The organism is Mesorhizobium sp. 128a, assembly GCF_053848025.1.
This window is the reverse complement of record NZ_JBSPKY010000028.1, coordinates 1-50412: the sequence shown is the minus strand read 5'-3', so window position 1 is coordinate 50412 and position 50412 is coordinate 1. Positions and strand designations below refer to the sequence as shown.

The following is a 50412-nucleotide window of genomic DNA, read 5'->3' as shown; positions in this document are numbered from 1 at the left end:
GTTCGAAGGCGCTGGCCGAAATCCTCAGCAATGTCGCGGCTGGCGAAAGCTATGTCTCGCCGACACTGTCGGCCGGCGATCCCTTGCAGGGACTTACCGAGCGGGAGACAGACATTCTGAGCCTGGTGGCGGAAGGCTTGAGCAACAAGGAAGTCGCCGCACGGCTTTCACTGCAGGAGAAGACGGTCAAGCATCACATGACGCGGGTTCTGGCCAAGCTCAATGTCCGCAACCGCACCGAGGCGGCGCTGCTGATGCGGGGCGCGGCTGAGCGGGGGAGCCAACCTTGCGCGTTCAAGGTTAAAGCGCCTCTAAGCCGCCCGCAAATCGATAACCGCCATTTGCCGACCGCTTCGGCCGAGCATCGAGACGGTTCCCATAGATTCGCCGCACGTTGACGGCATAGGACTGCAGTCCTATCTCGTTCGGATGTTCAAACTGCCTGAGATCACCTATCCCCTCGCGATCGACACGATCGGCAAGATGCTCGCCCTTGGGCATGAGGCGACCATCCATTGCCTGAACACCGGTTGTCACCGTGAAAGCCGGCTCAACCTGGTCGCGCTAGCCCATCGCATCGGCCTCGATCATTCCTGCATGGTGAAGGACCTGCAGCCGTCCTTCTATTGCCCGAAATGCCGAGCCGCGGGCCGCGATGGCAAGCGCATCGGCCTCATACATCACACGCTCTCCGCGCCCCATTCGGAGTGGCCGCGCACACGGGAGGAGTGGCGCGAGACCGTCGGGCGAGCGCGCGCATAGGGCAGGGCAAGCAATCACATAATGATGGCGTCGACGGAAAACCCTGTGGAGGTGAGCAACCTGGCAGACCAGTTGATGCAAGCAGCGAACCGCGCCGGCATCCCGTCCGCAGAGATCACTGAGGAAACCAGGAAATGTAGGGGCAGCTTGGCCGGTTGGTTGAGGCGCGGCGCTTTGTCAGCGACAAAAGGTGCCAAGGCTTCCATGACCCGCATCAAGAAGCCTTCACAATCCGGGATGATGCCGTCCGGCTCGATGAAGATATTTTCGGTGTCCTGCTGCTGGGGGTGCTCGATAGTCACCGTAAAGATGTAGCCGGGCATCGCCGCCGACAGAGCGGCCTCCATCCGAGATCTGTAAGTGACGTTTTCGTAGCGCGACTCTCTTGGCGGCACTATCAGGAATTGTCTCGCGTCCGCTCCGGCCGCAAAGGTTTCCGGCGCTCTAGCCATTGCATGCTTCGCCCCCGCGAACATCCCCGCTTAAAAGCTTGCAACTTGGTAAGATGATAGCTGATGCGTTTGCAGTGGGTTTTGTAATGTGCCTTTTGGGGGTCATGTTCCTTGTTTTTGGTAGGCCATTGTGGCCTGAACGATCCGTGCGAATGGTGATTGTCCCGTCACAGGATGACTACCGCTTCCGTTCAGAGAGCAACGAGCGCCCTCCCAAGCAATTTCGATCTGCGCATTGCGCCGCCTAGACCGTTTGCCCCGCGGGGGCGCGAACAACGCGATAAGCCGTAGGGACTAGTTGCCCACAATGTTGGCCTAAGCTACGTTATCGGTGGACGAGAATTCAAACCCCTCGTCAGCCTTTGATGAGATTTGCGCCCGCTGGCTCCGGCCAGCGGGCTTTTTGGTTGGCAACGAAAGCCGGCGCTTGCCTGGGCGTTATCTAAATTCTTATGAAAATACCCGGTCCTCCTTAGCGTGCGAGAAACCACTTGGATGGAAGCGCCGGGAAGGTTGGCAACGGAAAGATTAGCGCCGCGTCATATTGCAGCGATCGGCATGGGTTGGTCATCTTAGCGCCAGCTTCAACATTAGATAGCGGATGGCGGCCCCTGCCGAGCAGCCATCTCGGATACACTCGAAAGAATCCGCCGTGAGCGCTCTATAAGTAGGCGGTTCCGCTCGATGAGTTCCTTAGTTTCCTTGATGGCGAGGAGGCTTTTCCGCTCCGTTTCATCGAAGTGGTTAACCAGCTTTTTGGTGTCGTCGATCTGGTGCATGACAATGGCCGCCTTCAGATCCCGAAGCCTCCGCCCGCATTAGAAACTCGCGAGGCCGGAAACTGTTCCTTTAGAACGCGGTGTCACGCGCCATAAGCGCGCCGGACGCAGGGGCGGAAACGCGCTGGTACTAGCGGATCGGGCGTGCGCAGGCAGTCCTCGACAGCTACGACAACCAGAAAGGCGCGAAGCCCGAAGACGTGCGTCACGCTTTGAAAGGCTGAGCCTTTTTCACTGTTCTTATGAGCGCCATCTTTGGCGCGGCCTACATCCTCATCGAGCTGTAAGCAGGCCGGGCTTCAATGCAATTGCGCAACTAAGCTTTTTGGGCGCTACCCAGCGTAGGTGGGCGCACAGGCCCGGTCCCGTTCCACTGGATGAATTCGGCCCGCTTGCCGGTGATGGTCTTGATTGACTTCAACAGCGGCTCATGGACCTCACGAAGCGCGCGTAATGGTCGCTGTGGTACGCTAGCAGCGGACTGACGATGCTCTTGTGCGCCTCCGCCGCCACCGAGTGAAACAAGCGGGGTCTGTCAAATATACAATCGCCCTTACATGCCCTTAAGGCCTCGGTGCGGACCCAAGCGCCGGGGCCTTTTTAGCGACCTGCCTAGCATTGGTTTCTTCGGATAGCTGTTTCAGGAATAGCTGCGCGTATGTGGCCCATTCGAGGGCGGTAACGCCGTGGTCGTTAGCCGACGCTTTAAATGTCTCGCGCAACGCAGCGAGATCAAAGACCGATATCCGCCCAGTGTCCGCTTGCATCCTCGTTTCCCCACGATTGAATGCTGACAAATCGCTTGCCGGTCTTAAGGTTCCGCTCTGAACAAGATTATGGTTGCCATCCTGCGCACCCGAACATGTCGTCAAAGCGCGTTCCATACCCCTCAGAAGAATCGGAATGGAGTTTTTAGACATTCGTTTATCTATTCGTGATTTCTAATAAACATATGGCATTCAATGCTCTCATCCGGATCTGGGTTGTTTTGGGCCGCCTGAGGCGCGCCACGAACGGTAACGTTGCCGTCACCTTCGCCTTCACTTTGCCGGTCGTGGTCGGCGGCGCCGGCCTCGGTATCGAGACCTCCTTCTGGTACTACAGCAGCCTCAAGCTGCAGGCCGTCGCCGATGCCGCGGCCTATGCCGGTGCACTCGAGAAAGTCGCGGGTTCCGACAAGCCGACCATCATCGCCGCCGCCACGCAGTCCGCGACCTCGAACGATTTTGCCGCGCCGGGCACGATCCAGGTCAACACGCCGCCATTGTCCGGCCCCAACACCGCGAAAAAGGCGGTGGAGGTCATCGTCAAGCAGAACCTCGATCGCTACTTCACGGCGATTTTCAACAAGGGGCCCGTTGCCGAACAGGCAAGGGCGGTGGCGCTGATCACCGATGCCTCCAAGGCCTGCGTACTGGCCCTCAATCCCTCCGCCTCGAAGGCGGCGCTCTTTTCCGGCAACACAAGTGTCAAACTGACTGGCTGTTCGGTCATGGCAGACTCGACTGCCGCAGACGCCATCAAGCTGCAAGGCTCGGCAGCTCTGCAGGCCGATTGCCTGATATCGGTAGGCGGCGTCTCTCTGAGCAACCCCGTTACGAGCGTCTGCGCCGCGCCGATCACCCAGGCGTTGCCCGCCGCCGATCCTTTCGTCAATCTGCCGACGCCGGCGGCCGGCAACCCGTGCAAGACTGTCGGCAGCAAATCGTCGCAAACACTCCAGCCTGGCACCTATTGCAGCGGCATGGATCTAAAGGGCAATGTCACCCTGCAGCCCGGCGTCTATGTCGTGCAGGGCGGTATGAAGGTCAATGCCAACGCGGTCATCGCGGGTAGCGGGGTAACCATCTTCATGGCAGGCAGCAACACCGTCAGCATGAACGGCAACGCCAAGGTGACGTTGAGCGCGCCGACATCCGGAACCTATTCCGGAGTGCTGTTCTACGGCGACAGGACTGGCACTGCGGCGCAGAGCACCTTCAATGGCACCGCGGACTCGCTTTTCACCGGCGCCATCTATTTTCCCAAGCAGCAGGTCAACTACCTTGGCAACTTCTCGGGGAACGGCGGCTGCACTCAGGTCGTCGCCAACACCATCCAATGGTCCGGCAGTACGACCATCAAGCAGGACTGCACCAGCCTCGGGATGAAGGACATTCCGGCGACGCAGTCGGTGCGGCTTGTCGAGTAGCACGATGGGCCGGCATGACGTCCATTTTGCGGAGCAAGTCCGGGTTACCGCCTTGGAATTCGCTTGCCCACGCCTCTCTCCCCAGAGGCAGTGAGTCCAGAGCGGAACATTAGCGCTCTCTAACAGTTACTTCGCCGGGTGTTCCGAAATCACGATTGGCTGAGCGATGGCGGTACTGGCGTTCGATCTCGTCTATTTTTCCGGACTGTCCGTAGACGGCCTGCTAGGCTGCGGCGTTTCGCTGCTAGCGTGTCTGTTGCTTTTTAAAGCTTTGGCTACCGACCCACCCTAACCGCCGGGCTACCGCCCGTTTCGATGACCCTCCAGGGGGGACGACTGGATTCACGAGATTGGCTGATGTAGGCCTGTTGACAACGCGGCCCGCGCCACTCGAAAGGGAGCGCGGGCCTGACCGTCGACAGGTCGACAGCGTCGGGAGACACTGCGATTTTCCAACTTCCTCGCCTCACGCTGGTTCCGGCCGGTGGCCATTTTTTATTCGCGGTTGGAACTTGCGAGCCGGCGGATGGGCAGCCAAATTGCTTAGTTGCGCAATCGCTAATATGCAATATTTTAGGCAAGTGCGGGAGGGGTCCAATCAACCCGCAGTGACCGGTGCGGCCTGCACCCCCAACAAGAGAGCCCCGGGTCGCGCCGGTCATTCCCTCGCCGTGTGAACAATCCAGTCCACCAAATCGCAATCGACCGCAGCTAACCCGGTGTATGTCGTCGCCGGTAGCGTATTCTCGCCACCGGATCTCCGGGATGTTCTCTTCCTTGACCGCTTTTTGGAAGGTGGACCGCAGAATGTCGGCATCGATTGCATTCGGAGTTCGTTTCGCCATGGTTCCTCGCTCACCTAGGGGGCGAAAGCAGCTTTCCCACGCGCGGCAACATTAGCAATTGCAAATGGTTTACGGAGGGGAATCTCACTACCTGATTAATCAGATGGAACTAAAACGCCCTTTCGTCGTTTCGGGGTGCCAGCAGGGGTACAAATGGTTGACGCGTCGGTTCTGGTCGTTGAAGACGAGCCATTGATTCTGCTCGATCTCGAAACAGGACTGGAAGAAGCTGGCTTTCATGTCGTTGGCGTCACCAGTGCTGCTAGAGCCCTTGAAACCTTCGATGCCGATCCTGGATCATTCAAGGCGCTAATTTCGGACATCCGGTTAGGTGACGGCAAGTCCGGATGGGAAGTTGCCCGCCACGTGCGGCAAGCCAACGCGATGATGCCTGTGATCTATATCAGTGGCGACAGCTCGCCTCACTGGGGCTCGGAAGGTGTTCCAGAGAGCGTGATGATCACCAAGCCGTTTGCGATAGCTCAGCTCACTACGGCCCTATCTACCCTCCTCAACCAGCAACATCCGCCGCCGCCGCGCGAACCAGATTGATGGGTCTGTCGACTATATATAATCGCCCGTAATGCCCGCTGCGAGACGGTTGCCAGCAACGGCATGTTCCCGGAAGGCCTATGCCGCCGGGGCGCTGCCTGGTCTCCCGGCGGACGGCTATTTCTCGTGTTGCTTCGCCGCAACAGGGCATTGAAAACGCCTGAAGGCTGGGAAGACAGATATTGCCGTTAGGACGTTGCTCCTATAGCCGCTTGATGCGTAACACGGAGCCTGCCATGAAATCGATTCTGCTCGCGACCGCAACTCTCATTGCTTCTACTGGCTGCGCTTTCGCCGCTGACGTTCTAACCCCGGATCCGTTGGCGTCTACGTACAACTGGACGGGGCTCTACGTCGGGGCTCAAGCCGGTTACGAGTGGGCGAGGACCAGCTACAGTTTCAACGGCCCTTTCGCCCCTTACCCAAGCGGGACTTTTACTCCAAGCGGCTTTGTTGGTGGCCTGTACGTAGGCTACAATCACCAATTCGACTCGCCGCTTGTCGTTGGTGTGGAAGGCGATATCGAATACGCCAATGTCAAAGGCAGTTTTAACAAGCCAATTTTAAGTTTGGCTGCCGGTAGCGCCGATTTGCGCTGGCAAGGCTCCGCGCGCGTTAGGGTCGGATACGCCTTCGATCGCTTCCTGCCCTATGTTACCGGGGGCGTTGCCTTTGGCAATTTCCGCTTTGAGGGCGGCCCGGACCCGGCAACTTTGCAATCTTGGACGAAGACCAAAACCGGTTGGACCATCGGTGCCGGATTGGAGTACGCGTTCGCTGATAAATGGAGCGCGCGACTAGAGTATCGCTACACTGACTTCGGGACCGCAAGCGGAAATGAGGCCCCTGCCTTTCCGGATGTGATCGAACATATGAAAATTCGAGACCACGCAGTTCGCGTTGGTGTGAGCTACAAGTTTTAATCTGCCCACTTGGCCGCTGCCATTGCGACCGTCGAAAAGCTCACCAGCAAGCCAGAATGAACCCCTAGCCCTACCCTTGTTTATGCCGAGCGCACGATTGATCCAGTTCAGTCAGACGCTACCAGGAGATGCGAAGGCCATCTTCGAACTGGTCGACAAAGCCGGGCTAGAGGGGGTGGTATCGAAGCGCCGTGACAGCAAATATCGCAACGGGCCGCTCGACAGCCTGGCTGAAGATCAAGAGCTACATGGTGGAAGAATACGACCTGCTCGGCGTCGAGCGAGAGCCGGGCAAGCCGGCCTTCGCCCTGATGGCCGATCGGGAGACCGGGCAAGATGTCGGCTCGGCCTTCATCAACTCGCGCGGTGCAATCCGAGACCGCCTGTGGAAGCGCGTCCAGGAGCACGCCGGCCCGGCGTCAAAGGGAATTAAGAGGCCGGCGGCGCAATGGGTCAGGCCTGGCCTGATCGGTCGCGTGAAGCACTTGCGCAGGACGCGCATCCTTCCCTCCCATGCGTTCCGCAATCCTGCAGGGGAGATATTCAGCGGAAGCTAATTTAACCGCGCGGTTGGCCCTTCGGTCCTGGCGAGCTTTCTGCCGGGTGTGCGGACAATCTGGCGGATCGCGGATCTTTCAGCCAAAGGGACTTCTTTTTTATTTCGAGTAGCTCGGCTCGAGCGCCGTCGTCAGTGGTCGCTTGGCTACCCTTCGCAGCAATCACGTAGTCGGCTCTATTCGTTCGGTAGTCTCCCTTTTGCACCGCCATCGTTTCCTCCCCAGTCCGCGCGGCGTTTCCCTCCTTTGGCACGGAAGATCTACTAACTGCCGGTGCGCCGCGCGAGTCTAGCAATTGGGGATTGTATTAAAATGATACAGATCGCAGGAGCAATCGCGATTGGATGCCGACCTTCGAGAGAGGGCTTAGGGGACTTCAGTCTTAGTTGAGCTATCGCTAATGCGCCTGTAGCTTGGCAGTGCGGGAAACCCGAATACCAAAGTCCATGGTAGCATCGAGCCTGTTCGCCGCATCGTCGGAAGGCTGTCCTAAGTGCTCTCAACTGTATTGCGGGAAAAGCTGGTTTGCGATTGCGGTCGCACCGGGTATTTGAAACTACGAGAAGACAATCAGCCCCTCGGCGGCGCATGGGAATCTTACAGTTTGGAGGGTTTCAATGGCGGCAGCCTGACGATCACTAGTTCGGGAAATATTCCAGGGGACAAGTTGGCCTATCTCCATCCTTTGTGTCCGCAATGCAGTCAGTGGGGCAGGGTGAAGTATGCCAATCGTGCCTGAACAGGCGACGGCGCAGGACGGCGTTAAGGCGAAGATGAGGAGATCACGCGAAACCGAAGGGGCGCTAGTGCAACGAGACTGCCTTACGACCCGTATCCGACCGCGCATTGCCGCCCTGCCGCCCGATCGGCAAGTGCTTTCTTGGTTTTTAACAAACTGCTATCGGCTCGGCGCCGCTTGCAAGGACTGTTGATTTCGTTCCGAAAAAATGCTGCTATCTGGACAAGTGACGGTACTTTTTTCGGGCGGCAACGTTACGCTAGAGGGCGACCATGCTTAACAAATGCTTAACAAATTCGCCCGATTGGTCCCGATAGTTGGTGAAACCTCAAAATATTTTTTACGGCGATTTTCCCTTTAAAATCAAAAGCGTAACTTTTTGACGGATCATGCGTCGGCTTCCGATGCTGCAAGCAAGAAAAAACCCAGCTAGATCAATGGCCTAGCTGGGTTGAAAACAATTGAGTGGGAGTGATTCAGGCCTACCCAAACGCCGCCGAAAATACACCGATCTACGACGTAACTCACTGAAAACAAAAATAAATCCTTTTAGGGACAATCGGCGACCGGCTCGACCACAAGCCCGTTCTCGGTGAAGAGCAGGCTGCCCACGTTTCAACTACCAACTCGTGATCGATGCGCCAGCCTGGCAGCGCTATTCCGGCAGCCCCGCCTTTCGCAAACCTTCTGCAAGCAGAGCCATATCGGCCGCACGGCTAGTTGAAAAGACGTCGGCGAGATTGGAAATTCGTTGGCCGGGATCGAGGGCGAGCATTCGGCTCACCACCTTTTGCGCATCCTCGGTTCGGCCGGCGTGAGCATAGCTTGCAGCCGCATAGCGCAACGACCCCAAAAAGTCCGGCTTTTCCCGCAACGACCTTTCAGCCCAAGATGATGCCTCCTCAAATCGACCCGCGAAGAGATGAGCCACTGCAACCGCATTCTGCATGTCGAACATGAGCGGGTCGACTGGGCTCATGCGTATCGCAGTCGCCAGGTGCTGGAGTGAGGTTTCCGTATCGCCGATGTCGGCTCTGACCCAGCCGCTTAATAGCCACGCAGTAGCCAGGTTCGGATTGAGCGCGAGCGCGCGATCAATGAACGCTACCCCGCTATTGTTGTCGCCAACGACGAAGGCGAGCGCGCTCCCGCCACGTGAGAGAGCAACCGCGTCATCCCTGCCCAAATCCACTGCCTTCAGGGCCAGGCGTTCCGTTTCGGCGGTTTCTTGCTTGCGATCCCTCATCCAACCGTTCGCCTTGCGAATGACGGCACACCAGGCGGCCATGCCGTATGCCGAGGCGAATTCAGGGTCGAGTTCGATGGCTTTGTAAAACAACTGCAGGGCGTTTGCGGTGGATTCCCTGGTCAACTGGTGGAGGCTTGCTATCCCGCGCAGATAGTAGTCGTAAGCGTCAAGGTGCTCGGTCGGCTTGCGCTTGGCCCGCTCGATCTCTGCTTGTTCCAGCTTCGGAGCGATCGCTCCGACGACGCTCCGAGTCACTTCTTCCTGCAGGTCAAAAACGTCCTCCAGCCCGCCGTCGAAACGGTCGGCCCATAGATGTGCACCCGTTGCCGCATCGGTAAGCTGCCCGGTGATGCGCACCCTGCTCGCAGCCTTGCGCACGCTCCCTTCAAGCACGTAGCGCACACCAAGCTCGCGTCCGACCTGCTTAATGTCCACTGCCCGGCCCTTGTAGGTGAAGCTCGAGTTGCGCGCGATGACGAACAGCCAGCGCGTCCGGGACAGCGCGGTGATGATCTCCTCCACCATGCCATCAGCGAAGTAGCCCTGCTCGGGATCGCCACTTAAGTTGTCAAATGGCAAGACCGCGATCGACGGTTTTTCGGGAAGCGTCAGCGCATCCCTTGTCGAGAACACCGAAGTGGGTTTCGCTCGACTGACCCGATAGGCGCGCACCGCCTCCACGATGTTGTGGACCTGATGGCTACCGAGGTCGGTGTAGGCATAGTCTAGTTTGCCTTTCACCTGCTCGTAGACGTTGCTAGCAACGCAGACGCCGCCAGGTTCTGCAAGCTTCTCGAGCCGCGCGGCGATATTCACGCCATCACCGTAGATCGTATCGTCCTCTGCAATCACGTCGCCCAAATTCACGCCCATGCGGAAAGTCATGCGCTTGTCTTCGGGCAAACTTGCATTGTGAGCGGCCAATCCCTCCTGGGCTTCGACCGCACACTGCACCGCGTGGACCGCGCTGGCGAATTCGACGAGAAGGCTGTCGCCAGCGGAACCGACGATGCGTCCGTGCGACTCTGTGATCTTGGGCTCGATCACTTCGGCGCGAAGCCGCTTCAGCTGTGCAAGCGTGCCAACCTCGTCGGCTCCCATGAGGCGGCTGTAGCCGACGACGTCGGCAGCCAGGATTGCGATGAGGCGTCGCTCCATGCTTGTGTCCTGCCTCTTCCATAGGTCGAAGCTCCGGGCGGCTAGCGTATTCCAGTCCTACCTCGAATGCGAGCGTGCAGTGCCGGCGCCAGCAGCGATCAACTCACCACGCCCCTTTGGCCATTCCTCACATGGCGTGGTTTATGGTCCGATCGCGGGTGCTGCCGAAGGGCTACTTTGGGGTCAGTTCACGACATCAGACATTGGAGGTTGAACGTCCGCTATCGTTCTTTCCTGCACAAAAGCGGACCTACTGATTCCGGCCCCATTCCAGCCCTTCGTGATAGCGGCTACGGAGGCAACCGGTCGGTCTGTGTCGCGTGGGTCCGTCGCCGCAGATTGACCGCCTGTGGCTGGAGGCTGAATCAGACCATGCCGGGTCATGGAGCGGTCTCCCGGATCGGCCGATGCGTTCGGAGGTCCGCACGGCGGAATGACCGACGTTGGTGAAAAGGGGTCATAGACCGTCTGCGCGGGCACTGCTGCGAACAAGCGGGATGGGTCGGACGCTCGTCAGCGGTGCTGCGGCAGGAGAGCCGGGATCGCGCGAGCCATAGTCTCAAGAGGCGTGATCTGTGGTATAGAAGCCGGTGAGGGCACGCCGGAAGCGCCGGCCCTACCTGCCTCTGGCGTGCGGCTTGCGTGTTGTGAATCTACACTGAGGCTCAACATGGAGCGGAAGCTCGCTGCCATCCTTGCCATCGATGTCGTCGGGTACTCGGCGCTCATGGAGGCGGATGAGGCTGGCACCTTCGACCGGCTGAAACGTGGCCGCAAAGAGCTGTTCGAGCCGGAGATCGCGACGCGACATGGGCGGATCTTCAAGCTAATGGGAGACGGCCTGCTGGCGGAGTTCGGCAGCGTCGTAGATGCGGTCGAATGCGCGGTCACGCTTCAGCGCGGCATGGCAGAGCGCAACGCGAGCGTCGCCGAAGACCAGCGCTTCGAAGTCCGGATTGGAATCAACCTTGGAGAAGTGATCGTCGAAGACGACGATCGCTATGGCGAGGGCGTGAACGTGGCGTCGCGCCTCCAACAACTCGCAGAGCCCGGTGGCATCTGCGTTTCAGAGAAGGTGTCCAAGGAGGTCAGGCAGAAGTTGGCGTTTGCGTTCGAGCCAATGGGCGAGCAGCGGGTGAAGAATATAGCCGAGCCGATATACTGCTATCGCGTGAACCTGCAGCTTCGGAGGGCCGCTCCGGTCGGCCGACTGGCATCGCTGGAATTGCCCGACAAGCCCTCGATCGCGGTTTTGCCTTTCACCAACATGAGCAACGATCCGGAGCAGGATAGCTTTGTCGACGGCTTGACCGAAGACCTGATCACCGACCTATCTCGCTCCGCCGGCCTGTTCGTCATCGCGCGCAACTCCACCTTTGTTTACAAGGGGCGGCCGGTCGATGTGCGTTTGACCGCGCGCGATCTTGGCGTGCGCTATGTGGTTGAAGGCAGCGCCCGGCGCGCTGCAGGGCGCGTGCGCGTCAATGCACAGCTGATCGACGCGATCGGCGGCGATCATATCTGGGCCGAGCGCTACGACCGCAGCCTCGAGGATATCTTTGCAGTGCAGGACGAGGTCACGGCCAAGATCGTCGAAGCCCTGGTCGGCCGATTGGCTGGACAGCCGGCGCGCAAGCGACCGACGAGTCTCGAAGCCTATGACCTCTGCGTGCAGGCCCGCGGCGTCAGTTTTCAGACCGGGTTAGGCGCGCGGGAAGCGCGCATCCTCCTGGAAAAGGCGATCGGACTCGATCCCGATTATGCCGAAGCACATTGCTGGCTGGCACTCAATCTGTGGCTCGGCTGGCTGTTCTGGAACGAGCCGAAGGAAACCTGCCGGCCTCGCTCGATCGCGGAAGCGCAGCGGGCCGTGGCCCTCGACCCTAACGATGCCGGGAACCGGTGGGCTCTGGGCATCATACTTGGTCACGAACGGCGTTTCGCGGAATCGGATGCCGAGTTCGAGGCGACCTTCAAGCTCGATCCCAATCATGCCGATGCCTGGGCGATCCGCTCGGATCTCATCACCTTGAGGGGCGACCCAGTCAAGGGCGTCGAATTCGTGAAGCGGGCGTTGCGGCTCAATCCGCACCCGCCGGGGTGGTACCATTGGATGGCAGGCCAGGCCTATTATGCGCTGGGCGACTATCAATCGGCGGTCGAGGCTTTGCGCATGCCGGAAACCTACCGCAGCACGTCGCGGCGCATGCTAGCCGCAGCCCTTGCGCAGCTCGGACGCCTGGAAGAAGCCCGTCAGGAGGCGGAACTCTTCATGATGAGCAATCCCCATTTCACCATCACGCACTGGGCAACATCGCAGCCATTAGGCGACGAGGAATTACGCCAGCGCTTCGTCGAAGGCTACCGCAAGGCTGGCCTTCCTGACTAAAAAGCGCATCGCTTTGTATCGCCAGCTTGCTCTGGTCACGACTTGGACTCGTCTTCTGGCCACGAGGGCGATGCCCGTGGGTTCCATTGATCAATGTCCGTTGATGGCGCGCGCGTACGACGTTGGTGATGGATCCTGCAATGTCGTCTGTGGATGGCTCCCGTATTGCAAGTGGTCCATCATCTGCCGGGTGGATGCTTCCGCGTCGGCGAGATAGACCCCGAGTGACTTCCTCAAACCGTGCAGCGAAGGGCGTTACCACGGACGGCGCGCCGCTCGCCCATCTTGTCCCCGATTGATCGCTCGCGGCAACGATATTTAAGAACGACAGCAGGGATTCTTGCATCAGGTCAACCCGAGCCGGACGAGATGGCGAACGACCGGCGAAAACACCTGCTGGCCGATATAGGACCCGGTGTTCGCATTTTCGAAGAGCGCCTCGGCGGCCGCATCCTCGACGATGGGAATACCTGCTTGGCGCGCTTGAGCCCTTATCTCATCGGCAGCGCGGCCCTGACCCTTGGCGACAACCGTCGGCACCGGCGTTTCGCCTTTGACGTAACGCAAAGCCACCGCGCGGTCACCGGACACGAAGACGATGACCGCATTCCTCACGCCCAGCTTCGCAGGTTGCATCACCGCTTCACGCCGCTGTCGCTGCTGTTCATGGCGGATCAATGGATCTCCTTCGAGATCCTTGTGTTCGCGCTTGTATTCGGTTGTCGTCATGCGCATGTCGCGAAGGAACAGCCAACGCTGAATGGGAACATCGATCAAGCCGATAACGACAAAGGCCAGGGCCGCGGCAGCACCAAGGGGTGTCAGCACCGCCTTGATAATCGGCTCCAGGCATGACGGACCGCAGCCTGGCGCATCGAAGAGCGGCTGCAGCCACGCGGCCAGGATGAATACGAACAGGCTTGCCAGCAACACCACCTTGATCAGGCCCTTGGTGAACTCGATGACATTGCGCAGCGACAGGATTTTCTGAAGTCCCTTCGCCGGGTTTATGTGATCGAACTGCGGCTTGAGCTGTTCAAACGAGAAGACTGGCCCGAACGTGCCCAGCATGCCGAAGGCCACGGTGAAAACGACAACGATGCCGACCAGCGGCAATGTGGCAAGCATCAGCAACGAGAACGAATGGCGGATGGCCCGCAAGCTGACCTCCCCGAACGAGTCGCCAGGCAAGGTCACGGTCTGCACGAGTTCCGAAAAGCGCCTGAAGAGCATCGGCCAGGAAAAATAGAGATACGCGAGCGCTGCGAGGAATGTGAAGCCGGAGACCAGGTCGCGGCTCTGCGAAACCTGGCCTTTGCGGCGGGCGTCGCGAAGCTTCTTGTCGGACGCCGGTAATCTCTTTTCCTCAGCTTCTTCGGCCATGTTGCAATCTTACCGCACTGTCAGGTGGGGCGGGCTTGAATACGGAGAGGTGGATATGCGGCAGCATGTCGTATTCTTGCCAGTCGTTATCTATGCTCGGCGATACGATCTGGAGGTCCGCGATGGTGGTGTCCGCAATCAGGACGGATTCGACCGGATCATTGAACCGCAACAAACGTCCTTGCCCGACCGGCAGGTCGAGCGTTGGCTTGCTCGGCAATGGCGATGCGTTCTGTGCTGTCGCATCGACCAGTGGAAGCAGAAACGCCAGCAGGAAGCCAACCGTAGCGATAGCCAGCCAGCGCGTCCACCCGGCGAAAGCGGCGGACCGAACGCCTGCTGCGGTATCGTGGATTGTCATGCCGTTCCCCTCCTGAGCATGTGGGTTCCCCAACTGTCACCATCCGTCCGGTTGGCATCATGAGGCTGCCTCTTGCCCGGCTTTCGCCTGGGCCGATGGCAGCGACTGGGAGACGTTGCGAGCGCCAGCCCTGCCGGAGCGCCCGGCGATCGTGGCCAACGGCTGGACATTGAATTCCTGCGCCAGTTCCTGGAAGGACAGAACCGGAAGCTCGATGGCATTGTGCATGAGCAGGCTGCGCATATGACGCCGTACATCTATCGCGGCGAGGACCACCGGCGATACATCTGTCGAGTTCTGCGACAGGGCTCGCTCGATCTCGGTCACCAGGGCCTGCGCGTCATCGTCGGAAAGATTCAGGAATGTGCCGGTCGAAGTGCTTTGCACCGCGTTTCGCAGGATATCCTCGGCCGACCGCTGCAGGACATAGGCTGCGATGATGTTGTTGCGACCGGCGGAGCGGAAGCTGATCTGGCGTTTCAGGGATGTGCGGACATATTCCGTCAGCAGGACGACGTCCTGTTCGCGTTGGCCCCATTCGATCAATGCTTCGAGGATCAGCCGCAGATTGCGGATCGGCACGTTTTCGCCGACAAGCCGGCGGAGCACTTCAGCGATCTTCTGCAGCGACACGATCTCCTGTGCCTGTCTGACGAGATCCGCATAATCCGGCTCCATGTCCGACAGGAGCCGGCGTGTCTCCTGGATTCCGACGAAATGGCCGGCATAAAGCCGCAGTGCATTTTCGGTCCATTTGGCCGCTGTTTCCGCGGCAGTGCAGAAGGCGAAGCCGGCTCCTTTCAGCGTCGGGACGTGGCTGTCATCGACCCACACGAATTTGCGCTGGCCTGCAATCGAAGCACCTTTCTCATAAGTTACCTCGAGCAGATCGAGATGCGTTGCGTCCGCTTCGACAAGAACACGGTCGGCGGGAATTTCCGCATCCAGGATGGGCGCACCCTCCAGATCGACGCGGAGGCTTCGTGGTGAAAGCATCTCATCGACCTGTATGCCGATCGCCGGAACGTCGACACCGAGATCGCCGAAGAGTTCGCGCCGAACGCCGTCGGCGAGCGTGGTAAATTCGGGTTCCGGAATCGACTGTCCGAGTTCGGTTCCGAAGCGTACGACGACGCGGTAGGAAGAAGGCAGCGTTCCGGTGGCAATGGCCGAAAGCGACGCGGAATTCCCTGGTTTTTCGTGCCCGGCGATCTGGCCGGTGGCTTGAGGCTCGGATTCCTGGGCGGTACGGCGATTGATTGCATAGGCGCCCGCTCCGAAAGAGGCGCCAAGGATCAGGAACACGATGAAAGGGAAGCCTGGCACCAGGGCAAGGCCGACCATGATCACCGCGGCGAGTGCGAGCGCGCGGGAGTCCCGCAGGAGCTGGCTGGTTATTTGCCGGCCAAGATCGCCGGTGCCGTCCGCGCTGCCGACGCGCGTCACCATCGTGCCGGCGGCCACGGCGACGAGCAGTGCCGGTATCTGCGCGACCAGCCCATCGCCCACGGTGAGCAGCGAGTAGGTCGCGGCCGCGTCCCCCAGCGACATGCCGTGCTGCAGCGTTCCGACCGCGAAACCACCGACAAGGTTGACCAGGATGATCACGATTCCGGCGATGACGTCGCCCTTGACGAACTTCATGGCGCCATCCATCGCGCCGAACAGCTGGCTCTCGCGCTCCAGCTGCTGGCGCAGGCGGCGTGCCTCCGCCTGATCGATGTCGCCGTTTCGCAACTCGGCATCGATGCTCATCTGCTTGCCCGGCAACGCATCGAGCGTGAAGCGCGCGGCCACCTCGGCGACGCGTTCGGCGCCCCGCGCCACCACGATGAACTGTGCGACGGTGATGATCAGGAAGATGACGAGGCCCACCGCAATGCTGCCGCCGACGACGAAGGCTCCGAAGGCGGTAATGATGTCGCCAGCGTCGGCCTGGAGCAGGATCAGTCGCGTGGTGGTGATCGTGATCGCCAGCCGGAACAAGGTGGCGATGAGGATGACCGACGGCAGCGATGAGAACTGCAGCGGATGGGAAACATAAAACGAGGCCAGCAGGATAAGCACGCTGATGGCGATATTCGCGGTGATGAGAATGTCGACGAGAAACGTCGGCAATGGAATGAGCATCATCACCACTGCGACGAGCATCAGGACGGCAATGACCAGGTCGCTGCGGCGTGAAAGCCTGGCGAGGAATTGGAGAAGTCGCTCCGACATGGTCATTCAAACACCTCGTTGCGACAGGAAGCTCAGCAAGGCACTGCGCGCCTCGGTCTTGCGCCCGGCCACGAGCAAGGCGCGGCTCTTCAGCAATGCAAGCGCCGGGTGGCCCATTCCTTCCAAGGTCTCCAGCCTGGCGATGGTGGCAAGCGCCTTTTCGGCCTCGCCATCAAGTATGAGCAGGTGCGCCAATGTCCGGAGGACACCGGCATTTCCCGGCGCGAGCTGTGCAGCGATAAGCATGTACGCCGCGCCCCGTTTTGCCTGCCCGTGACATCCGTAGAGATAGCCCAGGACATGCAGCAGGTGCACGGTGTCATGCGGGTCGGTCAGATTTCGATTCCTTCCTGCATGCGACCAAGCAGATCGCGATGACGCTCGATCTCATCCTCCATCAGCGTTCTGGCGAGCGTCTTGAGCTGCTCGCCGCCCTCAAGGTCGGGGACCAGGTGCGTTACAAAATGCTGGAGAATGGGTACGGAGCGACGCAGGATGGCTGGCTCGGGAATGCTGGGCATGACGAAGTTGATGAGTATCTCGTCAAGCGATTGCTCGGCCGGGCCTAGAGAGGACTGGAATTCCGCGGCTTCCGGCTTTTCCGCACCAGCCGCCGACTTCGTGCCCTGAGCACGGTTTGCGGCTTTGTCGACGCCATTCATCCGCCGCCGGTTGATTGCCTGGCCGCGCACACCTTCCGCCTGCCGTACCTCGCGGCCGGCACTATCCACCCTTGCCGTGTCGAACCGCGGCCCTTCAAGCCGGCGGTTCACGGATATTTCAGCGCGACCGTGGCGCCGCCCTTGGTCAGGAGGAGTTCCGTCTCGCCGATGTGCTTTATGGTCCAGCCGTCATTCGTGAATGCACCTTCGTGGTAGCGTGCGCCGTCGGCTGCGATGACGTATGGCCGCTCGCCATACCAGATTGCCTGCAGCGTCAGGCGCGGAACCTGCTCCGCGTTGCCGATCATGACGTTGGAGACGAGGGTAATATGGGCGCCGAACGCCTCATCGAACCAGGATTGTGTTTCCGTCCAGACGCCGCTCTTTTCATTAGGGATCATTCCCGAGACCACGAGGCGTCCGGGTGATTGCTGAACCGTCAATGTGCTCATGCCGGATTGCTCGAGACGCAGCTTGAGCTGGCTTTCCGCCTCGGCGGCGCCCTGTATCCGTGCCGGTGATGAATCGTCCAGCACTTCTTGCCCCGCCTCACCGGCAAAGGCCATTCTGATCGGTTTGACGTCCGGAGAAGATACCTGCTCGCCTATGTCGGGCTGAGCGAAAGAGAACCCGTTCGCGGCAACGGAAACAGCGAATACCGCGATGAGAACGCTGCCCGCAACCAGGAGAGGGCGATTGGTAACGGACCACCTGTTCGGTGGGCGTTCCGGACTGACCAGCCGAATACGGGCGTCACCGACACTTATGGTCAGCGGCAGCCTGCAGCGGCTGCCATGTCCCTCACGGATGGTCTCGCCGGTGGCCAGTGTGACATCACCGCCGACGGCTTCGACTTCAAACTGGCTACCGCTCCGCCGCAGCCTCGCGTGGATCGGTGCGATGCCGCCATCCCTGAGGACGATGTCCGACTCCGTGCTGGAGCCGATCGTATATAGCGGCTCGACCAGGCTGAGTTCGGCGCCGGCGTGAAATCCCTGGGTTACGCTGAGCGCAATGGAATGTCCGGTCGCCGGGGAGGGGGCAATAATTGACAGGAGGCGCGCTGGCGCCGCATCCAGATATCTGCCGATAGGACTATCGGTCATGCCACTTCATCTCCCGCCGATGACGATCTCAAATACAGCGACGACGGCGTTCAAAGATTCTGCCGCGCAAGTACGCCGCCGGTTGCTGCGGCGGCGTATGGGTGCGAGAATCCTTACCTCAGGCCTTCTCAGCCGACTGACCGAGGGTCTTCGCAGTGCTCATCAGCATGTCATGTTGGGATTTCGCGATCTCTTTCGTGATCTCCAGGCCAAACATGCGCTCCTGGTGCTTGATCATCTTGTCCAGGTTCTGTTCCGGCGACCCTGCAGTGCCGGACGTAATGGGAGGGGTAGGTGCCATCATTGTCTCCTTGAGGGACTATTCAAGTTGCAAACTGCGGACTCGCAACGCTGCGATCCGGCACGTTGCGAAGGAAGCTTAAGACAGCATGATCGAAAATGAAAGTCCATTTGGAATATTTGAGCCATAAAGGTTCCAACTGTTGCGTCGCGGGCGCTCAAGGAGTAATCTCCGCGCCGGGTGAATGGGGTATGTCAGAATGGAAAAAGGTCCTTTGGCCGAGTTGTTGGTCGAACGGTTCGAGAATATGCCGCCGCAGCTACGGGTGGCCGCGCGTTTCGTGCTGGATCATCCCAAGGATGTCGCGCTGATGTCGATGCGCGAGCAGGCGCACCAGGCCGGCGTTTCGCACAGCACGATGATGCGGCTGGCGCGATGGCTTGGCCTTGAAGGCTACGAGGATATGCGCAGCCTTTATGCGCGCGCGTTGCGTGAGACGGTCGCTGGTGAGCCGGCGCGCCAGGATATCAGGCAGCATGGCGCCCCTGGATACTCTACCGTCGGCGTCGTTGCCGACACGCTCGCGGCCCAGATTTCAAGTCTTGGCGAATACGGCAATGCCATGCAGTTCATCGCCGCCGCCGACCTGCTTGCAAGATCACGCGATCTTTTCGGTCTCGGTTCACGCTCCGCCTCTCCGGTCGCGAGCCACTTCGTTCACGTCATGTCGTTTCTGGCTGGCGGTGACCGCAAGGTAACGCTTGTCGGCGAGATGGCCGGACAGGGCCTGGACGCTCTCCAGCACGCGGGACGTGGCGATGTGCTGCTGGCTGTGGGCATGTCGCCTTATGAACGCACGACCATCGACGTGGCGCGCCAGGCGGCTCGGCAGGGTGTTGGCGTGGTGGCAATCACCGACAGCAGCGTGTCTCCGCTGACGCGGATCGCGCGGGAGACAATCATCGTCACGTCGAATTCGCAGTCGTTCTTCCGAAGCATGGCGCCGGCGTTCGCCGCCGTCGAACTTCTGGCGGCACTGACGGCAGTGCGGTCCGAAAAGGATGTCGCAGAACGAGTAAAACAGTCGGAAGAGCAGCTTGCCGCTTTCGGCATTTATTGGAAGCCCCCTCGATAACATCCGAAAGGGTGCGATCGGGTGGGCGTGCCGGCGGCCAAGCTGCCGGCAACAGTGATTTCCGGAGGTCGTCCAGATGGTTCGCCCGATAACGCTCAACAAGCCGCCCGTCCAGCCGCAAAAGGTCAATGCCACGGCAAACGCCGAGCAGATAGCGCGGCTGGAGGCGCAGGCGGCGAAGCTCCGGGAGCAGATCAGGCTCGCCAACAGGATGGGCGAGCGTGACTGGGCGGCGCAGGCCCGCCAGGAACTGGCGCAGGTCAACACGCAACTGAGCTCCCTTCAGCCGCCGCCGGTCACTGCTCCGGCAGCGCCGGCTGCGAACGCCAACACGGGCACATCTGGCAACGGCACGACGGTAACGCCGGCGGTCTATGTGCGGACGGATCTCGCAGCACCCACGCTGACGCCGGTGAAACTTGAGGGAGACAAGCCCGAAGACAACGCCGCGGAAGCGACGACTGCCCGCACCATCGTCAACGACGTCACCGGCGGCAAGAGCATCGACCAGATCGCCTCTTCCCGCAACATGACGCGCGACCAGGTCATTGCCGCGCTCAGGTCTGGCGGCATGGCCGTATCGACCGCCGATCCGAGCGGCAATGGCGACGTGCTGACGACGAAAATCACGGATGCCAATGGCCGCACCGTCACGCAATATTACGACTATCAACACGACAGCTACTATACGAGCGTGCAGCAGCCCAACGGCACCGCGACCACCACCCCGGTTCGCGACGGGCTCGGCCGCAAGGAGACCAGCAGCTACAATCCCGACACCGGCGCCATCACGACGCGGTATGAAGACGACCTCGGCACGGGTACCGTCACCGAGCGAACGTCGCTGCCCAATCAAACTTCGGTGGAAACGGTGACGCCGGGCCGCGGACCGTCACTTCCCGTGACCACCGTCTCCGGTCCTGATGGCAAAAAGACCATCCTGGCGCCCGCTCAGGATCCAGGCGGCACAAGCACGCAGAACATCAAGAAAGATCTTGCCGACGGGAAAAGCATCGACCAGATCGCGCAGGAACATGGCCTCACAAGCCAGCAGGTGATCGCCGAATTGCAGGCTGCGGGCTATCAGATCAAGACGCAGGCAGCGGCAAGCGGCAATGGCGACGTGCAGTCGGTCGAAGTCGTCGACCCGCACAGCGGCGACAAGACCGTCTACTCTCACGACTATCAGCATGACGAACGCACCGTCGTAACCACGGCCGATGGCAAGGAAACCTCGCAATCCGTCGATGGCAACGGCGGGACCCGCAGCAGTGTACGCAACACCAAAACGGGCGAGGCCACGACCACCATCGTCGATCCGAAAACAGGGACCGAGACCAAGATCGTCACCGACAAGGACGGCCGGGTGACGACCACCACCACCGAGAAGATCAATGGCGGCAAGGCCGTCGAGTACGAGGTCAAGCCCGGCGACAACCTGACTCGGATTGCGCAGCAATATGGCTTGACACTGAAGGATCTTAGAAAGACGAACCCGGAGCTTTTCAGCTCGTCTCGCGACCCGGACACCATCCATACGGGCGAAAAAATCACCATCGACAACGGTACGCGCACGACCGTGGAGGTCACCTTCAACGGCTATACGCTGACCACCAGGCCCGATGGCAGCATGACGCTGCACAACACCACCACCGGGAGTGACCTGAAGATCGAGGCAGGCACGGCGCAGCAGGCGTTGGCCGAACTGCTGCTGGCAATCAATCCGCAGAGCAAGGATCCCGAACAGGCCAAGACCGACACGGTTCTCAAGACGACCCTGGAAGGGGTGCTCGGCGGGGCAAGTCCCGAGCTTGCCCAAGAAGTCACAGAGAAGCAGCAAGCAGTAAAGGATGCGATCAAGCAATATGGTGGCGGCAAGCCTGCCACGCCGAATCTCGACGGCACCGCCACATCGGTTGGCCCGTTCGGCGATCCGCCGTCGGCTACGGCTCCGTCAGGCGGCAAATGGGTGCCGCTGATGGTCGACGGGAGCTGGCAATGGTTCGATCCGCAAGTTGCCAAGGCGATCGCCGCCGAGAACGCTGTGATAGCGCGTCTCGGCGAAGCACAGGCAAAGCCTGAGCAGAGCGGGGCCCAGCTCGACGTCTATGCGCTGGATCCCGAATATAAGGGAGCCATGAAGAGTGCCGAGACGACGCTCGACGAGGCCTTGGCGCCTTATGGACTGCAATGGCAGGCCCCGGAGCCGAAAGGCACGCTGGCCGATGCGCAAAAGCGACTGACCACCGCCAACAACGTGCTTCAAAGTGCCACCACTGCCAGGGCTGAGTACGAAGCGGGCGAGAAGAGCCTTCTCGATGCTATTGATAAGCAGGCAACGCTGCCGGTGCTCAGCGATCCGAGCAAGCCGGCCGTGGGGACTCCCGGCGGGCCCACCCGCGAGGAAATCAACCTGCAGGGCAAAGCTGAGCACGCCGGGGTCACGCAGCTCTTGATCAACGCCGCGCTGCATACCGCGCGAGGCAATAAGGCCACGATCGACCAGATGGTCGGTGCCACAGAGCTGAAGCTTGCCGAGGCCAAACCCGGAAGCCCCGAGTATACCGAAATCAGCGGTCGGCTCGAGGGCCTTAAAGGGCTGCAGGAGGGGGCAGCCAGCCAGGTGACCCTGGCTGAGGCGTATGAGGAATTTGGAGTTGCGCAAAAAAATGCGGCCGACCTTGCCGTGGATGTCGAGCCGATCAAGCAGGCCTTGGTCGCGCGAGCGATGCAAAGAAATCCGCACCATTTTGATTGGGACGGCTACACGAACGGCGCGGGCGACTTCACCGGCAAACTGAAATCGCAGGAAGTGATCGAGGAAAATGGACAGCTCTATCTCGTAAACACCTATGAGAATGATGTTTTCACCGATGAACACGGCAATGACACGCCGGTCCTGAAATATGCGCTCACATACGATCTTAACGACAAGAAGATCAGGGACGATTTCCGCAACGATCCGCTCAACAAGCAATGGCAGGAGTTGCTGGCGTCGACGCAGAGCTCGACTTCGGCGCGGGTCTGCACGCCCTATGGAACAGGTTCGCAATCGGCGCTGGCGGCCGCCAAGTCCAAGATCGTCGGCGTGCAGGTCGATCGTTTTGACGCACAGCTGAAAGACGCGAAAACCAAGCTCGTCGACGCGACGACGGCTCGCGACAAGGCGATCACCGAGCACGGCGGGGGAACCGTCGACGCGCCCGCCGGCACGCTTCAGCCAGGCGAGAAGCCGGTCAAGATCACGGTGAACGGCCGCGACCTCTGGGTCGCACCCGAGGTTGCCAATGCCTACGAGAAGGAAGGAGCGGGCGCAATCGGTGCCAGTGGCAAGTCGGTCCGGATCGAGATGAATGGCCAGTGGCTATGGGTGCATCCCGAAGTAGCGGCCGCGGAAATCGACAGGGGTCTGGCAGAAACCGAAAAGACCCAATTGGAGACATGGGAAAAGGATGTCCGCCCAGCGATGGTGGCGGCGCGCGATTGGTACGGTTTCTATGCAAGCAACTCCAAGCTTCTGACATATGGCAACGAGGAGCATGAGGCGCGGCTCAAAAACACGTACTTTGAGGAACACAGGGATCAGGCGCTCGCCGGCTACCAGGTCCAGCTCAAGCAGTTGTACGACAACGGGGTCACCGGCGAATATAAGCAATACAAGCCTGGGGAACTCAGGGGGACGGTTGCCCGCACACTCGGTCTCGATGAATCGAGCGACGGGGTCACAAAGGTTACAGATGAGATCACCGACCGTGCCGGCGAAAACGCAGAGGTCAAGGTCGTGCCGATCTTCGCGCTTGATGGCGGGGTGGAATCGTCGACCGCACTATTCGCGATCAAGAACGATGGAAAAGAAATCGGCTACGTCGACAGCTCCGGCAAATACTACGGCAGCTTCGACGAATTCCAGCATGAGAACCGCATCTTCAGCGAGAACGGCAAGCTGATCCTGGCCAAGGGCGGCGACATGAAACTCGGCGCCGATGGGTTCTCGCTCGACGAGGTGGAGGTCGCCGACGCACGCAAGGTGGATTTCTGGGACAAGGCCACCGACATCGGTCTTGGCATCGTGGCCGGCACCGCCACCATCGTCTCGTTCGTTCCAGGCGGTCAATGGGCCATCCCTATCGCGATCACCTCCGGCGCGGCTCTTGGCGGCAAGACTCTGTACAAGGAAGGTGAGCACCTCCTTCAGGGCGGCGACTTCGATAGTCAGTCGGCCTGGAACATCGCGACCGGCGTGACTGCGTTCCTGCCCGTAGGAGCCGGTGCCCTGCGCACGTTTGGCCTGGCAAGGGCCGGCTTGTCCACCTCCGAGGCTCTCGCAGGCGGATTCGGAATGGCGCGCATGAGCGATGCTAGTTGGGGCATTGGCAAACTCCGCGTAAACGTAACGCAATCCTCTTATGCCGAACAGGCAGCGAGCTATCTGCAAAGCGGCAGCAAGCTGACTACCGCTGCGTGGGGCCTTGATGCCGGGGGCGTTGTCACGGGTGTTCCGGTGCTTGCCAGATCGGCGGAGGATCTGGCCAACCATGGCGGCGAAATGTCATTTGCCGAACTTGCGAACGCCATCATGGGCATCGGTACCGGCGCGGTCGGCACCGGCCTGGGCGGCCGCTCGCTGCTCTACAATATGCCTGGAGCGGCCGGCCCTCGGGGCAGCGACGGGGCTCCCGCGTCGGGCTTTCCACCGCCGGGCGGACCGGATTCGGGGCCGCGACCGCGGGCCGTCTATGAGATGGGCCCGGACGGTGTCTACAGGCCCACCGGCGAGCAGGTCATGCCGGATCCGAATGAGATCGTCATCGACGGCGAGGTGCTCGGCGAAACGAGCGGCCAGCAGGAGCCCGGTTTCGCTGCCTGGGAAGGTTTCCGCAACGCGCCGGACGCGGGCAATCCAACCGGCCAGCGCGCGCTGCCGGCCGGCGAGTCAGAGAGTCAGAACCTGCCGCCACTCACGGGCGACAAGAATGATCCCTCAGGGGACGGCCAGCCGTCGCGGCCGATCGTCTTGCATGAGCCAGCCCCGGACGCCACCGGAGGCGATGACCCGACGATGCTGCCGGGCCACGATCCAGATGGCTCGGCCGAGCGAAGCCCAAATCCCGCTGGCGGCGATCCCATCATCGTGTCGAAAACGCCGACCGGGACGGACGGTCCCGTGCATCTCGTATGGGACCCGGAGACGCGCAGCTTCACCGGCGCGCCCGAACGCGACACGAGCGGGTATGTCTACACCAGTGGCAAGGATCCGAAGACACCCTCGGCCTATCTCGACGGCTTGACCACCGAACAGCTCGTGACCCGTTACGAGCAGGAGAAAAGCTACTATTCCAGCCATGAGTTGGCCGAACGCTATGGTCCCGATGGCATTCCAGAAACGCTGCGGAGGACAGTGAACGAAAGCGCAGCTCCTGGCGCCAACCCACCGGCGGGCGTCAAGCCGGCCAAACACAAGAGCTGGGGAGATTTCAGGATATCCGCGCTGGGACGAGTCCGGGTCAATTCCGATCCTATAAATCTTGCTCTCCATTCGATCCCGGGTATGCCTGAGGCACTCCAACTAGGATCGCCGACCTGGCGGTCATACATGGTGGGCTTCGGGACACGCACCAATTATCGTGCCCTTGGGCAGTCATTTGCGGACAGCGTCAAATACCGGTCGCTCGAACCGGCGCGCTACACTTTCGGCAAAGAACTGGGGATCTCCATTCGCCCCAACGAGCATCGCAATATCACGCTCGCACAACTCGGCCTCAAAGTTCAGCGCCAGACGGCCTTTCAATTCAAAGGGCAGGATCTTCTCGACGCAGCACATCAAAGGCTGTTCGGCGAAGCCTCGGACTCTGTCTTCACGGTCATGCCGCGTTCTGCCCGTCTTGCCGGTCCGGCGGGGAACAAGGGTTGGGCCGTGGAGCTCACATTCAGCCTGGCCCTTCGCTCAAAGTCGGCAATTTTGAACGACGGGGAAAGCGACTTCTTGCGTCAAACAGCGGACGGCAAGACAGAATTCTTAGAGTTCGACGGCGACGTTCCCTATCGGAAGGTTTACCTGGAAGACAAGTATTATCTGACGAGTTTGCTAAGCGTCGAGAAGCGCTACGAAGTGGCGATGAACGCAACATTGCCCAAGGGAACGATCGTCAACTCGGAATTCGTCGACGCAAACAAGGGAGTACTTGATCGCCTCCGACTGAGGGCCCAGTTCGTCGTGAACGACAAACATGCGGCGGAGGCTCTTGCCGACAATCCCGACATGAGCACGATCCGAGAACTGGTGGCGTCGGGAGAAATCGATGCCCAGAAATCGATATTGTTCATTCCTGGCTCACAAAGCGGGATGCGGCAATCTGCTGTTCCCGGATTGGCACTGGGAGAGACAATTGTCGATCTCACGGGAAGAAGTCGACGCGTGTGGGATGCCGGCGCAAGCCGGCTCGAGGTCATCGTCAACGAGGCATTCCACAAATTCCTGCCAAGTCCCGATCGCATTCTGCTGCGTAAATTGCCTGCGCCCTACAATCATTATGTTCGCTCGGGTGGTCCGATCTATGTCAACCTTTTCGGCAAGCGTCAGGCTGTCGCGGCGACAGTTGACCTCACGCTCGCGGTGCGGAGCCCGGCCCTCAAGTTGCGCGTGCCCTCGGTCCCGTTCCTCCAATTGCCATTGGCGTTCACGGGCGAAATCAGGTTCTTTTACCGAACGAATTTGCCTGAGGTCGCCCCGATCGTCGCGAAGGCCGACTTCGTTCGACGTGAATTTGCCTTCGACGATAAACTGCCTGTGGAAATAGCGGTTCCACGCTGGCTGCATGAACTCGACCAGCGTGCTGACAGGGGGGGAGGGCTCGCATTTCCGAGAGGCGGCCAGGCGTCGTTCGCAAAATGGCTGGATGAAATCGAAACTACCGCCACACCCAGTCAGAAGGCCGATATTGAGGCGTTCCGCCAATCCACGTTGCTGTCACTTGAGGATGAAGCTTTCATTCCACCTGGCGCGATGAGCGCCGTCCGTGACTTCCTCAAGACACAGGCAAAACCATCCGAGATGCCTCCGCCGGAATTTGTCTATCTGGCACCAGGCGACCAGCAGCAACCGCTTGCGCGCTGGTATCGTGAGCATGGGGTTGTTCCTTCGCCTTCAGCCAGGCCTCTGGCGTTTCGACGGCCGGTGCCCCCGGCAGCCAACCCGGCGCCGAGGCAGGACGGGGCCGCCGGCGTCGCCAATGCGGCGTTGGCTGGGCAACCAGCTTCCGCCGAGACCGGCGCGGCAGCCGAAGCCGGCGCGCCAAGAACCCTGCAGCTTCAGGACGAGAGCGGCAGGATGATCATCGCCACAATGCTGGGCACCGAGCCGAGGAGCCCGGAGCAGGTTTATGTGCCACCCGCCGACGGGCCCCCAGCGCGCGGCGACGAACCGGAGTTGATGCACAAGTCGCATATTCTGTTCCGCGATCCGGAGACCGGAGAAGCATACGTCCTGCCGTGGGTGCGCGGTGCCTCCGAGGACCATGTGCCGGGCAGTCAGGGAGAGCCGCAGGGCGAAACCGTGCCGCCGGCGGCAACGCCAGCCAGGAAGGCAATCGAGGCGGCGCCGCCAACCACCTATTCGCTGCAGCAGGTCCGCAACATGCGGCAGCCTGAGAAGTGGAAAGCCGGCGAGGTCTATACGCGCGAACTCAATGGGTCGCTTGGAGAAGCGCATTTCCCGGTCGCGGCCAATCCGGATGGTCCCCATCCTGTCGTTGGCGAAGGTGGGCGATATGTGGATTCACCTGTGTTCAAGAGCCAGGACGAAATCGAGGCGATCGAGGTGAAGACCTACCACCGCTGGACGACGATCAACGGTGTTGCCCAGATGCGCGAGGTTCCGCTGACGCCGAAACTGCAGGAGCAGATCAACAAGGATGTGGCGCTGCGCAACGAAAACCCCGGCTATCAGCCGCGCTGGGTCTTCCTCGATGCGCCGCCTTCCGCGGAATTGCAGCGGGCGCTCGACGATGCGGGGATCATCGGCAACATCTTGGGACACAACAAACCGGCCTCGGCAACATCGCAGCTCCAATCTGCGACGACCAAAACCGGTCCGGGCCGGACCCTGCGGCTCGAGGACGAGAACGGCAAGGGGATCATCGCGGCGGTGCTGGGAACAGAGCCGAGGGGGCCAGAGCAGGTCTATGTGCCGCCTTCCGAGGGACCCCGCGCGCCGGCCGATGCTCCGGAACTGGCGGACAAGACGCACATACTGGTGCACGATCCCGACACCGGCGAAGCCGTCGTACTGCCATGGATACGAGGCGGTTCCGGTGGCCACGCGCTCACCCGAGATGGCGTCAGAGCTACCCCGCTTGACCAGGTGCCGGATCTCGTCATGGGCGATTTCCAGCCGAACCAGATTCCATGGCTTAAGCGCGAGCAGGTGGCCGAGCTGACGGAACAGCAGTTCGGCGACATGGATCGGGCCGGCTTGCTGCCCTCTCTGACCAAGGGCCAACTGCGCGGTATCCCCAAGGCAAAGATAGGCTATGTCAACATCGCGGGCCTCGAGGCGAAACAGATCCCTTGGCTGGCCGAGGGCCACATCCGGAATGTGACCGACCAGCAGTTCCGAGACCTCGGCAAAGCCGGTTTGACCCCGCACCTGACGAAACCACAGCTGCAGGCGATAAAAGGCGACATGGTCGAACTCGTTGACGTGTCGAATTTGGAAGCGCGCCAGGTTGCGTGGTTCAAGCCTGGCCAGGTCGCGAAGTTCACGTCTGAGCAGTTCAAGGATCTCGGCAAAGCTGGATTGCTGAAAAACTTCACCGAGCGCCAGGTTCAGGCGATCCCTGAAACCATGATCGGCTCCCTGGACGTGGCGAAGCTCGATCCCGAGCAGGTGCCGTGGCTGACCGAGAAGCAGATCCCGGTGCTGACCCGCGATCAATGGGGTGCCTTCACGGTCCACCACATAGAAGCCCTGACCCAGCCGCAGATCGAAGCGGTGACACCAAAACAGTTCGAGGAAATAGGCCCCGGCCAGTTCCGCAAGTTCACGCCTGAGCAGTTCGAGTGGATGAGTGGGGATCAGACGAACGCACTCTCCGTGCTGCAACTGACGACCTTTCGGGCGACTCATAAAAAAGCGATGACGCCGGATCAGGCCACCAGCGTCGATCTGGCGCTCAGCCATGCCAGGATGCGCGAAAACGCTCAGGCACTCGCCACCTTTGGCGGCATGTCGACCACCTCCTACATGTTGTGGAGTTCGTTGCCCCCAACATGGAGCGCCACTGCCGGAGCGGTGGCGTTTGGCGTGCGAGGCGTCGTTTTCGGCACGCAGGCAATCTTCCCCAACGCAACCGCAGGTCACAAGCCGTTCGGGCGATTCCTCAACGCGCTCGGCGGAGCCACATTCATTGCGGCGGCGCCAGGTGCCGCGACCGGGATGATCCAGGGCAAGGATCTTGTCGTCAACAGCACGTTCTCGCTCGGCAACGTCGTCTATGGCACGAAGTCGATGCTGCAGTCGTTCACGGGCAGACCGGTGATCCGAAACTTGGCCGAACATCTGGCCGGACCCGGCTATGTGCTTGGTTGCGCGATCTATACGCTGCACTCCTGGCCGGCGCCGATCGCCACGGTCGCCGGCACCCTGTTCACGTTCGGCTGCGCGGAGTTCTGGGCGTCAGCCATCAGAACGGACCGGATGAATCGCCGTTCGGTGCCGCGAACCGATGACGATATCGCGGCGGCGGCAAAGTCCGACAAAAGATGGAGTGCGTGGGATCGGTGGACTCTGGGCATCACTTTCGGCGTCGGAATGCTTCTCTTCTCGCTCGACTCCCTTCTCACGGAGCCTTGGGATCCGAAAACGGCCCCTCCACCCGGTCCGAAAAAACCCGATGGCGATGCGTCGTCCAAGCAACCCGAGGATCCCTCGGATGTTCCAGGTGAGACGCAAACCCCGCCGCAGGACTTCCCGCAGCTCGTCGTGGAGGGGGATGACGGCCTGAATTTGCGGACCCATCCTGACGGGACTTCGACGGTGGCGACGGTCCTGCAACCCGGCACGTTCGTCGAACAGACCGCGAAGCCGTCGACCGATCCGTCAGGAGAAGCCTGGATACCCGTCGAGGGTTTCGGACCGGACGGCGAAATGCACAGCGGCTGGGTTTCCGGCGACTATGTCGAGGTCCATCCCGAGGGCAGCAGCAATTCCGAGGGCCGCACGAATCCAACGCTGGAGAAGGACGGCTATCAATGGGTCGAGGTCAAGAACGGTGACTCTATTCGCCTGATCGCCAAAAGCCATTCAGCGGATGTGGCGCAGACCGTGGTGCTCAACATGGATCATATCCTGAGCCCGGATATGATCTTCTCGGGCGACCGCATCTACCTGCCTGCCACGTCGATCGGCTGAGAAAGGAACGACCGAATCCTGGAGCGCAGCGGTTCAGCGTCTGATGAAAATGCAGAACTTGTTTTGATGCCAGGCGCGGAGCGTCTAGCGTCCGGCGGCTTGCGGGCCTTGGCCGGTTCTCGCGGCATAGGCGTTTGCAACACAGGCGGCCAGCCTCGCCGCCCGCTCCGCTATCGGATTGGATGGTTCAGAAGAGTAGGAGGCGGTAAACCGCAGGTCGGATGGGTGCCATTCGCAGTCGACGATGCGCAGTTTGCCGCTTGCGGTATACTCTTGGACGACTTCCTCGGGCAGAGTGGCTATGCCGATACCGTTGAGCGTCATCTTGATGGAGGCGGCAAGGGAATTAGCCGGAAAGATGCGCGGCGTCTCTTCCAACTCGCCAGTGAGCTTGCGGTAAAGCTCGCTGTAGGGTCTCGTGCTGCGCGCATAGCTGATGATTGGAAACTGCATCAGGTCCTTCAGCGTCAGCTTGCGTCGATTGGGCAATTTCAATTGCGGCGAGCAGACCCAGACCAGGGGAAAGGATGGCAGCTCGATATTCTCGATGCTGTATTCCAGTATAGGACCCATGAGCACTGCAAGATCGAGCCGATGGGACATGAGTTCATTGCGCAGGGTGGTCGTCGCATCGACGACAATATCGGTATCGACAAGCGGATAGTTCGCTTGCAGTTCCCTCAGAAAATCCGGAAGCCAGGTGTGCACGATGGATTCGGCAACCCCGAGCCGAAGCACCCCCGCCGTCTCCGAAAGAGAGTTGGCCGCCAACTGCAGCCGTTCCGCGACGCGCAGGACCCGTTGAGCAGGTGGCAGCAGCCGTTGTCCCTCGGCGGTCAGCCTGACGGTGCCGCTCTGCCGCTCGAACAGCCTGGCACCCAGCGCTTCTTCCAGGCCGGCAATTCGCGTGGAGACCGCCGGCTGCGTCGTGTTCAGGCGTTCCGCCGCCTTTCGAAAGCTCCCGAAAGTCGCCACCAGGAGAAAGGTTTCGAGCTGCTTGATGTTGAAAGGGATCACGATTCAATGCCGGACAATAATCTGAGCGCCGATCTTTACTCGGTCATATGGGTCGATAACGTCCTTATTGGTCATGCGGATGCAGCCGGACGAATTGGCCTGTCCGACGGTCCATGGCTGATTGGTGCCATGGACGCGATAAAGCGTGTTTGCGATATACAACGCGCGGGCGCCCAATGGGTTGTTCGGCCCTCCCGCGACGCGCGCGGGCAGCAGGCGGCCCTTTGATGCTTCCCTGGATCGCATTTCGGCGGGCGGCCGCCAATCTGGCCAGTCTTTCTTGCTCGAAATCGTGTCACGGCCGGACCCCTCCAGCCCTTCCTTGCCGACGCCCACCGCATATCGCAGCGCCTTGCCGTCTCCCAGGATGTAGTACAGGCGCCGCTCGGTGGTGTCGATCACGATCGATCCCTTCGGTTGAGCTTCGGTGAAAGTCACGATCTCCCGGGGGATTGCCGACCACCCGGGCTGAATTTCTTCACCCGAAGTCCGGTCGCGACCGGAAGGGGAGACCAACACATTTCTTGCCTGATCGTAAGCCCAACTTCTGGGGTCATAACCGCTGTTCGATTGGGCCTGCGATGGCGCCATGGCGGCAATCAACGTGGCGGCGAGCTGAAGCGATGCCCCCAATCTCCGGATGATACGCGGGCTGATCGGAATCCTGCCTCCAAAAACGCTTGCGCGAGCATCGAGCTTCGGGAGCGAGATCTTGTTTGGCGCCACCGAGACCGATCCCCTTCCGCGAAGCATCGAACCGGCGATCACGAACCGGTGATTGATTCCAGCGCGCACCATATCGCGTTGCGGGTGGTTCGCAACATTTGGCACGGGAAGTTAATACGTAGTCCAATTGGACTTCCATTTCTCCAGTGTGAGCGATAGAGTGAAAACCGGCGGGCAACCATGAAGCGAGCGACGCGGGTCACCACTCGTGAGTCGCTTGCAATAGGACCAAAGTTGACGGGACGCGGTATTTGCCATGCGGATCGGTTGTCGGGAGCCAGGGCTGCTTTTGCCGCCTGCGGCCTTGCCATGGCCTTGGCGCTTGGCCTTGGCTCGCAGCACGCACACGCTGCCGAACCGCGCTGGCCCCCCGGTCCTTACAAATACATCACGGTCGACCAGTCGGTGACAGACGCGCTGGTCGAGCTTGGCCGCAACATGCGGGTGCCCATGCGTGTCAGCAAGCTTGTAAAGGGACGCCTCAGCGCCGGCATGCCGGTGGGAACGGCCCGCGAGTTTCTGGAAGAGATCTGCAATCGATACGGGCTGGTCTGGCATTTCGACGGCATTGTCATGAACGTGGCAACCGAAGCCGAAATCCAGACGGAAATGATCCCGCTTGATGCAAACACGGCTGCCGGTGCGGAAGATCGGCTTTCGCGGCTGGGCGTCATCGATCCGAGGTTTCCGGTAAAGGTTTCCAAGCAAGACGATGTCGTCTCGGTATCGGGGCCACCCTCCTACATCGAACTGGTCAGGAAATCGCTCGGAGTTCCCGCGGCAACGGGCACGAAGCCGGAGCCGGGCAAGGTTGTTTCGGTCCGCGTTTTCCGCGGAAGGCAGGTGGAGGCGTATGATGTCCCCTCCGCCACGAAGAACTAGGAAACAGGAGGGCAGGTCCATGCAAATCGCGCCGATTGGAGCTCTGGAAGCTACGCTTGCAAACTTGACCACCAGCATAAGCTCGCAACAGCAGATCACCGCCGGCGCGGCGGCGCAGCCTGGCAACCGGATGGTCGGAGCCAAGCAGGAAAAGCACGACGCCGCGAAGGTCAACACGCCTGAGCGCGGTGATGTCGCCACACGGGCAGGTCAGCAGGTGGCACAGGCATCGTCCGGAGCCAATCCGGCAATGGCTGGACAATCCTCAAAACCGGAAAGGACAGAGCCGATCGTCGAACGCCAGCTCTTCGACTATCTGGCCGAGGCCGAGAAGACAGGGGGCGGGGCGCTCACGGATCCGTCGGCACTATTCGGCTCCGCCGTTCAGTCGTTGGAAGGAACCATGCAACAGGTCCAGAAGGCCCTTGGTCGGGCGAACGCCCCTGTGAACGCTGATGCGGCCACGGTGCAGGACGCCGCCGGCAAGGCGGCCCCGTCAGGCAAGGAAGGCGAAAATTCCCCGGAAAAAAATGCCGCGCAACTCCTCGAACGATCCATTTCGGTGATGTGGGCAGCCGCCAATCTGGAGGTGGTAACGAGCAGCGTGACCGCCGTCACGTCGTCCACCAGCACGCTGATCAAACAACAGTAAGCGCTACGGAGTGTTCGTGCCCACGCCATCCCTGCCGCAGCGGTCAACGCTATTTAATCGATGCCGCGTGGCGTTGATTGTCATCGGCATGCTTGCGTTGCAGGCGTGTTCGGAGGAGCTCTATTCCAACCTCAACCAGCGGCAAGCCAACGAGATCGTGGCCACGTTGATGCGCCATGGGATTCCGGCCCAACGCGAGACCGCAAAAGATGGGAAACTGACGGTTTCCGTGCAGAAAAACCGGTTCGCCGAAGCAATGGCGATTCTGGATGAAAGCGGATTGCCCAAACAGGAATTCCAGACGCTGGGCGACGTGTTCAAGAGAGGTGGGCTTGTGTCCTCGCCGGTGGAAGAGCGGGCGGCGATGATCTATGGCCTGAGCCAGGAACTGTCGCAGACGATCTCGGATATAGACGGCGTGCTTTCCGCGCGTGTTCATCTCGTCTTGCCCGAAAACGATCCGCTGAGACAGCAACTGGTGCCGTCATCCGCCTCCGTCTTCATTCGGCATCGCGCATCGGTTCCGATGAATGAGCTGATCCCACAGGTCAAGATGCTGGTGGCCAAGGGTATAGCCGGACTGACCTATGACAATGTGTCCGTCACCCTCATTCCGGTAGCGGCGGCGGCCCCTGAGCAGGGAACCGGCGAGGCGGAACTCACGACGTTCCTCGGCCTCTGGCTGCATCCGGACAGCATCGTCGCCGCGATGTGGCTGTTCTACGGCATGGCGGCGGCCATACTCGCGTTGGCTGCCCGCCTGGCCTACGTGCAGTGGTACCGACAGTCCGGTGTCTATGCGCTCGAGGCTTCGGCAATGCCTGTGAAGAAGACATGACCCAGATCGGCTCGAAGCAACCGGCCAGCCTGGAATGGCAGGCATTCGTGTCCAACCTCGCATCCTATGTGGATGCAGCCAGGCTCGCGGAATGCTTTGACGGCACGATCGGTGAGGCCGCCTGCGTGCGCATGCTGCAGTCGCGACGTCTGAATGAACGATTGTCTGAGCTTCTGATCGAGCGTTACGGGCTCTCTTCAGCAGTCGAAGAGCCGGGCGACGAGGTCGATCGAGCGATCGCCTTGTCCTCTGGCGAGGAGCTGGAGGAACTTGCGCTTCGCGCCGGCGCGATCTACTGGGCCGGCAGTCTGGCCGCTGTCATTGTTGGACGCGAAGCGGCCGCGTGGCAGGCTGCGCTTGGCGCGGATCTCTGCGCTTTCGCGGTGGCCAACCGCGATCTGACCGGTCCGATGCAGCAGTTGGAGCCCCTGGAGGATATTTACGCCCGTGTCTATGCCGACGGCCTGAGTTGCCTTGGCGCCTGGTGTCAGGCGATGCCTGGCGAGACGAGCATGCGGGTACGCCTCAAGCTGGTGCCGCACGCGCTTGTCGATCAGACGGCAGCCGAACCCTTTGCCGAGACCGGTCCCGCGATTGTTCGACGAGCGATGAGCTAGACGCGATGGCCGAACCTGGCAAAGCGACCGATGCCGTGCCGAGGCGACCTTACGCCCGGATCCTGCGCGCTGCCGAGGTGCGCGCGCTGCAAGACGGGCATGCCTTTCTCGATGAAGCAAGACGCGATGCGCAGCAGTTGCGTGACGCCGCTCGGCGAGCCTATGCGGCTGAATATGCGCAGGGCTATGAGGACGGCAAGGCGCAAGGCGATGCGGACGCCACGCGGTTGATGAGCGAGACGGCGGTCAAGGTGGATCGCTATTTTGGCGGGTTGGAAGCCGAAGTCATCAGCCTGGCCCTCGATGTCGTCAGGCGAATGCTTGGAGAATTCGATGTCAGCACGCTTGTCGCCAGTGCCGCAAGGCAGGCTGTGACTGAAATTCGCCGCGCCAAATATCTGAAAGTCCGAGTTCATCCCGCTTCCGTCGACAGGGTTCGCGATACGCTGGACGCGGTCCTGCGCGAGGGTGTTCTCGGCATGACGGTCGAGATCGACGCTGATGACGCATTGGCAACCGGCGCCTGCATCGTTTCGACTGACTTTGCCGTCGTCGATGCGAGCATCGACGCACAGCTCCAGGCTATCGCTGCCGCGAACGCGTCAAAGGCGCAGGTTCCATGACAGAGCCCGCTGTTGATATCGAACGCCGTCTGGCTTCCGTCATTCCCAACCTGCGTTCCGCCCTCCGCGACGACGCCAGCCGGCCCAGGAAGGGCCGTGTGCGGCGGGTCATCGGCACGGTCATCCATGCGACCGTGGAGGAGGCCCGGATCGGCGAGATATGCGAACTGGTCGACCCCAGGACCGGCAAGACGACCAAGGCGGAAGTCGTAGGCCTCATGGACGAAATGGCGATCCTTGTTCCGCTGGGCGATCTGAACGGTCTTTCAAGCCTGACAGAGGTCGTTGCGACCGGAAAGGACCAGCGTGTGCCCGTTGGTCCCGGGCTTCTTGGTCGGGTGATCAGTGCGCTCGGCGAACCCTTGGATGGCAAGCCGCTTTCGCCGGATGGCATTACCGGCAGCTATCCGGTCAACGCCTATCCGCCGTCTCCGCTCGAACGCAGTTTGATTTCCGAGCCGATCCAGCTCGGAATCCGCGCCCTTGACGGGCTGCTCACCTGCGCGCGTGGCCAGCGCGTCGGCATCTTCGGCGAACCTGGCGTCGGCAAGTCGATCCTGCTTTCCGACATCGTCAGCGGTACCGATGCCGATGTTGCCGTGGTCGCCCTTGTCGGAGAGCGCGGACGTGAAGTGCGCGAGTTCCTCGAACATCAGCTTGGGCCGCAAGGGCGGCAGCGCGCAATCGTCGTTGTCGCGACCTCCGACCGGCCTGCCATCGAGCGCGTCAAGGCCGCCTATGTGGCGACCAGCATTGCCGAATATTTTCGTGACCAGGGCAAGCACGTGCTGCTTGCGATGGACAACATAACGCGGTTTGCCCGTGCGCAGCGCGAGATTGGCCTGGCCTCGGGCGAGCCACCGACACGTCGCGGCTTTCCATCTTCGCTGTTCGCGGTCTTGCCGCGCCTGCTCGAGCGATCAGGCCCCGGCCGCGTCGGTTCCATCACAAGCCTCTACAGCGTTCTTCTGGAAGGCGACGGCACGCTGGATCCTGTCGCCGAGGAAATTCAGGCGCTCCTCGATGGCCATGTCTTCCTGTCGAACGAACTCGCGCAGCGGAATCACTTCCCGGCCATCGACGTCTTGCGCAGCCGAAGCCGCCTCATGGATGCGGTTGTACCTCCGGCACATCGGTCTGACGCCAGCCACCTGCGTGAGTTGCTTGCCCGCTACGCCGATATCGAACTTCTCCTGCGGGTCGGTGAATACGAGAAGGGCAGCGATGCCGTGGCGGACGAGGCGGTGGCGAAAATCGATGCCATCAATGCCTTTCTGCGACAGGCCTCTGCCACACACGAGAGCATCGAGAAGACGCGCCAACTCATGCGGGAAATCGTCAATGAAAGATCGTGACATGATCGCTCGATTGCGCGACCTCAGACGCCGCCGGGAAGAACGCGCGAAGGAAGGCGTGATCAGAAGGCACGCGGCTGCGCACCGGGCCGCGAAGGAGGTTCAGGCGGCGACCGCCGCGGTCACTGAACACCTCCAGCGCACGGTTGACGCAGAAGAGGCAGCGTTCGGTTCGCTGGTTGGGCAGCCGGTAAAGGCTGCCAGCCTCCATCGGCTTCAGGGGCGTTTTGAAGTCGCCGCCAGAAAAACCGAACAGTTGCGCGAAAACGAGAAGATTGCCGGTGCCGCCCAGGAGCGACGGGAACAGGAGTTGTCGGCAGCCCGCAATGATCATCGTGCGAGCATGAAGGCCGTGACGAAGCTGGATGGACTGTTGGAGCATCTGACCAAACGCAACGCGCGCCGTCGCCTGGCTCTTTCCGAGCTTGTCGAGGAAGAGGAACGCGCTCCGCTGCGCTTGCCTACAGAACAATAGCCATCCGTGATCGTGGATATGGAAGTGTAATGCCTCAGGCCCTGGCGTCGGCAAAAACGAAAGCGCGCGGAAAATCGGTGAAACAAACGGCCAGACTGCCGGGTGTCGGCGAACGGCTGACGTTGGAATCTGTCGCGGCCGTGGAAGTGGGGGCATTGAACGCCTTCTACCGCCGCCGCGCTCCCGCGCAGATCACCATCGCGGGGAAGGCAATGGCGATCGCTGCCGTCTGGCCGGCGGCGAACCCCGCGGACCAGCGGCTGTGCACGATTGCGTTCACCGTCGCAGACAAGGTCGCCAAATTGCGCCTGCCGCTTTCTGTCGTCGAACGGGCCTTCGCCAAGGCGGACGACGTGGTCGACATGAAACGACTGGCGCCCACTCACGCTGCACTGCTGCTGGAATCCGTATTCGAAGAGGACCTCGAAAGGATCGAGGGCAAGCTGGGTGAGAGGATCGCGCTCACGTCGGTCGAACGAAGAGATACGATCTCGGAGCAAACCCCGTTCGCTTTTGTCATGGTCGGCAACGGCGAAACCATAGACTGCGTGTTGAACACGACTGACGCCGGACTGGCGGCGCGGATCGGCCGCCTTCTCGACGAGATCGGCAAAGAGACGCCCCCGATCCCGGCCGAATTCCCGCTGTCGGTCTGCCTTCGGCGTGGCGCGCTGACGATCACCCTTGGCGAGCTTCAAAGCCTGCAGCCCGGCGATGTGGTGCTTTTCAGGGATGTCGAGGAAGAACGCATGGCGGCACTCGTCATTGCCGAGCGCCTTTATGCGCCGGTGACCTTGACTGCCGGTGGGCCGCAATTGCTTGCCGCGCCGACTGCAATCGCTGGATCGAATTGGGAGTGGACCATGAATCAGAACACGCCGCCGCCATCCGGGCAGACATTGGAAGAGTCGACCCTGGACGAGTTGCCGGTCGCGCTTGCCTTCGAGATCGGCCGCACGGCAATGGCTCTCGGGGAAGTCAGGCAGCTTGCGCCCGGAGCCATCGTTCCGCTCGCCGATGTGACGGACGAGACTGTCGACATCATAGCCAACGGCAAGCGTGTTGGTCGTGGCGAGATCGTGCGGATTGGGGAAAACCTGGGCGTACGGATCGTCCGTATGTTCGACAATGCTTGAGAATTCGCCCAACCTGCTTGGGATTCTGATCGCTGTCGGCTTCGTCGGCTTGCTGCCGCTGGCCGTCGTCACAATGACGGGCTTCTTGAAAATTTCGGTCGTGCTGTTTCTCGTCCGCAACGCGCTTGGCGTCCAGCAGATGCCGCCCAATCTGGTGCTCTACGGAATAGCGCTCGTGCTTACGGTCTATGTCACCACGCCGTTGCTGAGCGAAATGTCGGGCCGGCTTCAGGAGGGGCAGGTTCAGTTCCAGACCACGGACGACCTTGCCAGGGCCGCGCAACTGGTCAGGGAACCATTGCAGCGACATCTCATGAAATTCACCCAGCCGGAAGAACGGCGGTTCTTTCTCGACGGCACCAGTCGCCTGTGGCCGGAACAGGCGCGGCAAAATCTCAAGGACGACGATCTCTCGATCCTTGTTCCCGCCTTTGTCGCATCGGAGCTTACCCGCGCCTTTGAGATTGGCTTCCTGCTTTATCTTCCTTTCCTCATCATCGACATCGTTGTTGCGAACGTTCTGATGACGCTCGGCATGATCATGGTCTCGCCGGTTCTCATTTCGATTCCGCTGAAACTGTTCCTTTTCGTCGCCATTGATGGCTGGTCGCGGCTGATGCATGGCCTCATCTTGAGTTACGGCTGACACCGCGGGGTTTGCATGAGCAATGACTTCATCCTGGCGAAGGTCCAAAGCGCGCTTCTGACGGTGTTGCTCGCGTCCAGTCCGGCGATAATCGCGGCGCTGGCTGTCGGCATCCTAGTCGGTCTCGCCCAGGCGCTGACGCAGATTCAGGACCAGTCGCTGCCGCAGACGATCAAGCTCGTCGTGATCCTGTTGGTCATCATCGTCTTCGGCCCGTTGCTCGGCCAGCAGATCGCGGAGCAGGCCTCGACAGCGCTCGACGAATTCCCCGTCGTCACGCGGTGAGGCACGCGGATGCCGGTCGAACCAATCTTCGCGTCGGTCAGAGAGCTTCAGTTCTATCTTCTGGCAGGGGCTTTCGCGCTCGCACGCCTGACCGGTTTCATGCTCCTGATGCCGATCTTTTCGCGCGTGCCGCTATCTGGGCTTCTGCGCAATGGCGTGGCTCTGGCGTTGGCGGTTCCGGTCTTTCCGATGATCGTGACCAGGCTGACGAACACCGACATCACGACAACGATGATCGTTCTGTATATGCTCAAGGAGGTCGTTGTCGGGGTGACGCTCGGGCTGGCAATGGGCATACCGTTCTGGGCGGCGGAGGCTGCGGGCGATATCGTGGACCTGCAGCGCGGTTCCACGATGGGAACCCTGATCGATCCGATGATGACCCATGAGACGAGTGCTACCGGCACCTTGCTCGCCGTCATCATGGTCACGGTCTACCTCGCGGCCGGCGGCCTGCAACTTTCCCTGACCAGCCTCTACGACAGCTATGGCGTTTGGCCGATCGACCAACTTCTGCCCGTATTCAGCAAGGATGCAGCCGGAATCTTCCTCGGTCTGCTGAACCGCATTGTAATGATGGCGCTGACCCTCGTGTTCCCGCTCGTCATCAGTATGCTCCTGTCCGACATTGTGTTGGCCTTCCTGGCGCGCGCCTCGCCGCACCTGAATGTTTTTGCGCTTTCGCTGGTCGTCAAGACGCTGGTTTTCAGCCTCGTCTTTGTCCTCTATGCGGCTTTCCTGCTCTTCTACATGAACCGCGACCTTGGCTTTTTGCACGAGGCAGGCCGTCAGATAGAAGCGATCGGCTGCCGTAGCTGTCAATGAGAGCGGAAGCTTTATGAGTAATTGCTAATAATAACAGAGGCGCCGGTTGGTCGACCAATAAATACAATTTATCGACGAGGAAAGATTCTGATAATTTGACAAGCGGCTGACCCGTCGATGATCTTACGCGCTCTCGACGTGTCTCTGAACATGCATACGCATCGGAATCCATGGCTCGCCAAACCACTTCATTGATCTATGAGGATTTGCGACTGGTCGATGCAGACAGGCTGCGCAGACTGGTCAGAATGGGCGCCTATGAAGGGCATACGGGAGGGCTTGCGCGCGGCAAGCTTCAGGCCAATGTTGCGATTGTGCCTCGCAGCTTCGCCGGCGATTTTCATCAGTTTTGCGTCCGCAATCCGAAGCCCTGTCCTTTGGTGGGCGTGAGCCGTACCGGCAGCCCATTGCTCCCAGGCCTGGGTGATATCGATATCCGCACCGATGCGCCCCAGTACAACATCTATTGTTTCGGGGAGATGATCTGCCAGAAAACGGACATTATCGACCTGTGGCGGGATGACTTCGCCGCTTTCGCGCTCGGCAGTTCGCTTACCGTCGAAGCTGCACTTGCCGAAAAGGGCGTGAAACTCCGTCGCATCGGCTGCGGCAAAGCCTCGCCCAAGTTTCGAACCAGAATCGAGACGTGCCGCGTCGGACCGTTTGGTGGCGAAATGGTTGTCTCGATGCGGCCGGTGAAACAGTGCGACGTCGACAAGGTTCGCGCGCTTACCGCACGCTTCCCGCAAGCCCACGGCTCTCCCATCCATGTCGGAGAGCCCGCGATCATCGGCATAAGCGACTTGATGGCTCCCGACTGGGGCGATGCGGTCGAAATCCTGGAAGGAGAGGTCCCTGTTTTCTGGGCCAGCAGCCTGACCGCCCAGGACGCACTTGCTCGTGCCGAACTCGCGATTTCGATCACAGTGTCGCCCGGACACATGCTGATCACCGACGTGGATGCTCAAGCGCATGCCGGTCCTGTCGATAGTCTGCGAAAAGCATGGAATAGCCAATCGGTGGAAATTGGTCAATGAAATCAAAAGCTCGAATATTTGACGGTCCGCTCGACGGTGCCTGTGTTTGGCTAAAGCAAATTGTCATTCAAGTTGGAACCCATGTCCGCTGAAGCCGAAGGCGTGGAACAAGCCTGGCGTCGTCGCCGAGCGTCCCATGACCGGCAGCATATCCCGCACATAGCCTTCGCAGCCGGACCAGGTGCGGATGACGGCGACCTTTGCGATTGCCGGCAGCAGCCGCGCGACGGCTCGCAACTGTGCCGGAAGGCACGTGGGGTCGGCGGTCGCGTGGCCGGGAACCAAGTCCACCGGCACCCTATCGGCCGCTCCACCGAAGACGATGTTGCCCCGCTCGACTTGGCGCAGATAGGCGCCATAATCCGCACCTGACTTCCCTAATTTAGCATTCCCGGGTCGTTCTAAGTTGCAGTCGAAGGCCGGGTAGCCACTGGCAACAGCGGTATTTTAGGGAAACGTGATATAAAGACTTTTGGCGTATTTCGTTGGCAGGGAAGCCATCCCTCAACGAGAGAAGCCTTATGCCAGCATTGCGCCAATCGGATGCGCCGACAGACTTCGGATCGAGCGAACCACAACATATCAGCGCATCAGAGCAGTCTCTGCGGGAAAGAGTCCGACTTCTGGAGGCGGTGGTCGACAATTTTCCCGGCGGCATCTCCCTGTTCGACGACGATTTGCGGATGGTTCTCTGCAACGACCAGCAAAGGTCGATGCTGGACTACCCTCCGGATCTGTTCCGCAACGGTTATCCGACCATGGAGAATTTGTTCCGTTTCAATGCCGAGAGGGGGGAATACGGTCCAGGCTTGATCGACGATCATGTCGCATCGCGGCTGGAATTGGCCAAACAGCGAACGCCGCATAGCTATCAACGGACGCGACCCAACGGCATGGTGCTCGAAGTGCGCGGCGTTCCCCTCAGCGGGGGAGGATTCGTAACAACATACCTTGATGTGACGGAGCAGCGGCGCAACCAGGAACTCGTTACCCATATGGCCCACCACGATCACTTGACCGATCTTCCCAATCGGGCGCTGTTCAACGATCGTCTGCAGCAGGCAATCGCAAAGACGAAGCGCGATGGCACCATGGCGGTCTTGTGTCTGGACCTTGATCGGTTCAAGCCGGTCAACGACCAGCTTGGGCACCAGGCGGGAGATGAACTTCTCAAACAGGTTGCCGAACGACTGCGTTCCACGGTTCGCGATCACGATACGGTAGCTCGGCTTGGGGGCGATGAGTTCGCCATCGTGCAGACCGACATTCATCGGCGGTCCGATGCCGGGGTCCTTGCACGTCGTCTGGTGGCCGCCATGCACGAACCTTTCGCTGTGTGTGGGCAGTCGGTCTCGATCGGCACCAGCGTCGGAATCTCCGTTGCGCCCGACGATGGATTGTCATTAGACGACCTGTTGCGGAAAGCCGACCTGGCACTCTACCAGAGCAAGCACGGCGGTCGCGGCACATTCAGTTTTTACGAAGAGAAGTGAAAGGCGCCGACAGGGCGGCCTGAATCAACAACCGCTGCGGCACTAGGTCTTGGGGTCCTGTCGAGTGCTTCCGACACAGGAAATGCGGCTTGGCTACCAGTTCAACATCTCAACATTATCGTTGATGAGGATATCGTGTTCGGAACGCAGGCTCGAGGATTGGCAGCGAATCCACACTCGCTATGATCGATGTGCCCACACCTTCATGTCCGCGATCTGCATCGCAGCAACCGTAATCTTCTGGCTCTTCATCAATGAGTCCTGAGCCTAGATTGTTGCGGCAACCTTTGCCGCCTTTGCGGCGATCCAATCTATGGCCGGATCTGGTGCGGCACCGGCCAGACGCGCAAGGCCGATGGACCAGATCGAGCCCGGGGCCGGTTGCGGATGAATGGCGATGGCTGCGGCGTCAGCGAGCCGCCGCGCCACGCGCTCGGCCAGCAGGGCGACGAGGTCTGTCGCCCCCACGATAAAGGGCGCCGCCAGAAAATTCGGAACGGTCATGACGACGCGCCGGGAAAGGCCGGCCTCGCCTAGGCGCTCGTCAAGACTGCCGGTCGCATCGCCGCCTAGCGAGACCAGCAGATGGTCGAGCCCGGCGAGCGTCTTCAGTGACATCTCGGCGGCTAGGACCGGGTGGCCCTTTCGGGCCACCAGCACCAGATGCTCGGTGAAGAGGGGCGTCAGGACCAAGCCATTCGGCGCCGCAGCGAGCGGACCGATCACCAGATCGATGTCGCGGCGCCTTAGATCGCCAAGCAGGGCCTCCCGGCTGGTCGGCCGCCGACGAATATCGAGTCCGGGCGCGGAGGCGCGCACCTCGGCCATGAAGGCCGGCATCAGCACCAAATCCGCATAGTCTGAGGCCCCGATCGACACTGTGCGAACCGCGCGAGCAGGATCAAAGGCGACGCTGCTGGCATCGGCCAGCGCGGTGCGCACAGCTGCTAGTGCATGACCGATCGGCGCATCCAGCGCCTCCGCCCGCGGCGTTGGTCTGATCCCCCCGGCATGCCTCACGAAAAGCGGATCGCCCAACAGGTGGCGCAGCCGCGACAGGGCATGGCTCACCGCCGGCTGGGTCAAGCCGAGACTCTCGCCCGAGCGGCCGACGTGCCGTTGCCGCATGAGGGTCTCAAATACGACCAGCAGGTTGAGGTCGACGCGGCGGAGATCGATTTCGTGCATATACCTTTATTACAATAATCAATTGGATTTATGAAATGAGATTCGACATAAGGCCCGTTGCAAACACGGAGCGCAGCAATGGCGATGATTTCTGTTCAAGGAGAGCACATGCTAACCGCCCTATATACGATCACTATCATCAACGTCCTCGGCGTTGCCTTCTTTGCTATCGCCGGTCTGGTGCGGCCAACCTTGGTTGCCCCCGGACCGCAAGCGGAATCCAGCCGGATCTTTGCTCTTTACACCTTAGCCCGCACAATACCGATAGCCATCGTCACCATCGCTGCTGAGGTCTGGGCTCCTTTGATTGCGGTGCTTTGGCTCAGCGCGCTGTCCGCGCTGCTCCAATTGTTGGACGGCTATGTCGGGACGCAATTGCGGAATGCCCGCACGACTTGGGGTCCTATTTTTCTTGGAGTAGTTCAATCAGCATTGCTTGCCTGGGTCGTCTTCAACATGTCTTGAGACTAATTTTTTACCTAAACCGTCTTCGGTAAAACAACCGACTGCCACCTTCGCAAGTGCCACCGCCAAATGTTGTGCCGTACGGGGTCCGGTCCACATAGAAGATGACGCGGGCGCATTGGGTTACGCTAGCAGCAGAGCGTGCCGGCTGCGCTCAGCACAGTGATGCGACCCCAACCGAATGCAGAGAAATCCACGAGATGCTTGGCCATTTCCGTCGCCGCTGCACCAGGGATGAAGCAGCATAGGGCCGAGCATTGCCTGATTGTGTGCTTATGCGTCTTCGTGGGGTTTAGTAGGTTACGGTAACCACCACCGTATCAGTGTAGACGCCCGGCGCAGGTGTCGTTTGCGGCGGCACGCGGCCATATACCGGGAGATTCTGCGCCGCCCCCGTTCCTGTGCCGGCCACTGTGTTTGTGCCGATCGTGTTGCCCCACGGCTGGCTGCGATTTGTATCTCTATACAGCCCGTAGGTGACCGCCTGACCGCCAAGCGTCATCAGTCTCGCAGTGGGGCCTGTGCCCGTTAGACCATTTCCCAGACTCACGGTGTAAGCTGTGCCCGGCGTGCATGTCACAGAGACTTGACCGGACGCGTCGACGTTATTGCTCAGCACGCCTTTGGGTCCAAAATCGATATTCTGGGCGACGACCAAACAGTTTGCGGCAACTGTCGCTGTAACGTTGAAGCTCGGCCGCGCGATGGTGCCAGTTCCGGTGCCGCAAGAATTCGATGTCGTATATCGGTAACGGAATTCGACATTGCTACCGGAAAAGCTCGAGAGATAGCTACCTGTCGGGGCTGTCCCCTGACTGCCGAGAACCGCGCCATAAATCGTGGCGCTTCCAGTGCCTGTACCCAAACCACCAAGCGTCAGCGCGAAGGCCGGCGCGCGTGCTGTATAAGGCCAGAAGTATGCGCCCCAAACGACGCTACGCGCGGAATCTGAATAGAGCTGATAGTTCAGAATGTTGGAACCGCTGAGCATCTGCCTTGAAGATGCCGTTGCCCCACCACTGCCAATACCGATATTCGGACAGATCAGAATGCGCGTTGCTGGCGTGCCACTGCAATTGACGCTCATCGTCGCCGTGGAGTTGGTCTGAGCCCCTCCCAGCGTACCAACTTGTCCAAAACTCATGTCGGACACGCCGAAGCTGCAGCTTTGCGCCGAGGCTGCCACCGGCATAAGGCAGATGAGGCCAGCAACGACTAAGCGAAGGAACCGTTGTGGGATCTTCACTGACATTTCACGTTCCTGATTGCCACCTGCGTGCCCGGGGCCGGCCGATATGAAAACTCCGCCCGACAAGAAGTGCCGTCATCGAAATCGATGGCGGTGAGATTGCGTGCTTGCAGCCCCTGGATGTAGGTCTCGCCCTCGTAGCCGATGACGAACTCCTCCTTGGCACCTTCGATATGGCCCTTCGCCCCAACGGAAAGTGCCTTGCCTTGAGCATCGACGAAGGACACAAGCGCCGCCTCTGACTTGTCCGAGACCCCAAAATCAAGAACGACGCCGCTGCGATCAGCCGGCTCGACCACTTCCCGTGTCTCTGGGACATTGGCATCGACCGGAAGGTTCTTGGGATCGATAGAAATCGTGTTGGGTTCGTAGGAGTTGAGGTCGGGCACCAGGAGTTTGCCCTGCCGATTGCTGACACCGACCGGCCTGTTCTGATGTTGGATCTCGACACCCGCAACGCCGACATCGACCACCGCGAACGCATCATCGATACGGTTGGCCAGGAAAACGCCGCCGCCGGCCACGGCAACAGCGCCATCGACCTGGGCGGTTCCTCGGACACTTTTGTCGTATTGCTGGACACCTGCTTCGAAACGGGCCCACGGCGAGCGGTAGCTGACGGCTGCCGCGCGAGCTGCCGTATCACCCTCCGACGTCCTGGCGCGCCAGCCGATACTGCCATTTTCGAGCTTCTCGGATTTGGCGATATCGGCTACGACCGACGCGCCATCGGGCCCTTGCTCCACGCCGGTCGAAGCGGTGACGTCCCTGCCGATCGGGACCGAGATGCCGGCAAAAACCCCAAAGCTCTTCTTGTCGTCCAGGTCGGCAAACGCGGATGCATACACGGTGCTGTCCTTGAACACCTGCTGGCTGTAGGAGAGCCCAACGATTTGGCTTTTCTCGCTTTCCGCGCTTTCGATTTGCGCATATGACAGATTGAGACTTGAGAAATCGATCGGAAGAGGCACGCCGAGCGTCACCTGTGAGAGTGCCCTTGGAACGCGGGTGCTGAAGATCGGCAATTCGCCGGGGCCCGGTATCAAATTCGCTTCGGCAGTGACCGACGCGATATCCTGATAGTCTCCGAAAGCATGTTGGATGCGCCCGTAGACGGTCCAGCCTTCATGGTTCAATTCGATCGATGCGTTGACGAGGCCGCCTGTCTGCCCCCCTGAATGGCTGATGGCAGCCGCAATCGACGCCGCTCCATATGCGCCCAGGGGGAATGCGGCGCCGGCGCCGCCATTGACGAGGTCTTGGCCCGCTTCAAAATGGCCTTCCAGGGTGAGGGAATTGGTCTGCCCGTAACGGGCACTTAGTGAACCATAGATGCGATTGTCATAGTCGTCGGATTCGATTCCGAAATTGCGCCGCGGGTACCCAATTTCTGCCGAGAAATCGAGAAGCCCCTGTCGCAAAAGCATGCTTGAATTGTAGAATGGTAAGGTTGCTGTCGTCTCTCGCCCGAGACTGTCTCGCAACACGATCTGCGCTTGGCCCGATCCTGTAAACACGGGCAGATTGGTTACCTGGAACGGCCCGGCAGGAATGTCGCTTGTGTAGGTTTTGACGTTCTGGGCATAGACCTCAAGGGTAGAAGGAACCGCTGCCGTTCCAGAGAAGCTCGGAAGCGGTAAGGTCACGAGGTCGGAGCGCAGCGAGAAATTGCGCTGCACCTGAAGCCCACCGAGATAGACTGGCCGCGTCCACGACAGACCACCGGAGACAAAATCCCCGGCCCGATAGGTCCGCAGCCTCTCGGGATCAGAATAGCTCCAGGTCGTGTTCAGCCGCGTCAGGCCATCGAAGTTGCCGTCGGTCAGACTGGCGATGAAGCCTTGACTCAACGTGCCATAGGGGCTGAAGAGGCGCGCGTCGAACCCTCCCGAAACGCCTCGAAAGAGCTGCGCGGTCCGATCCATCAGGTCGTCGGTGCTGGCAAACAGCGTGTAGTTCAAGACACCGCCGTACCCCGATTGCGGTTTTATGCGATCCTGCTTTTCCGGGGTGGAAATATCGATGACGCGTGCGGAGCGTGCTTCATCCGTGGTCCTCACATAAAGCCGCTGCGTCGCCTCATCGATTTGAAAGGAGACGTCAGGAAGCTGATCGACACGCACCAGCCCATTGGCGTCAATAGCCGCGTCGATGGGCTTCAGTCCAACTTCTCGCAACTCGTCGGGTGTCGCCGCCAGCCCCCCGTCCGGCAGCTGTTTAAAGGCCCCGATCAATTTCGTGGAGGCGTCGTTGATAAAGACCTCAAGATGAAGGTCACGGCCCTCGGTTGGGGCCGTGTTGGATTCGGTCGCCTTAGGCTCCGGTAACAAATCTTCTGCGTTGACCGGTGAGGATGAGAAAATAGCTAGGACGACAGCGATCGCGATCCTAACGGCCCTTGACTGCGACATCGGCATCGAACGGTCCAAAATCGCTCTCGGCCGAGAGCGCAACCGCCCCGTTCGATGGCGATTTCCCCGGTATCGGCCACTGCATGGTCGCGCCGCCCAACACGTAGCCAACCAGGCCCCGACGGCTACTAAGCCTCCTCCCGCCTTGCGTGAGCTTCAGGTCCGATATCCTGAGCCGGCTGTCACCCGAATTCCGAGCAGTTAGCACCAGCGCACCGCCATGGCGCGACAGACTCCAGGAGACCTTTGGAGCTGATGCGTCCGGGTTCCTAAAGAAAACCGGGACAGAATACCGAAGCACGAGATTCACTGTTCCGGCTTTCTTCAACGACGGGTCCGGGAGCTCATCGACTATCACCCGGTAGCTTTCCTCTGCCGCAACGGGTGTCTTTGATACCCGAACGATGCGCACCACATAATCGGCGCCTGGACCTAGTGTCGTGGCTGGGGGGCTGGCCACCACCGCGTTGGTAGGCTCAAGACGTTCAGCCCCGCCCTCCTGGGTCCAGCGGAAAACACGCACCTGGACGTTGATCGGCCGCTTCGCATCATTTTTCAAATTTAGTACGGATGCGCTGTCGGGTGCCAGGAGTTCCAGATTTGTTGGTGCCACTCTCAAAGAGGCGGCTTCGGAGAGGACGCTGCCAGCCAACAGAAATGCTGCAGCGCCGATGCTTACCAGCATAGAACGCATGTGACCTCCTTGTTCAGTTGGTCAATAGGTTTCGGACGTTCAATAAGTGACGGTGATTTGCACTGTGTCGCTGTAAACGCCAGCGCCCGGAGTTGTCTGCGCAGGCACGCGACCGTATACCGTGAGCGGTTGAGCCGCGCCGTTACCGGTTCCGGCTACCGTGTCGGTTCCAACGGTGATCCCCCAAAGCTGGGTTCGCGCCGCATCGCGGTACAGCGTGTAGTTGACGACGGCCGACGCCGGCCCCGTCATTTTGCGAACCGCCGTCGTTGCGCCCGCGCCGGCGCCAACGCCCAAACCAACGTTGTAGGGTGTGCTGTTGGTGCATTGCACCGAGATGGTGCTCGTCTGGTCGACATTGGCATCAATGACGCCCTTCGTGCCGAAGTCCAGATCGGTCGCTGTCTGAACCTTGCATTCGGCCTGGATCGTTATCCGGACGGCCATGTTGCCGGTGGCCGTGGCCGCAAACGAAGGGTGAGAAGTCAGCAACAGAGCTGAAAGGATGGCAAGAGACTTGGTTCCGCGCATGCGACGCTCCGCTGGTTCCCGCTATCCGCGCATATACGCGAAAGTCAAGATTGCTATGCCCGCCACCCGCCGATGTCTCATGTGTGTATAACTATTTCGTTAATCTGGCACAAGCCCATACCTCGGTTCCGCTTCGATGAGTAGGTTGAAAGAAACATAAGATAATCAGAGTTAATGCACTCTAGAAGCTTTAATAATTCTCAAATTGAGCTGGAAGAATTATTATTGACGCTAAAATTCTCAGACGTATATTAAGGCGCTTTCCAATTTTTGCTACACTATTGTTCATATTTCTCCCCGACATCTATCGTTTAGATCTGTTCAGCGGGACGAAAAAGGCAACTTCCTAGTTTATTGAACTGCCGTGAAAGTTGTGCCCGGTTGTCAATAGCACAAGGTGAAAGTCGCCCCGCTTCTCAAGGCCACAAACCACGATGACGAAACATATCGGCAACCCAGCATGCAGGCATTTAGTGGATCTGATTCGGCGGTCCGCTAGCTGCGGCCCGCCCGAGACCAGGGTGCCTTCGTTTAGATATTGCTAATATTCTTCTGGAGGCGCAAAGTTTGATCGCGCTCGCCGTCGCTCGCATCTGAAGCTGCCGGGAGGCAACTATGCGCGCTGGAATGCTGTGGTTGATGTGTTTCTGTTTGCTCCGCTGACATCGCAGGCGGCAGCCATTCATGACGCCGCCAAGAAGGGCGACGTTGCGGCGGTCGCGGCAGCACTCGACTCGGGTATCGGTGTCGATGAAAGCGACGGGAGCGGGACACCACTCTATCTTGCTGTCAGAGCCGGGCGTCTCGCGGTAGCAAAACTGCTCATAGAACGCGGTGCCGACGCAACGCCGCCCCGACGCCAGCCTTGGGTCCTGCTCTCATGCCGGCTTTGGCTAAACGCAGGATCGATCTGATCAAACTGTTGCAGGACGCCGGCGCAAATCCGAATTCGCCGCGCAACCGCGAAAACGCCATCCACATCGCCGTCACTGCCGGTTGTCTCGACTGCGTAAAGGCACTGGTCGAGACCGGCGCGGACGTGAATGCGAAGACGAAGGACGGCAAAAACGCCGCTCCATTTGGCAAAACTGCGTGTTTCAGAAATTCGCGGACACCCATTCCGCTAATTCGCGGACAGCGATTTCAGTAATTACG

General features: G+C 60.3%; 42 protein-coding genes and 1 pseudogene. 25 read left to right on the top strand and 18 right to left on the bottom strand.

Annotation, left to right across the window (positions count from 1 at the left end):
* Positions 1–398 (top strand): response regulator transcription factor (locus ACWTU9_RS30140; protein WP_455861500.1); only part of this gene is annotated, 398 nt, incomplete at its 5' end.
* Between the two features lie 31 nt (positions 399–429).
* Positions 430–762 carry a hypothetical protein gene (locus tag ACWTU9_RS30135; protein ID WP_455861499.1) on the top strand — a complete coding sequence of 111 codons (333 nt, stop codon included), beginning with the start codon at positions 430–432 and terminating at the stop codon, positions 760–762.
* A 14-nt stretch (positions 763–776) separates the two neighbouring features.
* Here ACWTU9_RS30135 and ACWTU9_RS30130 read toward each other — a convergent pair whose 3' ends face one another.
* Positions 777–1214, bottom strand: coding sequence for a hypothetical protein (locus ACWTU9_RS30130; protein WP_455861498.1), 438 nt, complete (start codon positions 1212–1214; stop codon positions 777–779).
* A 590-nt stretch (positions 1215–1804) separates the two neighbouring features.
* Positions 1805–1993 carry a hypothetical protein gene (locus ACWTU9_RS30125; protein ID WP_455861497.1) on the bottom strand — a complete coding sequence of 63 codons (189 nt, stop codon included), beginning with the start codon at positions 1991–1993 and terminating at the stop codon, positions 1805–1807.
* A 952-nt stretch (positions 1994–2945) separates the two neighbouring features.
* Here ACWTU9_RS30125 and ACWTU9_RS30120 point away from each other — a divergent pair.
* From ACWTU9_RS30120 to ACWTU9_RS30105, 4 genes are all read left to right on the top strand, one after another.
* Complete coding sequence (locus ACWTU9_RS30120) at positions 2946–4184, top strand: pilus assembly protein TadG-related protein (RefSeq protein WP_455861496.1); 1239 nt, start codon at positions 2946–2948, stop codon at positions 4182–4184.
* A gap of 998 nt (positions 4185–5182) precedes the next feature.
* Positions 5183–5581 (top strand): response regulator, encoded by a 399-nt coding sequence (locus ACWTU9_RS30115; protein WP_455861495.1) that lies wholly within the window; start codon positions 5183–5185, stop codon positions 5579–5581.
* Positions 5582–5817: 236 nt separating this feature from the next.
* Positions 5818–6504 carry an outer membrane protein gene (locus tag ACWTU9_RS30110; protein ID WP_455861494.1) on the top strand — a complete coding sequence of 229 codons (687 nt, stop codon included), beginning with the start codon at positions 5818–5820 and terminating at the stop codon, positions 6502–6504.
* Between the two features lie 191 nt (positions 6505–6695).
* The gene (locus tag ACWTU9_RS30105) at positions 6696–7061 is read left to right on the top strand and encodes a hypothetical protein (protein ID WP_455861493.1); all 366 of its coding nucleotides are present in this window, start codon (positions 6696–6698) and stop codon (positions 7059–7061) included.
* A gap of 1394 nt (positions 7062–8455) precedes the next feature.
* Here ACWTU9_RS30105 and ACWTU9_RS30100 read toward each other — a convergent pair.
* Positions 8456–10207, bottom strand: a complete 1752-nt coding sequence (locus ACWTU9_RS30100) for an adenylate/guanylate cyclase domain-containing protein (protein WP_455861492.1) — start codon at positions 10205–10207, stop codon at positions 8456–8458.
* Positions 10208–10877: 670 nt separating this feature from the next.
* Here ACWTU9_RS30100 and ACWTU9_RS30095 point away from each other — a divergent pair.
* Entirely contained in the window at positions 10878–12596 is a 1719-nt protein-coding gene (locus tag ACWTU9_RS30095) for an adenylate/guanylate cyclase domain-containing protein (protein WP_455861491.1), read from the top strand.
* A gap of 345 nt (positions 12597–12941) precedes the next feature.
* Here ACWTU9_RS30095 and ACWTU9_RS30090 read toward each other — a convergent pair whose 3' ends face one another.
* The 7 genes from ACWTU9_RS30090 to ACWTU9_RS30060 all read right to left on the bottom strand — a co-directional run bounded on the left by ACWTU9_RS30090 (position 12942) and on the right by ACWTU9_RS30060 (position 18632).
* Entirely contained in the window at positions 12942–13979 is a 1038-nt protein-coding gene (locus tag ACWTU9_RS30090) for an EscU/YscU/HrcU family type III secretion system export apparatus switch protein (protein ID WP_455861490.1), read from the bottom strand.
* Positions 13963–14340 (bottom strand): pilus assembly protein N-terminal domain-containing protein, encoded by a 378-nt coding sequence (locus ACWTU9_RS30085; RefSeq protein ID WP_455861489.1) that lies wholly within the window; start codon positions 14338–14340, stop codon positions 13963–13965. The genes ACWTU9_RS30090 and ACWTU9_RS30085 overlap by 17 nt, the downstream gene beginning before the upstream one ends.
* Before the next feature lie 57 nt (positions 14341–14397).
* Positions 14398–16566 carry a type III secretion system export apparatus subunit SctV gene (gene sctV, locus ACWTU9_RS30080; protein WP_455861488.1) on the bottom strand — a complete coding sequence of 723 codons (2169 nt, stop codon included), beginning with the start codon at positions 16564–16566 and terminating at the stop codon, positions 14398–14400.
* A complete protein-coding gene (locus ACWTU9_RS30075; RefSeq protein WP_455861487.1) occupies positions 16567–16875 on the bottom strand; it encodes a hypothetical protein in 309 nt (102 codons plus the stop codon).
* Between the two features lie 17 nt (positions 16876–16892).
* Entirely contained in the window at positions 16893–17333 is a 441-nt protein-coding gene (locus tag ACWTU9_RS30070; protein ID WP_455861486.1) for a hypothetical protein, read from the bottom strand.
* Positions 17330–18328, bottom strand: a complete 999-nt coding sequence (locus ACWTU9_RS30065; protein ID WP_455861485.1) for a SctD/MshK family protein — start codon at positions 18326–18328, stop codon at positions 17330–17332. The genes ACWTU9_RS30070 and ACWTU9_RS30065 overlap by 4 nt, the downstream gene beginning before the upstream one ends.
* Positions 18329–18446: 118 nt before the next feature.
* Entirely contained in the window at positions 18447–18632 is a 186-nt protein-coding gene (locus ACWTU9_RS30060) for a hypothetical protein (RefSeq protein ID WP_455861484.1), read from the bottom strand.
* A 211-nt stretch (positions 18633–18843) separates the two neighbouring features.
* Here ACWTU9_RS30060 and ACWTU9_RS30055 point away from each other — a divergent pair, with 211 nt between their 5' ends.
* Positions 18844–19704 carry a MurR/RpiR family transcriptional regulator gene (locus tag ACWTU9_RS30055; RefSeq protein WP_455861483.1) on the top strand — a complete coding sequence of 287 codons (861 nt, stop codon included), beginning with the start codon at positions 18844–18846 and terminating at the stop codon, positions 19702–19704.
* 76 nt (positions 19705–19780) lie between these two features.
* Positions 19781–30112 carry a LysM peptidoglycan-binding domain-containing protein gene (locus tag ACWTU9_RS30050; RefSeq protein ID WP_455861482.1) on the top strand — a complete coding sequence of 3444 codons (10332 nt, stop codon included), beginning with the start codon at positions 19781–19783 and terminating at the stop codon, positions 30110–30112.
* An 84-nt stretch (positions 30113–30196) separates the two neighbouring features.
* Here ACWTU9_RS30050 and ACWTU9_RS30045 read toward each other — a convergent pair whose 3' ends face one another.
* Both ACWTU9_RS30045 and ACWTU9_RS30040 read right to left on the bottom strand, forming a co-directional pair.
* A complete protein-coding gene (locus tag ACWTU9_RS30045) occupies positions 30197–31129 on the bottom strand; it encodes a LysR family transcriptional regulator (RefSeq protein ID WP_455861481.1) in 933 nt (310 codons plus the stop codon).
* Positions 31130–31132: 3 nt separating this feature from the next.
* Entirely contained in the window at positions 31133–31927 is a 795-nt protein-coding gene (locus ACWTU9_RS30040; protein WP_455861480.1) for a L,D-transpeptidase, read from the bottom strand.
* A 162-nt stretch (positions 31928–32089) separates the two neighbouring features.
* Here ACWTU9_RS30040 and ACWTU9_RS30035 point away from each other — a divergent pair, with 162 nt between their 5' ends.
* The 12 genes from ACWTU9_RS30035 (at position 32090) to ACWTU9_RS29980 (ending at position 41226) form a co-directional block, all read left to right on the top strand.
* Positions 32090–32737, top strand: coding sequence for a type III secretion protein (locus ACWTU9_RS30035; RefSeq protein WP_455861479.1), 648 nt, complete (start codon positions 32090–32092; stop codon positions 32735–32737).
* Positions 32738–32756: 19 nt separating this feature from the next.
* On the top strand, positions 32757–33389 hold the full coding sequence (locus ACWTU9_RS30030) for a hypothetical protein (RefSeq protein ID WP_455861478.1): 633 nt from the start codon (positions 32757–32759) through the stop codon (positions 33387–33389).
* A gap of 16 nt (positions 33390–33405) precedes the next feature.
* Positions 33406–34227, top strand: a complete 822-nt coding sequence (gene sctJ, locus ACWTU9_RS30025; RefSeq protein ID WP_455861477.1) for a type III secretion system inner membrane ring lipoprotein SctJ — start codon at positions 33406–33408, stop codon at positions 34225–34227.
* Positions 34224–34844, top strand: a complete 621-nt coding sequence (locus ACWTU9_RS30020; protein WP_455861476.1) for a SctK family type III secretion system sorting platform protein — start codon at positions 34224–34226, stop codon at positions 34842–34844. The genes sctJ and ACWTU9_RS30020 overlap by 4 nt, the downstream gene beginning before the upstream one ends.
* 5 nt (positions 34845–34849) lie before the next feature.
* Positions 34850–35467: a type III secretion system stator protein SctL gene (gene sctL / locus ACWTU9_RS30015; protein ID WP_455861475.1), complete on the top strand. Its 618-nt coding sequence runs from the start codon at positions 34850–34852 to the stop codon at positions 35465–35467.
* Positions 35464–36822: a FliI/YscN family ATPase gene (locus ACWTU9_RS30010; RefSeq protein WP_455861474.1), complete on the top strand. Its 1359-nt coding sequence runs from the start codon at positions 35464–35466 to the stop codon at positions 36820–36822. Before sctL ends, ACWTU9_RS30010 begins: the two co-directional genes overlap by 4 nt.
* Positions 36809–37297: a hypothetical protein gene (locus tag ACWTU9_RS30005; RefSeq protein ID WP_455861473.1), complete on the top strand. Its 489-nt coding sequence runs from the start codon at positions 36809–36811 to the stop codon at positions 37295–37297. The genes ACWTU9_RS30010 and ACWTU9_RS30005 overlap by 14 nt, the downstream gene beginning before the upstream one ends.
* A 29-nt stretch (positions 37298–37326) precedes the next feature.
* Entirely contained in the window at positions 37327–38433 is a 1107-nt protein-coding gene (sctQ, locus tag ACWTU9_RS30000) for a type III secretion system cytoplasmic ring protein SctQ (RefSeq protein ID WP_455861472.1), read from the top strand.
* Positions 38426–39079 (top strand): type III secretion system export apparatus subunit SctR, encoded by a 654-nt coding sequence (gene sctR, locus ACWTU9_RS29995; protein ID WP_454577514.1) that lies wholly within the window; start codon positions 38426–38428, stop codon positions 39077–39079. The genes sctQ and sctR overlap by 8 nt, the downstream gene beginning before the upstream one ends.
* 15 nt (positions 39080–39094) lie before the next feature.
* Positions 39095–39364: an EscS/YscS/HrcS family type III secretion system export apparatus protein gene (locus ACWTU9_RS29990; protein ID WP_023758730.1), complete on the top strand. Its 270-nt coding sequence runs from the start codon at positions 39095–39097 to the stop codon at positions 39362–39364.
* A 9-nt stretch (positions 39365–39373) separates the two neighbouring features.
* A complete protein-coding gene (gene sctT / locus ACWTU9_RS29985; RefSeq protein ID WP_455861471.1) occupies positions 39374–40189 on the top strand; it encodes a type III secretion system export apparatus subunit SctT in 816 nt (271 codons plus the stop codon).
* A 170-nt stretch (positions 40190–40359) separates the two neighbouring features.
* A complete protein-coding gene (locus ACWTU9_RS29980) occupies positions 40360–41226 on the top strand; it encodes a D-glutamate cyclase family protein (protein ID WP_455861470.1) in 867 nt (288 codons plus the stop codon).
* A 69-nt stretch (positions 41227–41295) separates the two neighbouring features.
* Here ACWTU9_RS29980 and ACWTU9_RS29975 read toward each other — a convergent pair.
* Positions 41296–41589: pseudogene (locus ACWTU9_RS29975) on the bottom strand (NAD(P)/FAD-dependent oxidoreductase); the annotation flags it as partial.
* A gap of 158 nt (positions 41590–41747) precedes the next feature.
* Here ACWTU9_RS29975 and ACWTU9_RS29970 point away from each other — a divergent pair.
* On the top strand, positions 41748–42719 hold the full coding sequence (locus ACWTU9_RS29970; RefSeq protein WP_455861469.1) for a diguanylate cyclase domain-containing protein: 972 nt from the start codon (positions 41748–41750) through the stop codon (positions 42717–42719).
* A gap of 267 nt (positions 42720–42986) precedes the next feature.
* Here the strand turns inward: ACWTU9_RS29970 and ACWTU9_RS29965 are convergent, their stop codons facing one another.
* Positions 42987–43907: a LysR family transcriptional regulator gene (locus tag ACWTU9_RS29965; protein WP_455861468.1), complete on the bottom strand. Its 921-nt coding sequence runs from the start codon at positions 43905–43907 to the stop codon at positions 42987–42989.
* A 78-nt stretch (positions 43908–43985) separates the two neighbouring features.
* Here ACWTU9_RS29965 and ACWTU9_RS29960 point away from each other — a divergent pair, with 78 nt between their 5' ends.
* Positions 43986–44372 (top strand): hypothetical protein, encoded by a 387-nt coding sequence (locus ACWTU9_RS29960; protein ID WP_455861467.1) that lies wholly within the window; start codon positions 43986–43988, stop codon positions 44370–44372.
* A 292-nt stretch (positions 44373–44664) separates the two neighbouring features.
* Here ACWTU9_RS29960 and ACWTU9_RS29955 read toward each other — a convergent pair whose 3' ends face one another.
* From ACWTU9_RS29955 to ACWTU9_RS29940, 4 genes are read right to left on the bottom strand one after another with little or no spacing between them, the layout of a single operon-like run.
* Positions 44665–45624, bottom strand: coding sequence for a Csu type fimbrial protein (locus ACWTU9_RS29955; RefSeq protein ID WP_455861466.1), 960 nt, complete (start codon positions 45622–45624; stop codon positions 44665–44667).
* A complete protein-coding gene (locus ACWTU9_RS29950) occupies positions 45615–48038 on the bottom strand; it encodes a fimbria/pilus outer membrane usher protein (protein WP_455861465.1) in 2424 nt (807 codons plus the stop codon). Before ACWTU9_RS29950 ends, ACWTU9_RS29955 begins: the two co-directional genes overlap by 10 nt.
* Positions 48010–48726, bottom strand: a complete 717-nt coding sequence (locus ACWTU9_RS29945; RefSeq protein ID WP_455861464.1) for a fimbrial biogenesis chaperone — start codon at positions 48724–48726, stop codon at positions 48010–48012. The genes ACWTU9_RS29950 and ACWTU9_RS29945 overlap by 29 nt, the downstream gene beginning before the upstream one ends.
* A gap of 39 nt (positions 48727–48765) precedes the next feature.
* Positions 48766–49257: a Csu type fimbrial protein gene (locus ACWTU9_RS29940; RefSeq protein ID WP_455861463.1), complete on the bottom strand. Its 492-nt coding sequence runs from the start codon at positions 49255–49257 to the stop codon at positions 48766–48768.
* 632 nt (positions 49258–49889) lie between these two features.
* On the opposite strand from ACWTU9_RS29940, the gene ACWTU9_RS29935 reads away from it, so the two are divergent.
* Together ACWTU9_RS29935 and ACWTU9_RS29930 are read left to right on the top strand one after the other, a co-directional pair.
* Positions 49890–50171 carry an ankyrin repeat domain-containing protein gene (locus ACWTU9_RS29935; RefSeq protein WP_455861462.1) on the top strand — a complete coding sequence of 94 codons (282 nt, stop codon included), beginning with the start codon at positions 49890–49892 and terminating at the stop codon, positions 50169–50171.
* Positions 50138–50407, top strand: a complete 270-nt coding sequence (locus ACWTU9_RS29930) for an ankyrin repeat domain-containing protein (protein ID WP_455861461.1) — start codon at positions 50138–50140, stop codon at positions 50405–50407. The genes ACWTU9_RS29935 and ACWTU9_RS29930 overlap by 34 nt, the downstream gene beginning before the upstream one ends.
* The last annotated feature ends 5 nt before the right edge of the window (positions 50408–50412 follow it).

Coding starts and splice junctions, on each gene's coding strand:
- ACWTU9_RS30135 (WP_455861499.1), top strand. CDS start 430: ATGTTCAAACTGCCTGAGATCACCTATCCCCTCGCGATCGACACGATC.
- ACWTU9_RS30130 (WP_455861498.1), bottom strand. CDS start 1,214: ATGGCTAGAGCGCCGGAAACCTTTGCGGCCGGAGCGGACGCGAGACAA.
- ACWTU9_RS30125 (WP_455861497.1), bottom strand. CDS start 1,993: ATGCACCAGATCGACGACACCAAAAAGCTGGTTAACCACTTCGATGAA.
- ACWTU9_RS30120 (WP_455861496.1), top strand. CDS start 2,946: ATGGCATTCAATGCTCTCATCCGGATCTGGGTTGTTTTGGGCCGCCTG.
- ACWTU9_RS30115 (WP_455861495.1), top strand. CDS start 5,183: ATGGTTGACGCGTCGGTTCTGGTCGTTGAAGACGAGCCATTGATTCTG.
- ACWTU9_RS30110 (WP_455861494.1), top strand. CDS start 5,818: ATGAAATCGATTCTGCTCGCGACCGCAACTCTCATTGCTTCTACTGGC.
- ACWTU9_RS30100 (WP_455861492.1), bottom strand. CDS start 10,207: ATGGAGCGACGCCTCATCGCAATCCTGGCTGCCGACGTCGTCGGCTAC.
- ACWTU9_RS30095 (WP_455861491.1), top strand. CDS start 10,878: ATGGAGCGGAAGCTCGCTGCCATCCTTGCCATCGATGTCGTCGGGTAC.
- ACWTU9_RS30090 (WP_455861490.1), bottom strand. CDS start 13,979: ATGGCCGAAGAAGCTGAGGAAAAGAGATTACCGGCGTCCGACAAGAAG.
- ACWTU9_RS30085 (WP_455861489.1), bottom strand. CDS start 14,340: ATGACAATCCACGATACCGCAGCAGGCGTTCGGTCCGCCGCTTTCGCC.
- sctV (WP_455861488.1), bottom strand. CDS start 16,566: ATGACCATGTCGGAGCGACTTCTCCAATTCCTCGCCAGGCTTTCACGC.
- ACWTU9_RS30065 (WP_455861485.1), bottom strand. CDS start 18,328: ATGACCGATAGTCCTATCGGCAGATATCTGGATGCGGCGCCAGCGCGC.
- ACWTU9_RS30060 (WP_455861484.1), bottom strand. CDS start 18,632: ATGATGGCACCTACCCCTCCCATTACGTCCGGCACTGCAGGGTCGCCG.
- ACWTU9_RS30050 (WP_455861482.1), top strand. CDS start 19,781: ATGGTTCGCCCGATAACGCTCAACAAGCCGCCCGTCCAGCCGCAAAAG.
- ACWTU9_RS30040 (WP_455861480.1), bottom strand. CDS start 31,927: ATGGTGCGCGCTGGAATCAATCACCGGTTCGTGATCGCCGGTTCGATG.
- ACWTU9_RS30030 (WP_455861478.1), top strand. CDS start 32,757: ATGCAAATCGCGCCGATTGGAGCTCTGGAAGCTACGCTTGCAAACTTG.
- ACWTU9_RS30020 (WP_455861476.1), top strand. CDS start 34,224: ATGACCCAGATCGGCTCGAAGCAACCGGCCAGCCTGGAATGGCAGGCA.
- sctL (WP_455861475.1), top strand. CDS start 34,850: ATGGCCGAACCTGGCAAAGCGACCGATGCCGTGCCGAGGCGACCTTAC.
- ACWTU9_RS30010 (WP_455861474.1), top strand. CDS start 35,464: ATGACAGAGCCCGCTGTTGATATCGAACGCCGTCTGGCTTCCGTCATT.
- ACWTU9_RS30005 (WP_455861473.1), top strand. CDS start 36,809: ATGAAAGATCGTGACATGATCGCTCGATTGCGCGACCTCAGACGCCGC.
- sctQ (WP_455861472.1), top strand. CDS start 37,327: ATGCCTCAGGCCCTGGCGTCGGCAAAAACGAAAGCGCGCGGAAAATCG.
- sctR (WP_454577514.1), top strand. CDS start 38,426: ATGCTTGAGAATTCGCCCAACCTGCTTGGGATTCTGATCGCTGTCGGC.
- ACWTU9_RS29990 (WP_023758730.1), top strand. CDS start 39,095: ATGAGCAATGACTTCATCCTGGCGAAGGTCCAAAGCGCGCTTCTGACG.
- sctT (WP_455861471.1), top strand. CDS start 39,374: ATGCCGGTCGAACCAATCTTCGCGTCGGTCAGAGAGCTTCAGTTCTAT.
- ACWTU9_RS29980 (WP_455861470.1), top strand. CDS start 40,360: ATGGCTCGCCAAACCACTTCATTGATCTATGAGGATTTGCGACTGGTC.
- ACWTU9_RS29970 (WP_455861469.1), top strand. CDS start 41,748: ATGCCAGCATTGCGCCAATCGGATGCGCCGACAGACTTCGGATCGAGC.
- ACWTU9_RS29965 (WP_455861468.1), bottom strand. CDS start 43,907: ATGCACGAAATCGATCTCCGCCGCGTCGACCTCAACCTGCTGGTCGTA.
- ACWTU9_RS29960 (WP_455861467.1), top strand. CDS start 43,986: ATGGCGATGATTTCTGTTCAAGGAGAGCACATGCTAACCGCCCTATAT.
- ACWTU9_RS29955 (WP_455861466.1), bottom strand. CDS start 45,624: ATGTCAGTGAAGATCCCACAACGGTTCCTTCGCTTAGTCGTTGCTGGC.
- ACWTU9_RS29950 (WP_455861465.1), bottom strand. CDS start 48,038: ATGCCGATGTCGCAGTCAAGGGCCGTTAGGATCGCGATCGCTGTCGTC.
- ACWTU9_RS29945 (WP_455861464.1), bottom strand. CDS start 48,726: ATGCGTTCTATGCTGGTAAGCATCGGCGCTGCAGCATTTCTGTTGGCT.
- ACWTU9_RS29940 (WP_455861463.1), bottom strand. CDS start 49,257: ATGCGCGGAACCAAGTCTCTTGCCATCCTTTCAGCTCTGTTGCTGACT.
- ACWTU9_RS29930 (WP_455861461.1), top strand. CDS start 50,138: ATGCCGGCTTTGGCTAAACGCAGGATCGATCTGATCAAACTGTTGCAG.